Here is a 54598-nt window from a genome sequence, read left to right as displayed (position 1 = left end):
CCTAGAGGACACCGAACGCACTAGCCGTGATCTCAACCGCACCGCCAAGCAACTTCAAGCTCGGTTTACCCAAGTGCGGATGCGCCCCTTTGCGGATCTCGCCAACCGCTATCCTCGCCTCATCCGTGAATTGAGTCGTGAGCATGGTAAAAATGTCAACTTAGAGATTGAGGGCAGCCACGTTCTCATTGACCGGACTGTGTTGAGCGTGTTGGCGGATCCCCTCTTGCACCTTGTCCGTAATGCCTTTGATCACGGAATTGAACCCGCAGAGGAACGCCAAGCCCTTGGTAAACCCACAGCGGGAACCATTACTCTGAAGGCGGCCTATCGCGGCAACCAAACTGTGATTACTGTGGCGGATGATGGCCGAGGCCTAAATCCAGAGAAAATTCGGCAAACGGCGCGGCGCTTGGGCTTAGCCCGGGACTGGTTGGAAACCGCTAGCGATCGCGATCTCTGGCAACTGATTTTTGAGCCGGGCTTTTCAACCGCCTCACAGGTCACCAGCCTCTCCGGGCGCGGTGTCGGCATGGACGTAGTGCGCACCAATCTGCGGCAAATTCGTGGGGACATCCAGATCCACAGTACTCCCGGTCAAGGCACGCGATTTACGATTACAATTCCCTACACCCTCTCAGTGGTACGGGTACTCTTGGTGGAGGCCGCTGGCATGCTCTTGGCGGTGCCAACCGAAGAAATCGAGGAAATGGTGCTGGCCGATCGCTACCCTCCCATCGAAACCCTTGGCTCAACCTTAATTGACTGGGAAGGCTATCTCATTCCTTTAATTGACCTCGCCCAGATTTTCCACTTTCAGCGCCCCTATCGTCCTGTAGAAATGGAGGGAGCACCCACAATTAACGAGCCAACCCTGATGATTGTTAGTCAAGGGGACAGTACCCTTGCCCTGCGGGTCGATCGCTATTGGAGCGAGCAGGAAGTCACCATTCGCCAAGTCGAAGGAGAATTAGCCCTCCCCAAGGGCTTGAGTGGCTGCACAATTTTAGGAAATGGCCGCATTGTTCCCCTACTCGATCCCCTTGCCCTCTTTGATTGGTCAGAACAAGAGAGTTCTCGTGCCCCTGTGGCTAGCCCTGTTGCCCCTAGCCAAGACACCGTCCTCGTCGTTGATGATTCAGTGAACGTGCGGCGCTTTCTTGCCAGTACCCTCGAAAAAGCCGGCTATCGGGTCGAGCAAGCCAAAGATGGTCAGGAAGCCATTGATAAACTCCAAGGAGGGTTACACGTCAACGCCCTTATCTGCGACATTGAAATGCCCCGCCTCGATGGGTTTGGCGTCCTCACTCAAATTCGCCGCATTCCCCAATGCCAAAACACCCCCGTCATGATGCTGACCTCCCGCACGGGTCAAAAACATCGCCAACTTGCAGAACGCCTAGGGGCAGCCGCCTACTTTAGCAAACCCTTCCGCGAAAGTGACCTCTTGGCCACCCTTGATCAGTTGATCCGCCATGCTTAAAAGCCGCCGTCGCCGCCAAAGCCAACCCGTTGTTTTAGAGCAGTTTCTGACCTTTATCGTGCGTCAAGAGCAGTTTGCCGTGCCCATGGGGCAGGCCTATCGGGTCATTCCTTTACCGCCTATTCATGGCGATCCGCAGCAGCGGGGGGTTGGCCTTGTCACCTATGAGAATCACGAAATTCTAGTCATTGATATTGGCCGCTGTCTCTTTGATGATCCCCTCTCAACCTCAGAAACCCAAAAGCTAAAATTTTTGCTCATTCTCCAGCCCCGCTTAGAAGGGGAATGGCTTGGCCTCCCCCTCACAGAACCCCCCGTGATTGAGCGCATTCCACAGAATGCCATTCATCCGATTCCCAGTAACTATCTCCACTGGGGGAGCATTCACAACGTCAGTTCCCTCATGGTCAGTAGTCAAGAAGATCAGGAGCTACCCCCCATCTTTATCGTTGATATTGAGCAGGTACTGCACACCCTAAAAACGCGATAACCTGCCTGCATTCCTAGATGGAGGCGAACCAGCCATGAGTACACTGTATGAAACCGACTTTTACGCTTGGACGCAACAGCAAGCCGCATACCTCCGCCAAGGCAAATTGGAACTGCTCGATCTTGAGAACCTCAGTGAGGAGATTGAATCCTTGGGTAGGCAAGAGAAACGGGAATTGCGCAGCCGCCTTGAAGTCTTACTGGCTCATTTGCTCAAGTGGTACTACCAGCCTGAACAGCGTTCAAAAAGCTGGATTTACACGATTCGTGAACAACGGCGTCGCATAGAACGCCACCTCAAGGAGAACCCCAGCCTGAAGCCCTACCTACCAGAGGCGATTTCCGTCAGTTACGAAACGGCTCTTGACATAGTGGGACAAGAAACCCCCCTTGAGCCTGAAACGTTGCCCCAAACATGCCCCTTTTCGGAAGCACAAATTTTTGAAGAGCCGCTCCACCTCTAGGCTCAGCCAATATGCTCCCATGAAACAGCCATACCCCGCTCAATGGCTTGGTTCACCCGCTTGCCTAGCAGTACCTCATAGTATTTAGGGGGCAACCCATACCCGGGGCGAATCGAACGAATACACTCTGGCGTAATCACTTCCCCTACCGCCATGTCTTTGACAAAGTACAATGAGCGGCGATAAACCAACGACTTCTTCTCAGCGTCCGTAGGACCATAGTGTACCTGACCCAAGGCTTGATAGGCACGCTGGGTTTCCTCCACCAAAAGCTTCATTTCGTGGGGTTCCAAACTAAAGGCGGCATCCACCCCACCCTCAGCGCGACTCAGCGTAAAGTGCTTTTCAATCACCGTTGCCCCCAAAGCCACCGCTGCCACCGCCACACCAATTCCGAGGGTGTGATCCGAAAGTCCCACTTCACAGCCAAAGAGTTCCTTCAGGTGGGGAATCGTACGCAAATTGGAGTCGGTTGGCTCCGCAGGATACGTGCTCGTACATTTCAGCAAGACAATTTGATCATTACCTGTGGCTCGAATTGTTCGCACAGCCTCATCCAGTTCGGCAAGAGTAGCCATGCCTGTGGACATAATGATCGGCTTACCCGTTTCCGCCACCCGCTGAATCAGGCGTAAATCGACATTTTCAAACGAGGCAATCTTGTAAATTGGACAGTCTAATTCTTCAAGGAAATCTACTGCCGTCAGATCAAAAGGGGTACTGAATGCAATTAGCCCCAGTTCTTTAGCACGCTTGAAGATGGGTTCATGCCACTCCCAAGGGGTGTAGGCTTTTTGATAAAGATCGTAGAGATATTCACGCTTCCATAGACTGCTCTCATCACTAATAAAAAAATCAGGCTTCTCACAGCGGAGCGTGATTGTATCGGCTGTGTAGGTCTGAAGCTTTAGGGCATGGGCACCAGACTTGGCGACTATTTCAACGATCTCTAAAGCTCTATCAAGGGATTGATTATGATTCCCTGACATTTCAGCAATGACGAAAGGAGACTTAGTATTGAAAATATTAGATAGCATAATAGTTTAGTGTAAATAGAGTCACCTAAGTATTTAATTCTTTTTCTAAGATAACTAAATTAGGTTGCCAACTCAAATCATTTTTTTCCTGATAGCCAGCTCTAATTAAAGACTTAATAGAAGCAGGATTACTTTGTTTAACTTCAGCTCTTATAATGGCTGGCTCCTTTAATTCATCTTTTAGGGTTTGATCAGAAATTGTAATAATTTCTACACCTAATCTAAGGCCTCTAAAGGCTGCTGATAAACAGTAGTTCAAGAGCCAAGCGCCCTGCTTATAGTCATACCTTACTTGTCCAGCACGCAAATTATTATACTCTGCAATATACATCCTGCTTTGTTTTGATTGAATCTTTGCATTAAACCAATTTAAATGATTTTCTATCGAAATAAAGTCTGAATTCCAAGAATGATAGCGCACAACTGGATCATTCGCCCATAGAAAAAGTATCAAATTATCATTTTCAGAGGCTCTGCGAATTTTGATGGAATGAATTCTAGGGTTATTAATCATTTTAGTACGTACCTTAGAAATACCATCACCATCCACCATCAATTGACAAAGATGAATCGATTTTTCGATTTTTTTAAAAATGGAATATAAATTTTGATTTTCACTTCTAAAATCTTCTATCTTGTCTAATGATATTTGGAAATTATCTTCAGTTAAATTACTACAAAACTCAACTTGATTTTCGGCAATGGGAATTACAATTCCTGTTAAGCCGAGACACATCCGCTCCCAAGTAATCGAGCCACCCGCACCCAAGTACCATGAGCAGCGCAGCATAATCTCAGCCATTTGATCAGTCTGAATATGCAACTGACCATCAGGAAAATAACGCATTTCAGCTTCAACATCACTACGGTGAGGATTGGCAGCACCAATGACGACTTCGGGGGCAAAATCCCCCATCTCCCGCAGGATGCGCAGAGCTTGGGTTGTGTAGTTCTGGGGATCCATCCCGCCAAAAAAGACCAGTACCTTACGCGGATCAAAAGGTGGGCGACCTTCTCTTTCGAGCTTTTGGCGAGCAGCAATAAACTCTGGACGCAGTAGGGCATATTCAGGCCCTAGTAACTGGCAGCAGTGCTCAGGCACTAATCCCTCATAGCGATTCCAGCGGTGAGTATAGTTTTGATCCAACAGCACATCGCAATCATGGGGACGGTTGGCAAGATCGTCAATGACGAAAATTTGCTTGACCACTGGGCGCAACTGCTGCTCCCATGCTTTGTCAATGCCGTAGTGATCCACCACCAGCCAGTCAGGGGTTGCCTCTAAATCCTCAATGATTTGCTTTGTCTGCTGGGCATCCACTTTTGGGGAAACACCGAGATCAGCGGCAGTTGTTGGCTCGCTGCCTGTAGGCAACTCATAAACCGTAAAACCCTTTTGCCGTACTAAGGGGATGATGTTACTGGGGTGGGCACGGGAAATGAAAAGACAGATTGCCCCTTCCTCTTGCAAAGCGGTGGCCAAGGTTAGGCAGCGCATCACGTGCCCTGTGCCAATTTGAGTCGCAGAGTCCACACGGAAAACGACTAACATTTGACCTGCTGCTCCAACTGATTAGAGTATAGTGCTCGATACAGGAGTTCGGCACGCTGCCAATCCTCCAAAGTGTCAACATCTACAACCCGCCACTGGGGAATGACAAGACCAATACCCTGCTGATGAATACTAATGTCTGCAAGCCATGCTTCAGTTTTGCCCCAATAAAACTGCCCTGCATCATAGTAAGCAGGCTCTAAATCCTGAGTGCGTTCTTGCTCATACTGTGGATAAAAAGGCTCCATTTGACCAGATGGATGTCGTCGTAAAGCTCGCTGTATTGAAGAAGGAAAGCTCGTCACGGGAAAAACATAGGGAGCATTAGAACTAAGCAGCATGTTCAAGGCGGCCTTGAGATCATCAGTCTGTAGCAGCGGAATAGCGGGGTAAATGCAGCAGACTAGCTCAGGATGACAACCCTGCTCTTTCAATGCTTGAATACCATGGGCAATGACTTGTGTGGTGCCCGTATAGTCATCAGCTAGGGAACCTGGCCGCATAAAAGGAACTTCTGCACCCCATTGAGAAGCAATGGCAGCAATTTCTGTGTCTTCAGTAGAAACAATGATGCGATCAAATAAACCAGAGCCTTGGGCAGTCGCGATCGCATAAGCAATCATTGGCTTTCCACAGAAGTTGCGGATGTTTTTACGAGGAATTCGCTTGCTTCCTCCCCGCGCAGGAATAATCGCAATTTTCATTATGCTAGGGTTGCAGTATAGTTCATCAGTCGTTTACTGGTTCTCTTTATAAGTGATCCTGCGCTCTACGATACCGATTTTTATGCGTGGACGCAACAGCAGGTTTCTGACGGTTCGAGAACAAGGCCGTGCGATGCAGCGACATTTGCGTCAGAGTCCTAGCCAGCGCGCCTTAGCGGCTGAAGCCCTGAGTGATGACTTTGAAAAGGAGTGGATTTAGCGTTGCTGAGGAGAGAATTAACGCTTTGCTTCCCACTGACCCCAGCGATAGCCCAATTCAAAGCACATCAGGGAATTGACAAGATAAATCCCCACTACGGTTAACCGCTGCCATCCCTGACCCGCCTCTGGCCAAAGCCACGGCAATAGAACAAACCCAATGCCGAGACCAACGAGGAAGCCAAGACCTGTCCCCGCTGCCATTACCAGCATGATGAACAAGCCCCCCAATTCTAGCTTGCTAGGCAACTCGCGGCGAAATAGCCAAAAATAAAACTGCATGAGGTAGAGATGGGGCCATGTCAGCAGTAAGATAACCGCTAGCAAGAAATTGGAGAGTAGGCCGCCCACGCTTTAGAAAATTCCAGAAACAACAGTGGTGCTGCGCCCCAGTATAGCGACGAAGCTCTAAATCCGATCCAAAACCCGAATCCCCAGTAGGGATAGCCCTAGTTTCAGTGTTTGGGCAGTGAGATAGGCGAGGGTCAAGCGGGATTGTTTTGTTGGCTCAGTTGCCGAGAGGATGGGACAGCGATCGTAGAACTGATTGAAAAGCTGGCTCAGTTCAAAGAGGTATTGGCAGAGGCGGTTGGGCAATAGCTCAGCGCTCACAAGGTCAAGGGTTTCCTCTAGTTGCACAAGGTGCTTGGCAAGGTTTTGCTCGGTCTCATCCTCTAGGAATAGGGGGGTATCTGGTGAGAGAGTGCCCCAATCAATGTCACCCCGCCGTGTCAGCCCTTGAACACGCACATAGGCATAGAGCAAATAGGGAGCAGTATTCCCCTGCAAGGAGAGCATCTTGTCGTAGCTAAAGACGTAGTTGCTGTTGCGGTTTTGACTGAGATCCGCGTACTTGACAGCACCGATACCGATCGCCCGTGCCACGGTGTCAATGAATTCTGGAGATTCCCTACGGCCTTCACTGGCAAGGCGCTGTTCTAAATCTGCTCGACTGCGGGCGATCGCCTCCGTCAGCAAATCCATCAGGCGAATCGTTTCCCCAGCACGGGTTTTCAAGCGTTTGCCATCTTCCCCCAGCACCAAGCCAAAAGGGACATGGGTTAACGTGACATGGGGCGGCACCCAACCTGCGCGCTGCGCCACTTGAAAGACTTGGGCAAAGTGGGTGGACTGCCCAACATCGGTGACGTAAATAATCCAGTCCGCCTGATCCTTTTCAATGCGATAGCGCAGGGCGGCTAAATCGGTGGTTGCGTAGTTATAGCCCCCATCGGACTTTTGAATAATCAAGGGTTGGGGTTGCCCTTCTTTATTGGTGAAACCCTCTAAAAAGACCACCTTTGCCCCCTGATCTTCCACCAAGAGGCCAAGAGCTGCTAAGTCCTCAATCACCGCCGGCAAAAAAGGATTGTAGAAGGACTCCCCGCGCTCAGTCAGTTGAATATCCAGCAGATCGTAGATCTTTTGAAACTCGCGGCGGGATTGCTCGCACAGAAGTTGCCAAGCGCGGCGACTGTGTTCTTCCCCCTGCTGAAGCGCCACCACCTGCTGCCGTGCCTTTTGTTGAAAGTTTGGATCACTGTCAAAGCGTTGCTTGGCCTTTTTGTAGAATGTCACCAAGTCACCCAAGTCAAGGGCATTGGCAGTCGTGAGGGCGTCGGGATAAACCTCATCAAGGTAGGCAATGAGCATGCCAAACTGTGTCCCCCAGTCCCCCACATGGTTGAGCCGCAGGACATCATGGCCTTGAAATTCAAGAATGCGGGCAATGCAGTCACCAATAATGGTGGAGCGCAGGTGACCGACGTGCATTTCTTTGGCAATGTTGGGGCTGGAAAAATCAACCACCACCCGGCGTGGCTCTCGCGCCGGCGGAATGCCCAAGCGATCGCTCCCAATAGCGGCTTGCAGGCTGCGCGCCAGAAAGTCTGGCTTGAGACGAAAGTTGAGAAAGCCCGGGCCAGCAATTTCGACGGGTTGACAGAGATCCTCAACGTTGAGATGTGCCACAACCTCTTGGGCTAGCTCACGAGGCGCTTTGCCCACCTGCTTGGCGAGGCTAAGGCAAACATTCGATTGATAGTCACCAAACTTGGCTTGACTGGCCGGCAGCAGGAGCGGCTGGGGATAGGTATCTAAAGGAAGTGCGGTTTGCAGGGCACTGAGGAGGCGATCGCCCAAAAGCCGTAGAGGAGCAACCATTAACGCTTGCGCCCCCGTCGTTGTTCTTTTTGCTCCGCTTGCAGACGCCGGCGATCGCGCCACTCAGCAAAAGTCAGATAGCCAATGCCACCGGTGACGACAATCAGCAGCAGCAAGGCCACCAGAACCAGAAGATCCGCCAATGAAACCGTCATTGCCCCAGTCCTAGGTGGCTACATGCCGTGGCGACCCCAGACCACAAAGGCGATCGAGAGCGTAAAGACACTGAGAACACCCACCCAACCGAGCGTGATAATATCCATTGCATGCGATCCTGAACTCAATGCAGACCTCATTTTAACTCAGATAGATTATCTTTTCTTTATTAGAGGCAGGCTACAGGCAATGACGCAGGGCATGACAGCAATTGAAACCGCGATTGAGCAAGGAGACCTGACCGCTGTCCAGGCGGCGATCGCCAAGGGTATCGAGATGAAAACAGAAGCGCTGGCACTGGCAGCAGAACTGGGGCACACTGAAATTGTCAATGCCCTGATTGCCGCAGGCATCGATGTCAACCAAGGGGATAGCGAGGGGTGGACACCATTGATGGCCGCAGCCGGCGGTGGACATACTGCTATTGTGGAGAAACTCCTAGCAGCCGGTGCCAATGTCAATGCTCAAACGGCCTTTGGTTTGACCCCCTTAATGGCCGCAGCAGCCAAAGGACAGACGGCGACGGTCAAACAACTGATTGCAGCAGGTGCAGATCTCAACGCCAAGGATCAGAATTCTTGGACAGCTTTGGTGTGGGCGCTGGACGGGAAACATGCCGATGTGGTGGCAGTCATTAAAGCCGCTCGCGCACAATCTTTAGGACCATGATTAAGTACCTCAGTTTATTTTTAGCAGCAGCCCCTTCAAGTATCCTCATTGCTCAACTGGCGCGAACTCAACGGCTGCGGGTCGCGTTCATTGAAGCGGCTCAAATTGTGGGGATTGTCGGCATTGCGATTCTTACCGACTGGCTCCTGCTGAACTTGGGGATTCATCAACTGCAACAGCGGCTTGACCAAAAAGCCAGCCAACAATACCAGCCTTGGCTTTCCCTTGGCGCTAGCCTATTGCGCCTGACGCTGCGAATTTTACTCTGGGCACTCGTTTTATCTTGGATTCTGCAATCCGTTCAAAGTCTTTCCCCTTGGCATGAGCGCATTGACAGCACAATTCAGTTTCTCCTCGAACGGGTGGCCGTGGTGTTTAACACCCCCTTTATGGAGTTGGGGCGCACCAAAGTTACCCTGAACTTTCTCTTTCTAATTCTCTTTTTGTCCCTCGCGGTGATTTTTATCTCCCGCTGGGTGAGCGAGTGGCTCAAGAGTCGGATTCTCATGCAGTTGCGGGTGGATCGTGGTAGCCAAGAAACCATCACCCGGGTGGTTAGCTATAGCCTCAGCTTTATTGGCTTTATCATTGTCCTGCAAACCGCAGGTATTGACCTCAGTTCCCTGACGGTGTTAGCGGGGGTCTTGGGGATCGGTTTTGGTTTTGGTTTGCAAACCCTCGCCAGTAACTTTATTAGTGGTTTAGCGATTTTGCTGGAACATCCGATTAAAGTTGGGGATTTTATTGAAGTGGATGGCTTGCTGGGCACCGTCGAGAAAATCTCAATTCGCGCCACAATTATCCGCACCAACGATAGCCAGTATGTAATTGTTCCCAACAACCGCTTTATTGAAAAGAACGTTGTCAACTGGAGTTACGGTAGCCCCGATAGCCGTATCCATATCCCTGTGAGTGTCGCCTATGGCAGTGATACAGTTCTGGTGACCGAAGCGCTCCTCAGTGCCGCCCGTCAGGATCCGCGCGTCCTGCTAACCCCACCCCCCAGCGTTTGGTTTCGCGGTTTTGGGGAGAGTGCCTACCTCTTTGAATTGCTGGTGTGGATTAACCGCCCCCAAGATTCTGAACCCATTAAAAGCGCCCTTAATTTTCTCATTGAGCAGGAATTACGGCAGCGGCAGATTGAAGTGCCCTTTCCCCAATTGGATCTGCGGTTGCGCGACTTGGGGGAACTGCGCTCCTTGGCTCATTATTACCACCGTTCTGTGGCCAGTGTACCTGAAACTTCAGCGGTGACTGAGCCAGCAGCTCCTGAAATGGCCAAAACCGAACCCTCCCTTGCTGATTTGTTACGCAATATCAGTTGCTTTTCTCGCTGCTCCAATGCGGAATTGCAAATGCTGATTGAGTTGGGCAATCGCCAATTTTATGGTGTGGGGGAAATTATCTGCTGTGAGGGGGATCCGGGGGATGCCTTTTACATTGTCCTTGAAGGTTCTGTCGAAGTTCGCTCCGAGCACTTAAATCAGATTTTAGCCACCCTCTATGAGGGGGAGTTTTTTGGTGAAATTGCCGTGCTGACGGGGATGCCGCGATCGGCCACGGTGCGAGCCTTGGAAGAAACAGTTCTATTTGTGGTGCATCGCTCAGCCGTACAGCGACTGCTGCAAGCCCAACCTCAATTGGCGGAGGATATTGCCCATGAGCTGGCGGCCCGACAACAGGTTCTCCAAGAACTCGGCCTCGTGAACTCCCAAGAAATCAAAAGCCTGCCCCCTTTGCAGTGGATTCGTCGCCGCTTGCAAACGCTCTTCAATGTCTAGGGCGTCAACCGTTCAATTAATCTCTGGTGTTGGGGAAACTGCTGCTGCAACTGCTGGCGATCGCCCAATTCAAAATCGCGAAAGTCAAATCCCGGCGCCACCGTACAACCCACCAGACTAAAACTGTCTGGCACATCCACCGTTGCTCCAAACCATGCCCCCGCTGGTACCACTTGTTGCAATTGCTCCCCCTGATCCAGATTGATCCCCAAGCGCAGAGGCTGATACTTCCCCGTCGGTAGAATCACATGAATCGTCAGGCTACTGCCCGTGTAAAAGTGCCACAGTTCATCACTGGCAATGCGGTGCAGTCGCGAACAGGCTGTGGAGGGGAGCAAGAAATAGATGCTTGTACAGTAAGCGCGATCGCCCCCCCGAAAGCCTGAAGGCAAAGCCGCTGCGGGAATGCTCCCTGCTGAGCGATAGACCTCGCGAAAATAGCCCCCCTCCGGATGGGGTTGCAGGTCAAGTGCCTCAATCCACGCCTTAGCTGGCCAAGTATTCATACATTTGCTGGCGCCGCCGCCGCAGGTGATCGAGGGCTTGCCGTTCCAGTTGCCGCACCCGCTCACGGCTGAGGTTGAGTTGCTCACCCACCTTGGCAAGGGACAGTTCTTGGCCATCCCCCAAACCGTAGCGCAGAGTGAGGACTTGCCGTTGTTGCGGGGTGAGTTCCGCCAGCCACAAGTTGACATCATCGCGGAGGGACTCCACCGTGGTAAATTGCTCTGGCGAAAGACTGTCATCCTCGAGCAGTTCACCAAGTTCAGTGTCCTGATTGTCCCCGACACGCAGATCAAGGGAAACAGGTTGGCGCGCAAGGGTCAGGTATTCACGGATTTGCTCCGGTTCGAGTTCTAGGGCTGCTGCCACCTCAGCAGGGGTTGCACTCCGTCCCAATTTTTGTGCCAATTCGCGTTGGGTGCGTTTGATCTTGTTCAGCTTCTCAGTGATGTGGATGGGCAGCCGAATTGTCCGCGCCTGTTGGGCGATCGCCCGTGTAATGGCCTGACGAATCCACCAGTAGGCATAGGTAGAGAACTTATAGCCCCGCGTCGGATCAAACTTTTCCACACCGCGTTCGAGGCCAAGGGTGCCCTCTTGCACCAAGTCCAGCAATTCAAGGTTGCGTTTTTGATACTTCTTGGCGACCGAAACCACTAGCCGTAGGTTGGCTTCAATCATTTTTTGCTTAGCTCGTTCGCCGCGCTTAAGGATATTGCGCAATTCCGTCGGCGTGAGATGAGAGGCCGCTGCCCATTCTTCAAAGGTTGGTTCACGTCCCAGTTCTTTGGTGAGAGCCTCGCGTTTTTCCCGCAGTGCCATCATTTGCTGCACTTGTTTACCCAGAATAATTTCCTGTTCATGGGTCAGCAGCGGCACGCGCCCAATTTCTTGTAGGTACGTGCGCACCATATCGGTGCTAACAGTGGGTGTAGGGGATGGGGTTTTGGAAGCGGAGTTCATCATAGCGGCTCAGATTCTAAACAATATTTGGCAAGGAAGAATGTAGATAAAAGATTTATCGCAATGAAGATGACGACTCGCACTGATAAAGCTGAGGTTTGTATAGCGTTAGCCTAGCAGGTGAGAGGGAGCTGGCCTGTATCCTAATCTACTTAGACTTAAATTGTGCCCCGAAAGTTGCCAATTCATAACAGCCGATTCCTGAAATAAAGATTAAACTTTGTCAACTAGAGACGGGGATCAGGAGATCGGCAAGGGCTTTGGGGGCAAATTCGAGGGCAAAAACACGGCCAAAGGCAGCAACAAACTGCTGGCGCACCTCCTCTAAAGTAATGTCGGCACAAAACTGCCGTAGGTTCCCGACGGGGCGATCGCCAATGCCACAGGGGACAATGCGACCAAAGCCCTGCAAATCGTTCACCACATTGAGGGCAATGCCATGGAAGGTAATCCAGCGGGTCACCTTGATCCCGATCGCCGCCACCTTGTACCCCTCCACCCAAACACCGGTAAGGCCAGCAACGCGCTCCCCTTTAATGCCATAGTGCCCTAGGGTTTGAATCACTACTTCCTCCAACTGGTGGAGATACCAATGCAAATCGCAGCGATGACGGCGTAAATTCAAAATCGGGTAGGCGACCAATTGGCCGGGGCAGTGGTAGGTGACATCGCCTCCGCGCTCAATGCGCAAGACCTCAATGCCCGTCGCCACGGGATCAAAGTGAATGTGGGCGGTGGTTGCCCCTTGACCAAGGGTATAGATGGGGGGATGCTCCAAGGTGAGCAGGACATCTGGGGCAGTGGGATTGTGGCAGCGCTCAGCCACCAGTTGCTGTTGCCAGCGCCAAGCATCGCGGTAGGGGATGATCCCCAAGGCACAATGCCAACCAAGGGCAGGTTTCATAGGGGGTGCCAGATTGTCAAGAGCTAGAGGATAAGAATTATCACAGAACACGAATAAAGGTGAAGAGCCTCAGGATGCCCTGTAATCCCCGATACGAAGATGTTAGGGTGGAAGTAGATCAGCCTTAGATGTATCTGTTTTGCTCAGGGGAGGCAACCCTATGAGGCTAGTGATTCACGGTAAAAACATTGATATTACGGATGGCATTCGCAGCTATGTGAACCAAAAAATTGAGCGAGCCACCAGTCATTTCCAGAATGTGATTAACGAAGTTGATGTGCATCTTTCCGTAGCTCGTAACCGCAGTACAGCCCCGAAACAAACCGCTGAAGTGACCCTATTTGTCAATGGCTCAGTGATTCGCGCCGAAGAAAGCAGTGAAAATCTCTACGCCAGTATTGATCTCGTTGCCGACAAAATTGCGCGCAAACTCCGTAAACTCAAAGAAAAACGCCAAGACAAGTCCCGCGCTAAAGACACCAATAGTGTCGTGGAACCCACAGTGGTGACGGATTTGCTGGGCGATCGCACACCGCAACTGCCCGAACAAGTGGTGCGCATGAAATACTTTGCCATGCCGCCGATGACGATCCAAGAAGCCCTTGAGCACCTAGAAATGGTGGATCACGACTTCTATGTCTTCCGCAATCGCGATACGGGAGAAATCAACGTGGTCTATGAACGGAATCATGGGGGCTACGGCGTCATTCAACCCCGCCCCACGTCCCAAGAGAATCATCACGCTGCTGCTAAACCCATGGCGAAAACCAGCCACTAGTCGGCGTGTTGTGAACATTCCCACAACTGTTAATCGCCCTTTTCAGAAGCATGACACACCCTCATAAGGCGTCAAAGCAATCAGAGAAGAGACTCATATCGGAGGTATCCCTGATTTTGGAAAAGGGCGGTAGGGTGGTAGTGAGTTGAAGGTGAGGGCAATTCATGAGCTGCACGACCCTCTTTCCCAACGGTGACTTGAACTTTCAGAGCATCTTTGAAAACGCAGTTGTGGGAATTTTCCAAACCGATTTAGCAGGCAACTATCTGTGTGCCAATCCTGCCCTTGCCCACATTTATGGTTATGACTCCGTTGCTGATTTGCTGGCGGCGCAGCCCAATGCCCATGCGCGGCTGTATGTTGACCCCGAGCAGCGGCAGCGATTTATTGACCTCATGGCGCAGCAGGATACACTGAGCAACTTTGAATCGGAGGTCTACCGCCGCGATGGCAGTCGCTGCTGGATTTCTGAAACTTGCCGAGTGGTGCGGGATACTGATGGCCAAATACTCTATTTTGAAGGGTTTGTCCAAGATGTTACGGCTCAACACATTGCCCTCGCCCGCCTGCAAGCTGCAGAGCAGCACCTACAGCAAAAAAATCACGAGTTGGAGGCCACCCTCCATCAACTGCAAAAAGCCCAACAGGAACTGATTCATGCGGAGAAAATGGCGGCCTTGGGTCAACTGGTGGCAGGGGTTGCCCACGAGATCAATACGCCTCTAGGGGCAATTCGTTCTTCAATTGAGACGATTAATATCTGCATGGAGCGATCACTCCCGCTGCTGCCGACAGTGGTGCGCCAACTCCCTGAACCCGTCTTTGATCAATTTGCCGCCCTGTGCGGCCATAGTCGCAGTGAATCCCTTGCCCTCTCCAGTCGGGAACGGCGACAGTATAAACGTCAGATCATGGCACAATTAGACGCCCAAGGAATCAGCAGCAGTGATGTTTGGGCAGAAACGTTGATTGACTTAGGTGTGCTCACTCCTACTCCCGAACTCTTGACACTGTTGCAAACGCCCCAAGGCCAGCAGGTTGTTGAACTCGCCCATCAATTGGCCCTGTTGGAGCGCAGTACCCATACGATTACCACGGCAATTGAGCGAGCGGCCAAGGTGGTTTTTGCCCTCAAAACCTATGCACGGGTAGAGCAAAGTAGTCAAAAGGTCTCTGCTCAAGTGGTGGATGGCATTGAAACGGTCTTGACCCTCTATCACAATAAGCTCAAGCATGGGGTTGAGGTTGTGCGGCAGTATGAGCCAGTGCCGCCGATTCTCTGCTACCCTGATGAGCTAACTCAAGTCTGGACGAATCTGATTCATAATGCCTTGCAAGCCATGGAAGAGCGGGGACGCTTGCAAATTGTGGTACGTCAAGCACAGTCCCATCTCTGGGTAGAGATTATTGATAGTGGCTGCGGGATTCCAGCGGCGGTGTTGCCCCGCATTTTTGAGCCGTTTTTTACCACCAAGCCCGCGGGTGAGGGCAACGGTCTGGGACTGGATATTGTGCGCAAAATTATTGACAAGCACCAAGGTAAGATTGAGGTGACATCCCGTCCGGGTTACACCCAGTTTCGGATTGGTTTGCCGATGGTTGATGCCCCCCATGTCTAAGCCAGTGATTTTATGTGTGGATGATGAACGGGTGATCCTCGAGAGCCTGCGCACCCAACTGCGGACGGCGTTTGGCGATCGCTACCTCTATGAAACGGCAGAAAGCGCCGAGGAAGCCCTAGAAATTATTGATGAGTTTCAGCAGGAGAGCACCGAAATCATTGTCATTGTCTCCGATTGGCTGATGCCACGGGTACGGGGGGATGAGTTTTTGATTCAAGTGCATCAGCGGTTTCCCAAGGTGGTGAAAGTGATGCTCACTGGTCAAGCGGATGAGGCAGCGATTCAGCGGGCCATTGAAGAGGCTAATTTGCATCGCTGTTTGTACAAGCCTTGGCACAGCGAGGAACTGGTGGAAACCATCCGTTCGGGTCTTTCTTCAGAGGCCTCCTAGGGACGCAGGATCAACTGCCATTCCTGCGTTTGGCGATCGCGCTGAAGTTCGCTATTTTCACCAATGACATAGGGCCCCCAGTAGCGTTTAGACCCATCGAGGGTAAAGGCCAAGACAATATCCCCCGACTGGAGGGTGAGCTTACCTTCAGGTAGCGTTAAGAGTAATCCCTTGATACTACCCTCCATAGGCGCAAAATCCCAGTGAACGGCGCCTTGATCAGGATGGGCGCGATCGCGCTCAGCGAGCAACACCACGCGCACCGGAAAGGCGGTTTGATTACTGATGCGTAGCCCATTCGGTTGCGGGTTGGCTGGCGCTTGGGGAGTGGGTAAGGGCTGAACAGCAGTGGTTTCTGGTTCCGCTTCGACAATAGGTGGCGGTTGGGTCAGCAGGTCTGGCTCCCACCAGAGTGTAAAGTGCAGTTGTGAAAGAATCATCGCACCAATCACCCCGATCAGCACTGCCACGAGGTAAGGAAGAAATTTAATTCGGATAGACATAGAGATAGGTTACTGCGGATGCCGCGCCTTTCTTTCCAGTTTAGAGAGTTGTGGCAGAAACCGCAGTGGGCAAAAAAGTTTGATCTCAATTGCCAGTGCCCTGAACTTCAGAGGAAAGTCGTTCTTGCAAGCGTTGCAAAGAGATCTGAGCTGCTGTCGCCACATGGGGATGCTCATCTTTGGCGAGGTATTCTAGAGCGGCTTGGGTTTTCGGGCTAGGCAGGTTCCCCAGAGCTTCAGCGAGCCGTTGCCGTACCAACCAATCCTCTGCGGTCACAAAGGGCAAAATATCTTCGACAACGCTGGGATCGCCAATTTCCCCCAGAGCGGCGATCGCCCCTTGAAGCATCACGACTTCCTGACTTTTCAGCGCCGATCGCAACACATCCACCGCGCGGGGATCCTTGAGATTGCCCAGTGCCACAGCCGCACTAAAGCGCACTAACCAATCAGTATCTTCATAAAAAGCACGCACCAGAGGTTCAAAGGCACGCCCATCTTCGAGATAGCCCAAGGCACCCGCAGCATCGGCACGAATACCATAATCCGGTTCACTCTCAAGCAACTGCACCAGAATTTCAAAGCACTCCGGTGTGGATTTGACACCAAGGGCAAACACAGCCATTGAGCGAATCTGTAGATTTTCGTCCCAAAGAACTTTTTTAATCAGGGGGACGGCATCCGCAGAGGGAACATCCCGTAGCGCGGCTAGCGCCAGCAGGCGATCGCGGGAATTGGGACTTTCCAGTTGATGGGCAAGCTGTTCGAGGGAGGGCATGGCAGTAACCTGAAAACTAATTTACAAAAATTAACAATATACTCCCCATTATAAAAAAGTCTCCCCAAAGTAAAACCAGTGGAAAAACGCCTGCTGATCCCTTGGGGAGAACTTGCCCAACAACTATCTAAAATCCAAGTCCTAAGCTGCTTTGGCTTTTTGCAGAAGCTTTTGAACCTGCTTCACGGCATAGGGCAGAATATTGCGAGCTGCCCAGCCCGCAGCCAGTAGGACAGGTAACAGGACAATCAGGACACGCCAATCCATACCCATAACCTCCCAAAATGTTTTCTGAAAACTTTATGAATTATTGTACAGCCTTCTCTAAGGAGAGAAAGGGGGGACACGATGCAACAAAGAAAGATTCTGCCGACAGAGCTTTTCTAAACCATCGACAGGCTATCCGATCCCAATGCTGACGTTCACAGTTTTGGGTTTGACACTCCCGCCGAATGAATTCGGGGGATTCTTACGCAGTCCATAATCGAACTCGTAATGGCGCTGTCAAGACGCCTCTACTGACTCCTCTCAGGTCAAACCTGAAAATTGCCTCTACTTCTCTATGTCACCGTTCGGGTTTTTCACCGAATTTAGGTCTTTCTCTATCTTGACATACTCCCACGACTAAAAGTCGTTGTAGGGCTTTTCCGCCACCCACTAAAGTGACGGAGCTACCAAGCTAAATTGTGGTGTTCTCCCTCAGAAAAGGTCTGTATGATTGGTTTAACTCCTTTAAGGCCGAATCCTGATGGGCGAAGATAAAATGACCCTCCGTGAAAACCAAACGGCGGCTGCTCTGCGTCTCAGTAAAGTGTTAGCAGCTCGTAATCGTTGGCGCACGGGTTGGCAGTCTCTGCGTTCGGTGTTGATGCCGATCGCCATGGTCACTGTCTTGGTGGCTTGGGGACTAGATTGGGATGCGGTGGGTGTAGCGGCTGCCTTAGTGCTGGGGGGACTGAGTTTCCCCTTGGTCTGGACTTCGACCTATCACTGGTTTACTGAAGATCTCACGGAACAGCAACGGCAGTTCATTTTGGCCTCACTGGGTCTGAGTTTGACGGTGGTGGCACTCATTGCCATGACTGGTGCGATGGACTGGATCCGAGGACGGTTTCAGGGCACGAATTGGGATGCGGTGGGGGCACTGGCTGAGGGCTTCGGTGCCTTGGGGCAAATTTTGGTGGCACTCTTGGCGGCCTATGTGGCTTGGCGACAGTACGTGATCTCGCGGGATTTGACCACCCAACAAAACCGCATTACCCAACAGCAAACGATTGACAGTTATTTCCAAGGGATTGCCGATCTCATTCTTGACGATGAGGGGTTATTGGAGGATTGGCCGCCGGAGCGGGCGATCGCCGAAGGACGTACCGCCGCCATTTTGGGGGGACTCGATGCCGAAGGCAAGGCCAAAATCATTCGCTTTTTGTCAGGCGCAAAGTTACTCTCGCCGCTGAAGCGCGATCGCCGGCTGGGACGGGCGATTTTTGATGGGTTGGGTGGCTATGAGGAAGACATTGAGTATGGTGTGCGGGTGATTAACCTTGGCAGTATGCTAGCGGGCGCTGACCTCAGTGGTACCGATTTGCGCTGGACCGAATTGAGTGATGCCAATCTAACGGGAACGCTCTTTCGCAACTGTAATTTGACACGAGCCAATCTAGCAGGGGCGATTCTGCAGGGGGCGGATTTCACAAATGCCGATCTCAGTCGTGTTCGCCTATTTTACGGCACGGTCGAGCAGGCCAGTCCCCGTGATCGCCTGAATCCTCCCAATTTTCGCACTGGGGCGCAGACGGGCGCGGTCGTTGAGGATGTCAACTTTACCAATGTCAAGAACCTCTCCGAAGAACAACGCTACTATTGCTGTGCGTGGAGTGGTAGCCGCTCCCGTGAAACGATTCCCGGTGGCTGTGAGGGCATTCCTAATAAGCTAGGACGCTAGCGCCGCCGTTAGTAGCGCGATCGCGGGCGATGATTGGCTACGGAGAGCACCATACCTAAGCCAAGATAGGTGGCCAGCATAGCTGAGCGGCCATAACTCACCAGTGGTAACGGCATTCCTGTCACGGGGAGCAAACCAATGGTCATGCCAATATTCACCACCACTTGAAACAGGATCATGGCAAATAGACCGATCGCCAGCAATGAGCCAAAGTCATGATTCGCACTATTGGCAATTTGCAATAAGCGCAAACCAATGAACCAAAAGAGGCACAGGAGAACTAAACTGCCAATGAACCCCGTCTCCTCAGCGATCGCTGAAAAAATAAAGTCCGTATGCTGTTCGGGAATAAATCCCAACTGGGTCTGGGTGCCTTGGAAAATGCCCCGCCCCCATAGCCCACCGGCACCAATGGCAATCCGCGATTGAATCAAGTGGTAGCCAGCTCCAAGGGGATCCTTGTCGGGGTCAAGAAACATGAGAATACGGGTTTTTTGATAGTCCTTGAGCACGCTCCAAAGCAGTTGCCCCAAGCCAGCCCCTCCTAGATTGAGTACCAGTCCCCCCAATCCGCCGACCCAGCCCAAGGGCAAGCTCCGCCAAGCGATGACGGCCATCGCCAGTGTCCACACCAACCAGATGAGGAGATTCAGTTGGTAAGGTAAAGGCAGGGCAACGAGAATCGCCGCCACCAAAGGGGAAAGCATCAAGACAATCCAACTGCCGGGGGTATTCGCCCAGTAGAGCATTGTCAATGTAATGGCAATGAAAACAAGGGACGTGCCCAAATCCGGCTGCGTCAAAATCAGGAAAAAGGGGGGTGCGGTGGCTGCAAACACACTGAGAATGCCCTTCAGGGAGTGGCCCGAAATGCGGTGCAACAGTGCCGCTTGGGTAAGAATGAGGGAGATTTTGGCAAACTCCGAGGGTTGCAGGTTAAAGCCGCCAATCGCCAACCAGCGCTCTGCTCCCTTGGCCTCTACCCCCACGAGATCAACCGCCAGCAGCAGGGCACAGCTCAGGCCGTAGATGACCCAATGACTGCCCATAAAGACCGATTCCGGAACGCGGGCAAGGATGAGGGCAAGAATCGTACCCATCCCCCCCACCAATAAATGCTGGAGACTATCGTTTTCCTCTAGGTGTAGTTGACTACTGTGGATGAAGGCCGCCCCAATGACCGTGGTTGCCCAAACAGCCCCCAACAGCAGCCAATCCACGCCTCGCCAAGGATAAAACCAGCCAAAAGTCCGCCGTCGGGGTACTCGCCAAGTCATCAGCCACTGTCCTGTCTCTCCTAGGGGGTTAGTCTATCCGCTGGCTCAAAAGGTTGCAAACGGACAGCTCGGACAACCGACATAGCACCTTGCCTTGGTGTATTATCCGAAAGGTTGAGCTTCTATTCCGATAAGGAGCGATCGCAGTGGCAACCCTAGGGGTCAACATTGATCATGTGGCAACGATTCGCCAAGCCCGGCGCACGGTTGAACCCGATCCCGTAGCCGCAGCCGTTTTGGCAGAACTGGGGGGAGCTGATGGCATTACCGTACATTTGCGGGAAGATCGTCGCCATATTCAAGAGCGGGATGTGCGCCTCCTGCGGCAAACGGTACGCACCCATTTGAACCTAGAGATGGCTGCCACTTCCGAAATGGTGGCGATCGCCCTTGACGTTCGGCCAGATTACGTGACGTTGGTACCCGAGCGGCGCGAAGAAGTCACCACCGAAGGGGGACTAGATGTGGTGGGTCAGCAGGAACCCTTGACCCAAGTGGTGAAAACCCTGCAAGGCGCAGGAATTCCTGTGAGTTTATTCATTGACGCGGACCTAGCCCAACTGGAAGCCGCCGCCAAAACCACGGCTCAATTTATTGAACTGCACACCGGTCGCTACGCCGAAGCCAAGGGGGAAGCGGCGCAACAGCAAGAATTAGCAATTTTAGCTCATGGTGTCCAACAGGCAAAATCCTTGGGCTTGCGGGTGAATGCCGGTCATGGGCTGACCTACACCAATGTAGGGGCGATCGCCCGCCTTGAAGGGATTGAAGAACTCAATATTGGCCACACGATTATTAGCCGCGCTGTTCTTGTGGGTATGGTGCAAGCAGTACGGGATATGAAAGCCCTCATTAGCTCTTAAACTCAGCCCTAAGGGCATCATCGTACTCATCGGCGAGTGTCGCCACGATCGTAATTAAGCGGGAAATTTCACCCGCAGTAATCCCCCCTAGGGTGCGGGTAGCCACGACTTGGACTTGGTCTTCGGCAATGGCAAAGTGTGCCTCGAGGGTGGTGAGCCAGTTCAACGTCAGGAGCTTACGATAGAGTGCCAACTCATCCGTTACGGGCAAAGGCAGTACCGGAGACCAAATGGTAAGAACGTCCTCCTCTGTGTGGCCACTCAACTGCACAAAGACCTCGGCACTGCCATAGCGAAACATCCAAATTTTGCCACTGTCCGTTTGGCCCACGAGGGGAGCATCCCCTGGGTGGAGACTAGAAATCACCGTTTCAATAATCTCAACCGCATTTCCTGGAGGCGCGTCAAGGGATGCTGCGGGAACGGGCTGCACTTCACTGACCATGGTCATTCCTTTCGTGAATCAGGACAACTCGTTAGAGGACTTGGTGGGTGTAGGCATGTTGTTTGACATTGTCGGCAGCGGTAACGATGCGCTCGGAGTTGAGCACCCGTTTGCGTTCTGTGGAGGTATTAAAGTTGCGGTAGGTTTCGCCAAGGGGAATATGGCGGGTACTTTGGGGACGGGCAATGTAGGTGCGGGCGGCTGCTGCAAGGCGATCGCCATAGTCATCACACAGATGGGCACTGGGGGGAAACTGCTGCTGCACCTGCTGCGGGTCTTGGGCTGTACCATAGGTGAGGGCATGGGCTTCACTGTAGGAAGTGGGCAAGCCATGGAGCAAGGCTTCCAACGCCGCTGAGGGAATCGGCTCAATCACCTCTACGGGCTGGAGTTTTCCCTCCACCTGCACAAAACAATGAGCCAGTCCAAGCACCACATAGGCTTCTGGGGGGGGAATCTCTTGACTCATTGCAACCTCACAATCATGTGGCTCCCCTCAAGTCTAGCTTGCTTTTCGAAAAATCAGCCTAGTGGGCAACATAGAGATAAGCAGCCGTCGTCAGCGGAGAAACGGCTAAGATCATCTAGGCCTATTTCAACATGACTGCTGTCACTATTGCTGTATAGTAAGCGTTCTAGGGTCTATGGAAACGGCAAACTCAATGCCAGCAACAATCGAATCCCCTGAAGTTGAGCTATTACCCCCGATGTTGGCAGCACTGCCCGACCCCCAAGGGGTGAGTGTGTGTCCTCGGCGGGCACGTTGGCAATTAGACTTATTGTTGCTTGCCCTAGAGTGCGTTGATTTGCATGCTTCTGAGTTGATGTTGCAAGTGCTGCGAGATCTGCAACTGCAAGTGATGATCCCCAATCGGGTCGTATTTTGGCAAATTCGCTGCACTAATCCCTTTCGCCAAATTACCCAGCGTACCCCCTTGCCCTTGGCGGAAACAAAGGCACTCACCGCAGTTGTTGTGCAAGTGGCGCGGCGGCAGACGGCAATCCTGCGGCATTTACTTTTGGTGTTGGATCAATTGCAGGCGCAAAATTTACCCCCGGAAACCTATGCCCCCTTGGCGGAGTATTTAGATCGCTTTCGCCGCCATTTTCGCAAACGCATGAACCTCCAGCGATCGGGTCTCTTTCTCTACAAAAATAATCAAGCCCTCAATGAGTTGGGTCTGAAGCTGTTGGCACAACTTCTGCTCTGTGCAGGCACAAAGGGCATGGAACGCCTCTGGTTTAGTTTATTTGACGGGGAAGTGAGTTAATGCTGCTGCAACGCCAGTATTCATTGCCCAATTGCACACTGCGAATTGAAGGGCTGAGTGGTCAAGCCGGCGCAGAGCAGTTGGATATTGTCACCCTCTGCGAGTGGGAAATTATTGGCCAGAATCAGCGAGTCAAGGGCGGGAAAGAATTCCTTGTGGCGTTGCTCAATAGTGTGCCCGCAGCGGCGCAAACGTGGTTGAGTGGTGTTAAGTTACGGCGATCGCCCCAGTACCCGATTCAAGTCGAGATTCAGGCCTTTAATCAAGTATCCCTCCACATTCCGCGCCAGCTACTGCAAGCGTCCCCTGAAGAGAATGCAGAGTCAGCCGCCGAAACCCTAGAAGTCCAGCTCACTTGGCTGCAACTAGCGGATCTAGTGGAAGCCTTGGATCAACTCTGTAGTGATAGTCAAACACTGCCTACCCTGATACCGACATTCCATTCCCTTCCCCGGCGGGCGATCGCCCCTGCTGTGCCTTTGCGCAAACAACTGATGCCCTTGGGTATTGGCGCTGCTAGTTTAGCCGTAATGGCTGCGATCTTTTTCCATCTACCGGTACCCGAACGTCGTCCCCCCCGCGAGGAAGCTCTGCCCCCCACCCCCGAAGCCGTCACGCCCTCACCAGCACCCACGACACCAGCAACCCCGAATCCTTAGGCCGACCTTGGAAACTAAACTGTCGTTTAGCTTTTTGATGCTTGGGATAAACCATGGTAATCAACGCCCCTAGTGCTTTTTGGCCTCCCGTTGCCAGCGATCGCGCTGCCTTTATTGCCCCCAATGCCACCCTTGTCGGCGATGTCCGCTTGGGTGAAGGCTCTAGCATTTGGTATGGTGCCGTGTTACGCGGTGACGTGGAGTACATCGAGATTGGTGCCCACACCAACGTTCAAGATGGTGCCATCCTCCATGGCGATCCGGGACAACCCACGATTCTCGGTGCAGAAGTAACTGTCGGGCATCGCGCGGTTATTCATGGGGCAACCGTTGAAGATGGCTGCTTAATTGGCATTGGCGCCGTGATTCTCAATGGCGTTCGAGTTGGAGCGGGCAGTATTGTCGGTGCAGGGGCCGTGGTCAGCAAAGATGTCCCCCCACGCTCTTTGGTTGTGGGCATTCCGGCTAAAGTGGTGCGGGAAGTGAGTGACACTGAAGCTGCTGATCTACGCCAGCATGCGCGCAAGTATGAACAACTGGCCCATGTCCACAATGGCACAGGCACCAATCTGGGGTTCTATCCCTAGAAGTTTGTCCTAAACAGACCCCCACCGTGTTCAGTGTCCGCCATTCTTAGGAAAAGGGCTGTCATCTGCTAGAATTCTGAAGGATTTTCTCGTAAGAGTTCAGCCAATGACTCGTGCACGGATTGCTGTGGATGCCATGGGGGGTGACTATGCTCCCGATGAGATTGTTGCCGGTGCCCTCAGAGCCAGTGAAGAATTAGATGCCGATATTCTCCTTGTGGGTGATCCGCTGCCCATTCAGCGCTACCTCAATGAACATGCCCCCACAGCCAAGCCCCAAATTGTCGAAGCGAGTGATGTTGTGGAAATGGGGGAAGAACCCCTGACCGCCCTGAAAAAGAAACCCAAGGCCTCAATTAACGTGGCGATGGATCTGGTCAAAGCGGGTGCGGCTGATGCGGTTGTTTCTGCTGGTCACTCAGGGGCAGCGATGGCTGCGGCACTATTGCGCTTAGGTCGCCTCCCTGGCATTGATCGCCCCGCCATTGGTGCCGTCTTACCCACCCTGATCCCCGGCAAATCCGTTCTTGTGCTTGATGTCGGTGCCAATGTGGACTGCCGCCCCAAATACCTTGAGCAATTTGCGGTTATGGGTTCGATCTACAGCCAGTATGTCTTGGATGTTGAAGATCCCAAGGTGGGCTTGCTCAACATTGGCGAAGAGGACTGCAAAGGCAATGATCTAGCTCTCAAGGCGCATCAACTCCTGCGGCAAAATCGCCAAATCTCCTTTTTGGGCAATGCCGAAGGCCGCGATGTCCTGTCGGGACAATTTGATGTCGTCGTCTGTGATGGCTTTGTCGGCAACGTTCTGCTCAAATTTGCTGAATCCTTGGGTAGTGTCCTTGTCCAAATTCTCCGCGAAGAGCTACCTCGGGGCTGGCGGGGGCAACTGGGTACGGCGCTGCTGCGTCCCAATCTCCGCAAAATTAAGCAGCGCATTGATCATGCGGAACATGGGGGTGGTTTGCTGTTGGGGGTGGATGGCATCTGTATCATTAGCCACGGCAGTTCCCAAGCGCCCTCGATTTTTAATGCCATTCGTTTAGCCAAGGAAGCGGTGGATCATCGCGTTTCAGAGCGGATTCAGGCCTGTTATCAGCATGCCGTTGCCGTTGAGGATCAAGCTTAGTGACTGTGCAGGGCGTTAAATTTAGCGGCGTGGGCGCGGCAACCCCCCGTCAATGCTTGACCAATGCCCACCTCAGTGCCCTTGTGGATACCTCTGACGAGTGGATTCAATCCCGTACGGGCATTCAAGAACGGCACGTGGCAGCGCCTGACCAGCGCCTTGTGGATTTGGCTAGCGAAGCGGCGGGTGCAGCCCTACAGATGGCCGGCCTAGAACCGACAGCAGTTGATTTGATCATCTTGGCCACTTCTACGCCCGATGATCTCTTTGGCACCGCCTGCTTGGTGCAAACTCGCATTGGTGCGGTCAATGCCGTGGCCTTTGACTTAACGGCTGCTTGTTCTGGATTCCTCTTTGCCTTGGTTACGGCGGCCCAGTATTTGCGCACCGGTGCCTACCGCAGTGCTTTGGTCATTGGTGGTGATATTCTGTCGCGCTGGGTGGATTGGAGCGATCGCCGCACCTGCATTCTCTTTGGCGATGGCGCCGGCGCGATGGTCTTGCAAGCCAGCGAGGCTGATCAACTCCTCAGCTTTGAATTGCGCAGTGATGGCCGCCTCAATGAGCACCTTACCCTTGCCTTTGCTGGTACTCCCCAGACCTTAGGGGACAATCTCGCGATCGCCCAAGGGGGATTTGCTCCCATTGCCATGAATGGCCGTGAAGTTTATCGCTTTGCTGTCACCCAAGTCCCGGAAGTCATTGAGAAAGCCCTGCATCGCGCGGGGTGTACGGTTGAGGAAATTGACTGGCTGGTGTTGCATCAGGCCAATCAACGCATCCTTGATGCTGTGGCTGAGCGTTTAGGCATCCCTCAGGAGAAAGTGATTAGCAATGTGGGTCAGTGTGGTAATACCTCCGCCGCCTCGATTCCCCTTGCCCTTGCGGCTCCGATTCAACAGGGGCATATTCAACCCGGAGACTTAATTGCCACCGCTGGCTTTGGTGCTGGTTTGACTTGGGGAGCTGCCCTGTTCCGCTGGCAATAGCCTATGCAAGGGGACACTGACCTGCGTACATTAACGATGCGGGTAGAGGCCATTCTATACCTGAAGGCACAGCCCCTCACCCTTGCTGAACTGGCAACCCTCGCTGCCACTGACCCTGAGGCCATTGAACTGGCACTCATTGAGCTACTCAACGACTATGCCCATCGCCAAACCGCCCTTGAAATTGTTCAAATTGACGATAAATACAGCCTGCAACTCAAGCCCGCTTTTCAAGAACTGGTTCAGTCCCTTATCCCCGTTGAATTGGGGGTTGCAGCACAGCGCACATTAGCCCTGATTGCTTTTCGTGGCCCCATTCGCCAACCCGAGGTGATTGAATTGCGGGGTTCTAGCGCCTACCAACACATTCAAGAACTCCTCACCCTTGGGTTTATTCAGCGGCGGCGGGATAGCCAAAGTCGCTCCTACATCCTCCAGGTCACTGAGCGCTTTCACCAGTATTTCCAAGTGGATCAACTGCCAACTATTGCGGAGGAGAGGGCGGACGATTCACATACTCACTGAGCAACTGCGAGGGCAAATCATCATTGGTTGCCAATTGCAGGTTCAAAAGGGCAACTGCGAGCTTGTCTTGCTCTAGTTTGTTGCGCCCCAAGGCCTTGAGAATGCGCCGCAATTGAGCCGCAATTTCCGCCCCAAACATTGTCAGATTTTCATCGGGCAGTGCGGGGAGCCAATCAATTGCTCCATGTTCTACTGCCCATTGTCGCTGCATAGGGGAAATGTGGTTGTCGTAGCGGTCAATAATGAAACTGCGCAGCTTCGGATAGGTCGCCTTGATCCAATTCAAAAGGTTGCCAATATCTGGGGTTTCCAGTTGCGAATCAAGGAGCAACAGGTCAGGGTTACGCTGCATCACGGTCACAAAATCACTAATAATGCGGCGGCTATTGATTTGTCCTGACTCCACAATGACTTCTAGCCCTTGACTGCGCAGCAATTCTTGCCAAATTTGTACTTGAATGCCGGGGGGTTGAATGATCAGAATCGTGGGTTGAAGGGCAACAGGGGCATCCGGCGGGGTGGTGGAAACCGCCTCATCCGTACGAAATTCAAGGGTTGTTTTGCCGATAATGAAGCGATCGCCCGTTTTGAGGAGCGTCGGCACCTGAATCATTTGACCATTCAGCACACAGCCATTGCGACTCCCCAAATCAATGAGATAATAATCATCATTATCAAGACGCTGAATCATGGCATGGCGGCGGGAAGACCAGCGATCCGCCAAAACAATCGTACAGTCTTTGCCTCGACCAATCACCCATGAATTGCCTTGGGTAAGAGGGACGATATAGGTGCTGGCCTCTGTGGAGATGACCAATTGTGGATACTGTGGTAACAAGGTGATCCCTCTTCCAACTCCCTGTAGGAATAAATTAGGTCTCGAAGTGCTTTATTCAAAATGATAGTCGGGACATTGAATGGCGGCTTCAGTCGCTGCCCAATCGGGATGTAGTGAACACTTTAGGCGGTAGTCTCCTGAAAAGAAACGACAGCGAGAACAGGGAATTTGATGCAAACGGCGGGCGATCGCCAGCCCATCCTGTGTGAATTGCCACACATTCCACGCCATGATTACCAGCAATAGCCAAGCAAAACAGAAACAAATTGGTACTAGTAATGGCTCTACTGTCTGTAAAAAGGATGATAACCAAACAACCATAGGCTGCAAAAGGAGAAGAAATGAGAATAATGTGGGCAATTGCTAGCCTTTAATTATTTCCTACGACAATTTTACCACTTGGCTATACAGGTATGAAAGTAGTATTTAGCAGTTCTTTGCAACAGTTCTTATCGTTACAACTCTTTTCCAAAATATGGGCTAGACAGGGAGGTAGCTCTCTTCCATTCCCCTTATCCTGTTATCCTGATTTGATTGTGGGGTTTGGCATCGCCAGCCTCGTCCTTTGGCAGGGATTCGCTATTGTGCGGGATGCAAGGCAAGCTGTAAACTTCCCACCAACTAAAGTCGGGGGCTTTCAGTAGCCCTAGGCCATTGGGCAAGCCAAATAGCCTGAACTTCCAGCGAGCGTTACGAACTCGCCCAATAAGGCAATCACAGAGGCACCATTCAGATCAGCATCACCAACCCAGCCACAATGACCACAAGCAAACTGTTTGCCATTTCGATAGGACCGACAAGGATCAGGATGAATATGCAGGCATCGATGGCAAGTTTGGCTGGTATACGCTGGATTGACCGTCACCCACCTCACGCCGTCTCGCAGACATTTGTACTCAATAAACTGCCGCAATTGATAGAACGACCAGCTATTTGAGCGTCTGCGTTCGGTTTTGCTTCGGGGTTGTTGATTCAGCCGCTCGCGAATTCCCGTCAAGTCCTCTATCGCGATCACCGCATTAAGCGCTTTCGCTTCACGGACAATCACCGCACTGATCGAATGGTTGAGCCACTGTTGAAAGCGTTGTTCTTTACCCGCCAGCCGTTTCAAAAGTTTTCGGCAAGACCGCCGCGAACTTCTTGTGCCCTGCGAGGCTCGTTTTTGAATCGATGCTCTCACTCGATGAAATTTATCTCGACGTTCGTTTAACTGATTCCCATCCCAACCTCCACCTGTACTGGTTTTAGCAATCTCTCGTCGCCCCAAGTCCACGCCAATGACGGTGCTCGGTTCAGAGGGTTCAGGAACCTCTTCGGTTATTTGGATGTGGATATAGTAGAAGCCATCCCGATGTTTGCACAACTGAGCCGATGAAAGATGCGAGCATCATAATCTGCTGAAGTTGGCTTGAATTCTTGAACCGCTTTACCTTTCAGCTTGGCGGTCTTGCGGTTGGCTCCGACTCTGGCACAAACCCGAACCGCTTGATTAGCGCTTAACCCAAACCGAGAACGAAGTTCCTGATAAACCCTGTTTTGAATGGTGATCTTATTCGTTACGGTCGGCTGAACGGTTTTGTTGGTAAAGTTGCAAGCATCTGCAAACGCTTTCAAGAATCGCTCGATTTTGAGAGACTGCTCAGGAGTGGGCTGAAGCTTGCAAACGACTGTTAGGGTTTGTTCCATAGATAAAATTGTATCAACTCTAGCACCGGCTAAAGTCGTCTTTGTCTTTCCTCCCCGTACTAAAGTATGGGGCTTCCAGACATAAATCTGGTGATGAACACCCCTGTAGAATAAGTAGGGTTACTTTTGGGGAAGTCTCCTGTGAGTGCACCAGCGATCGCCATTATTGATTACGATATGGGCAACCTGCATTCCGTTAGTAAAGCCCTTGATGTAGTGGGGGCAACGCCCTTAGTGAGCGATCGCCCCAGTGACATTTGTGCTGCCGATGCTGTGGTACTCCCCGGTGTGGGTGCCTTTGACCCAGCCATGACTCATCTCCACGAGCGGGAACTGGTGCCTGTCATTCAGCAGGTGATTCAGCAGGGGATGCCCTTTTTGGGGATTTGTCTTGGCCTGCAAGTCCTCTTTGAATGCAGTGAAGAGGGAACAGAACCCGGCCTTAGTATTTTTGCAGGCAAAGTTAAACGCTTTCAGTCTGAACCCGGCCTCACAATCCCCCACATGGGCTGGAACCAACTGGCCTTGACACAATCCGCCTGTCCCCTCTGGCAGGATTTACCGCCAACCCCTTGGGTATATTTTGTCCACTCCTACTTTGTCGCCCCTGATGATCCAGAACTAGTGGCCGCAACCGTCCGCCATGGTCAGCAAACTGTAACAGCGGCGATCGCCCGCAACAATGTGTTTGCTTTTCAATTTCACCCCGAAAAGTCCGGTAAGATCGGCCTGCAACTTCTCCACAACTTTGTCACGCTGGTCAAACATCAGTAAGCATCTCGTTAGCAGCATCAAAGATTCGCGCTAGCGATAACCATAGAACCGGGTGGCAAAGTTTTGCGATCGCGTCGGGGACAGTTGACGCGCTTTCAAAATCGCAGCGGTGAGAAACACATAGGCCAAAATCCCCACCACTGCCAAACCCATCGGACCAAAACGGGCGGCAGCCGTATTCCAAAGGGCGTGGAGAAAGGCCGCTAGACCTAGGCCAACCATTAAAATCAAGGGTGCTCGATGGGGGCGCAATACACTCAATCCCACACAATAGCCCAAGTAGCCCGTGTAGGCCATGTGACCCGTTAGGGATCCCAAGACCCGGGGAATCAGCACTTGCAGACCAGCTAAATTACCAAATTGACCCGCAATACTAGGGACATACTGCCCAAGGGTTTCTGTCCACGTAAAACCGAGTCCGGCAGCCGCTCCCAAGAGAATGCCATCGAGGGGTTCCCATACGCCTACCTTTTGTTTCCACGGACTCGGCAGCCATCGCCCTAAGCCATAGGCCACGATCATTGGTAAAGCCTTGAGTAGCTCTTCCATTAACCCGGCACCAATGAAGTTGCGGCTGAATAACACCCAAAATGAAGGATGGGGCGGATGCAGTTGGCCGGGTAAAACAGTGCGAAAGAGATAGATCATGGCTGGCAAAATCGGGCTTTGCAGAATCAAAATTTCCAGCGTCAACGCGCCCAGTAGAACCCATGCAGGTTTGCGTTTGCCACAGAGTTGATAGATGAAGTAATAGGCAGCACTGCCCAAATAGAGCGCCAAGATGACCTTGAACGCATCGGGGGAGCCAGCCGTGGCAAAAAGGAGGATGACCGCAACCACCGTGACAATCCCCGGTACCAGATAGGCTTTGCGTACCCAGTCGGGATGAATAGCAAAAATGGGCAGGAGTTGGGTGAGGGTGAGGGGTTGATCGGGCTGGGTGCTGACGACTTCGGTGAGGGGAAGATATTCTAGGACAAATTCAGGTCCTTGGCGCCCCAATTGAATGCGATCGCCCGCATTGAGTACAGTTAATGTCTCCACTCGCTGTTGATTGACATAGGTGCCATTGACACTCCCAAGGTCTGCGATCGCCCACACGGGAATACCGCCTCGTTTTTGACAAGTGAGTTGGGCATGGTGGCGGGAAACAGACGTGTAAATGTGAGCGTCAAGGACAATATGGCAAGTATCGGGATCACGGCCAATAATCGTCACATCCTCTTGGGAGAGCCAAAACTGCCCCATTTCAGGGGAGACTTGCCGCAGCACACCCGCATACTTCAGCGTTGGATTGAGGGGGGAGCGATCGCGATTCATTAGCACCCGTATCAACTGCAAGGGGGACAATTGAGACTCCCAAAGTCCGACCTGCTCAGCACTCACCCCCACTATACACTGGCCGCTTAATACTTCCTTTGATCGAGAGGGCGATCGCCCCAAGACAAGGCACAGGAAAACTTTGAGTAGCGCTCCTGAGGAGAAGTTTGCTTTGTGACGAGGAGTTGACAAAGGGCAGTACTTTGGGCGAAGATAAGATTCTGCTGATTCGGGGCTATAGCTCAGTTGGTAGAGCACTTCAATGGCATTGAAGGGGTCAGCGGTTCGAATCCGCTTAGCTCCATCCAAACGAGGATAATCTCAATTAAGAACTGACTGGCGCAAGAGTCGCAGTAATTTTTCTAAGTGCTCTGGTAGAGGGGCGATCGCCACAATCTCCTCACCTGTGCGTGGATGCTGCAACTGTAAGCGATAGGCATGAAGAGCTTGGCCGGGCAGCTTCACTTTTAGCGGTGTGCCTCGGCCATAGAGGGGATCCCCCAACAGCGGCCAACCCAAGTGGGCGGCATGAACCCGAATTTGATGGGTACGACCGGTTTCAAGGTGGAACTCCACAAGGGCACAGTGGCGAAAGCGCTCCTTCACGTACCAGTGGGTAATTGCTGTGCGGCCTTTTTCAGGAGGCACCACGGCCATCTTTTTGCGATCTACCGGGTGACGACCAATGGGCGCAATGACGGTTCCAGTGTCCTCAGGGGGTTGACCATAGACGACACCAAGGTAGTGGCGCTGCATTTGCCGTGCTTTCAGTTGTTGTTGCAGATGGTGTAGGGCAAATTCCGTCTTGGCAACAACCATGACCCCAGAGGTGTCTTTGTCTAGGCGATGCACAATCCCCGGCCGCTGCACACCGCCAATGCCCGTCAAATCAGGACAGTGGGCCAATAGACCATGAACTAGGGTACCGTGGCTATGACCAGGGGCAGGATGCACGACTAAATCCACCGGTTTATTGAGAATCAGTAACTCATCATCCTCGTAGAGAATACTCAGGGGTAGGGGTTCAGGGATTAAATCCAATGGCTCTGGCTCAGGGAGCACCACCTCTAGTACCTCACCACCACTGAGGGGCTGATTTTTGCGATCGCAAACTTGGCCATTGAGGCGTACGTGCCCCTGTTGGATCAATTGCTGCCAGCGCGATCGCGAGAGTTCAGGATGCTGTTGGGCAAGGAAGGTATCGAGGCGATCGCCCCCCTTTTCTACCTTGAAAATCAGCGATGTTGTCATGCCCCCCAACTACACCAGCGTATGCCCAAGGGCTAAACCCACCACTAGCATCCCTAAGACGAGAAAGGGTTGAGCACTGGCTTGGTACTTGACATCGTTTTTCAAGGGATCCCGCAGGAAGTACATATCCTGAAAGACAATTTGGGGAATAATTAGCAAAATCAACAGCACGGCATAAAGATTGGCATGAATCGCCATCAAGTAGCCCGCAATCCCCAACTGGAAAATGTCAATCATCAGGACACAGATCCATGCCGCGGTGGTAACGCCAAACATCACCGGCAAGGACGCCAAGCCGAGTTGGCGATCGCCCTCAACGCTTTTGAAGTCATTGACAATGGCAATGCCCAAGCCCGCCAAACTGTAAATCAACGTCAAGATCACAATCGTCGGTGTTAATTCGCCAAAAAGGGCGTGACCTGCCCACCACGGCAAGGCAATGTAGCTTGCTCCTAGGGCATAATTTCCCAGCCAACCATTCTTTTTCAGTTTCAGGGGCGGTGCGGAGTAAATATAGGCCAAAAAGCCCCCCAGCAAGGCAATTTTGGTGACGGGGAACGTGGGATGGTCAGCCCATAGATCAAGTAGAGCAGCTAGCCCCAAACCCGCGACAACGAGGAAGATAATTTGTGCCCGCACTTGATTGAGGGAAATCGCCCCCGAAGGAATGGGACGGTAGGGTTCATTAATTGCATCAATCTCGCGATCGTAGTAATCGTTGAGCGTTTGCGTATAGCCGGCCATCAAAGGCCCCGACAGCAGCATACAGGTGGCTGCCTTGAGCACATCCTCCAGACTCCATGTGAATCCCCCCGAGGACGCTGCACCACAGACCACACCCCAAATGAGGGGAATCCACGTAATCGGCTTCATCAATTGGAGGCGAATTTTCCAGATATTGGTTTCGCCGCTTTTGGCACCCTTCATGCCCAGCAGTTGCCGTGCCGCTGCCGTTGTACTTTCTGGGGATGTTGAAGTCGTCGTTGAATCGGGGGTTTCCGTCATAGCGCTTGTTGTGCTCAGCAATCACCTCAATGATTATAGTCGTTTCACCTTCCGCCACCTAGGGGAATCATGTTGCTCTCTGAAGTGGGCAGGATGTTAAGAGTTGTCCTCGTAAATTTGCCGATCGCCCGTGGTGTAGGTCAGGATAGAAGCGAAACTGCTTTTAGCATCTTTCAGCATCAGCGGAACAGCCCCACATTGTGCCATGACCCCTGTCTCCATCCCCGATTATCTTAAACGCGCTCTACCGGCGGTCATTGCAACGGCGATCGCCACAGTGGGTGTGGTTGCACTGCGGATGGGTGGCCTGCTGGAACCCTTGGAATTAAGGGTGTATGACCAATGGCTGCGCTGGCGATCGACACCGGCCACCTCCCAGCGCCTGCTGATTGTTGAGATTACCGAGGCTGATATTCAAACCCTCAAGCAGTACCCAATTCCTGACGAGGTGCTCATTCAAGCCCTCAATGAATTGCAGGAGTACCAACCCAAGGTCATTGGCATTGATATTTTTCGCGATTTTCCAGTTCCCGATCGTTTCAAGCCGCCAACCGATGTGCTGCCCTCCCTCGGACGGGTGATGATGACCCAGCCCAACACCGTTATTGTCTGTAAAGTGGGGAGCGAAGCAGATCCCGGAATTGCCCCTCCCGCTGGACTGCTGAATGATCAGGTAGGGTTTGCTGACATTCCCATTGATGATGATGGCGTGGTGCGGCGTGCGATTTTGGCAACTCAACCCGAAGCCAGCGATCGCTGCTCTACCCCCCAATCCTTTGCCCTTGCCTTGGCGCGTGTTTTTCTGGGAATTAATCCCCAAGCTGCAACTCAAAACCGCCTTGACTTGGGAACAGCTCGCTTTCAGGCCTTAACCAGCAACTGGGGGGGCTACAACAACCTAGATGCCGCCGGCTTTCAAATCCTAATCAACTATGCCCACCCAATCCAGCCCTATGAAACAGTCACCCTGAGCGAAGTGCTGACGGGTCAAGTGCTGCCCTCCAAGGTGCGCGATCGCGCCGTACTCATTGGCCTCACTGGCAGCAGCAGTAACGATAAGTTTTTGATTCCGATGACCCTGCCGGGGCAAACCAACCGCCTTACCGCCGGTGTTGTGGTTCAAGCAGCAATCCTTGAAGATTTGCTAGCGGCCGCTCTCGATAACCGCTCTCCGATGGGTACATGGCCACAGGAGGCGATCGCCCTTTGGATTCTGGCTTGGTCTGGGCTTGGTGCCGTGATTATCGCCAAGGGACACCGCTGGGTGATTGTGCCGCTGTTGGTTGCTGGGGGACTGGGTCTCAGTGGCCTGACATTTCTGCTCTTTTTACAGGGGAGTTGGCTTCCGCTGGTGGCGCCTCTTGTTGGCTTTGGCAGTGCGGCAGTTTTGATGCTAGGCTACCGTGCCTTGAGTCCTGCTGAATCCACCTCTACCCCCTCTACACCGACGGCTGTCCCCAGTGGCCTGTCAGCGACTCCCTTGGAGTTAATTACTGAAGGCATCAGTCAATCAACCACACCTGAATCAGCCCCCATTTTGGAAATCCCCGAAACCTCGCCAACAGAAGTCTCTCGCCTAGAGACGGATGCCAATGCAACGGTGCTGCAACCGGAAACAGAAATTTCCTTTACCCCCATCGAACCCACCCCACCCCCTGGGGATAAACCCCACACCGCACCTACCCTCCTCACCGCCGTCGTTGATCAGATTCCCCCCACAGAGATCCGCGAGACACCACCACAGCCTATCACTGAGAGGGAAACCTTCTTAGTCGTTCACCCTGAGGACGCGGCAACTTCCGCCACCGAATTGCCAGAAACGTCCACAACTGCTCCTGAACCTACCCATGTTGATCTTCCTGAAACCCAGAGGGTGGTTTCTACCCCGCAGCCAACGGCTCCCTCAGAGATACCCTCGACACTGCGCCCTGATTTACCAGAAACCCAACTGACGGTTCCCGAAGCCTTAACAACGATGCCGGAGACCCCTAGCATTCCTACGGTTGATTTACCTGAAACGCAACTCACCCTACCTGAGCCACTGACGACCCCAGACCTGACCTCGACACCCTCAACCCAATTCGCAACCAGTGTGGACTTGCCTGAAACCCAACTGGCGGTGCCTGAGTCCGTGAGTCCAGCAGAAGTCACCTCAACTCCCGATGGGGACACCCCTGAAACACCACCCGACATCACCTCACCCGCCCCGACCCAATTTACAACCAGCGCAGACTTGCCCGAAACCCAATTATCAATCCCAGACACCCCCAAGGGAGACCTACCAGAAACACAGCCGTCCAACCCTGACCCCTTAACCGCGGCGCCTGTGGATCCCACCCAGCTTCCAGAAGTGACTCCCGCCACGACAGTCCCCTCGCCGCCCCCCCCAACCACAGAGACGCAAACACCGAGCGGCACCCAACCCAAAACCACCGTCATTTCTGACATTAGCGAAGAACCCAGTGAACCGCTGCCACAAACTGTGGGGGGACGCTACCGTGTCCTGAGTCAACTAGGGGAAGGGGGATTTGGGCGCACGTTCTTGGCTGCGGATTTACACCTACCCGATCATCCGATCTGCGTGGTCAAGCAGTTGGTGCCCTCCCGTAAGGATGAACGCTTTTTGGCTATTGCCCGTCGCCTCTTTCAGCGGGAAGCAGAAACCTTAGCCCAATTGGGTCAACACGAGCGTATCCCCCGATTACTGGCTTACTTTGAGGAGGGGGGATATTTCTATCTCACCCAAGAGTATGTGGATGGCGAATCCCTCAAAGAGGAGTTTGAAAAGAAAGTTACCCTCTCCCAAGCTGAAGCCCTCGCCATTCTCAAGAGCATTTTGGAAATTTTGCAGTATGTACATCAGTTTGGGGTGGTGCATCGGGACATTAAGCCTGCCAATATCATGCGCCGCCGCAGTGATCAACAACTGTTTTTGATTGACTTTGGGGCGGTACGCCATGTCCAGCCCGAGGACTTGCTCCAGCACGGCAAATATACGATCTCAATTGGTACCCGTGGCTATGCCCCTAGCGAACAAATGGCAGGACGACCCGTGATTGCCAGTGATATTTACTCTTTGGGCATGGTTATTGTTGAAGGTCTGACGGGACTCGCCCCGATGGATTTGCCCTCTGACCCCCACACGGGGGATATTGTCTGGCAGCCGGGACGGCATCTTTCACCGCAGTTTGTTGCCATTATCAATAAAATGATTAAGTACAACTTTCGCGATCGCTACCAGAGTGCTGAAGACGTGCTCACCGATTTGGCCAAGGCTGGACTCTAGGCTTATAGACCAAAGCTTGAGTGCTGTAGAGGGGGCTTGCAGTTCTTATTTAGGCGGCTCAATCGTTGTGAAAAAAGGCTGTATGATGGATAGTACCGTTTCCTTTTTTTAACATTAGACACTTTGGAGGCATCGCAACGTGGCTGGAACGACAGGAGAACGACCATTTTCCGACATTATTACCAGTGTCCGTTATTGGGTGATTCATAGTATCACCATTCCGGCGTTGTTTATTGCTGGCTGGCTCTTTGTCAGCACCGGTTTGGCCTATGATGTGTTTGGCACACCACGCCCCGATAGCTATTATGCTCAGGAACAGCGGTCGATTCCTCTTGTGACCGATCGCTTTCAAGCTAAACAACAAGTTGAAACCTTCTTAGAACAGGTGAAGTAGGATTGCCATGACCAGTAACACCCCCAATCAAGAACCCGTTTCTTACCCGATTTTTACGGTCCGCTGGTTGGCCGTTCACACGCTTGCTGTGCCCACGATTTTCTTCCTCGGGGCGATCGCGGCCATGCAGTTTATCCAACGTTAGGAAGGTGCAGCCATGGAACCGAATCCCAATCGTCAGCCGGTCGAACTGAATCGCACATCCCTGTACCTAGGGTTGTTGCTGATCTTCGTCCTTGCGTTGCTCTTTTCAAGCTACTTCTTTAACTAAATCCCTTCATCTATAACTGAATCTGCTTAGGAGGAATTGATCATGTTGTCTGAAGGCGGACGCATTCCCCTCTGGGTTGTGGCCACGGTGGCCGGCATGGGAGTGATTGTGATTGTCGGGCTGTTCTTCTACGGTGCCTACGCTGGTCTTGGCTCCTCTCTCTAGAGATTGGGGTCTTGGCGCGTACGCAATTGTAGCCAGATAAGTCCAAGGGTCACTCCCAAAAGAACCGTTGCTGCCGCAGCGGCATAGCCAAAGTCAAATAACGCGAAGGCCTGTTGGTAAATATAAAATACCAGCAGGTTTGTTGTATCTAGGGGGCCGCCACCGGTCACCACATAGACCTGTTCAAAACTGCGCAAGGTGAAAATCGTTGTTGTGACAAACACGAGAATTAAGGTGGGTCGCAGTCCCGGCAGCGTAATGTAGCGAAACTGTTGCCAAGCATTGGCACCATCGAGAAGTGCCGCTTCATAGCGATCGCGGGGAATGGTTTGCAACCCCGCCAAAAAGACGACTAAATTAAACCCCAATTGCTTCCAACTACTGAGCAAAATCAGCACTGGCATTGCCCAGGTGGGATCACTCAGCCAAGCAATGGGTTGTCCCCCCAAGGTTTGTACCAGTTGATTCACCGGGCCATCGGTTTGAAACAGCCAACGGAACCCTAAACCCGCCGCCACAATCGAGGTCATTGTCGGCAAAAAGTAGGCCGTGCGCAGCACATCCCGTCCCCTGATCCCTTGGTTGAGACCCACCGCCAAGAGTAAGGGCAGCACAATCGTGGGTAGCACCGTTGCCACTGTGAAATAAAGGGTATTGCCAATCACCTGCCAAAAGTCTGGACTCAGGAGCAATTGCTGATAATTTTGCAGGCCAACCCAACGCACCCCTTCTTGACTAAAACTCCCCGTCGTAAAACTAAGATAGACAAGGTACAAAATCGGTAAAAAAACAAAAATTGTCAGAAACAAAAGTGCAGGTAAAAGGAATAACCAAGCGACCCCTATCGGTGACAAAAAAACATCCCCCAATCGTAGGAATTGCGATCGCGCCATTGGCAAAGATGATGACCTCAAAATTCGGCTTTCTATAAATTCAATCCTAGGGTAGTGGCTCCCGAAATTGGAAATGATAAGATCAAAATCAAAATGCACGCCATCTTGGGGAGATGCTGTGATTCACACTGCGCCATTGCCCACGACTGCCCCCTCTCACATTTCTGATCATAGTCGTCTAAAGCTGTTTTCGGGTTCTGCCAACACTGCCCTTGCTCAGGAAATTGCCCGCTACCTCGGTATTGATCTCGGCCCAATGGTGCGCAAGCGATTTGCTGATGGCGAGCTGTATGTGCAGATTCAAGAATCCATTCGCGGTTGTGATGTCTATCTCATTCAGCCCTGTTGCCGACCCGTCAACGACCACCTGATGGAACTGCTGATCATGGTGGATGCCTGCCGCCGCGCTTCAGCCCGCCAAGTGACTGCGGTGATCCCCTACTATGGCTATGCCCGTGCCGATCGCAAGACCGCTGGCCGCGAGTCCATTACCGCCAAACTAGTCGCCAACCTGATTACCCAAGCGGGAGCCAGTCGCGTTCTGGCCATGGATCTGCACTCCGCGCAAATTCAAGGCTACTTTGACATTCCCGTGGATCATGTCTACGGTTCACCCGTGCTCCTTGACTACCTGCGCAGCAAAAATCTTGAGGATATTGTGGTAGTCTCCCCCGACGTGGGTGGGGTAGCCCGTGCCCGTGCCTTTGCCAATAAGCTTGATGATGCGCCCCTAGCCATTATTGATAAGCGACGCCAAGCCCACAATGTCGCTGAAGTGATGAACGTGGTGGGGGATGTTAAGGGCAAAACGGCAGTACTTGTGGATGACATGATTGATACAGCCGGCACGATTTTAGAAGGGGCACGGTTACTGCGGCGGGAAGGTGCCAAGGAAGTCTATGCCTGTGCGACCCATGCGGTCTTTTCACCGCCGGCGATCGAGCGACTCCAAGGGGGCGATTTTGAAGAGGTGATTGTCACCAACACAATTCCCGTACCGGAGACGCAACGCTTTCCCCAACTCACGGTGCTCTCGGTGGCTAGTATTCTCGGAGAAACCATTTGGCGGATCCATGAAGATAGCTCTGTGAGCAGTATGTTCCGCTAAAACCGCTAGAATAGGTTTTCTTGATCGCCTAGGAGGATGACAGGCATGGGGCGAATTGCCTTACTCAGCACCAGTAATAAGCAGGGACTGGTGGAGTTGGCTACGGCCTTGGTGCAGGAGTTTGGCTTTACGCTCCTGAGTAGTGGTGGCACCGCAAAGACCTTGCAGGCGGCGGGGATTCCTGTGACAACGGTCTCGGCGTACACAGGGGCACCGGAAATCCTTGGTGGGCGGGTCAAGACCCTGCATCCGAAAATTCACGGCGGTATTTTGGCGCGGCGCGATCGCCCCGAAGACGAGGCTGATCTGCAAGCCCAAGGGATTAACCCCATTGATCTAGTGGTTGTCAACCTCTATCCCTTTGCTGAAACAATTGCCCAGCCCAATGTCACCCTTGCTGAGGCGATCGAGCAAATTGATATTGGTGGGCCGACGCTGATTCGCGCTGCTGCCAAAAACCATGCCCATGTGACAGTGTTGGTGGATCCCAGCCAGTATGAGACCTATCTTCAGGAACTGCGTCTGCACGGGGAAGCCCAACCTGCTTTTCGCCTCGCCTGTGCCCAGCGAGCCTTTACCCTGACGGCCAGTTACGATCAGGCGATCGCTGAGTATCTCCAAAACATCACGTCCCCCGGTACTGAGCCAGAAATTCTGCCGCCGGTCTTCCACCTGACGGGGCAGCAAAAACAAGTCCTGCGCTATGGCGAAAACCCCCATCAACGGGCTGCTTGGTACATCAGTGGGGCACACCCCAGTGGTTGGGCAGCCGCCGACCTGCTCCAAGGCAAAGAACTGAGCTACAACAACCTGCTGGATTTAGAAGCGGCACGGGCGGTGATCAGTGAATTCCTCGGGGAGAGTGCTCCCGCCGCCGTCATTATCAAACACACCAATCCCTGTGGCGTAGCGGAGGGCAAAACCCTTGTGGAGGCCTACGAACGTGCCTTTGCAGCCGATAGTGTCTCTGCCTTTGGCGGCATTGTTGCCCTGAATCGCCCCTTGGATGTGGCTACCGCTGAAGCCTTGACCCGTACCTTTTTAGAGTGTGTCGTGGCTCCCGCCTGTGAGGAAGCAGCCCTACCAATCCTGAAAACCAAGCCCAAGATGCGGGTTCTCACCTTACCGGAGTTGCAGACGGCTCCCACTACCGCGATTCAAACCATTGCTGGCGGCTTTCTTGTCCAAGATATTCACCCCGTCCCCATTGATCCAGAGGCGTGGCAAGTGGTTACGGCCACTGAACCCAGTCCAGAGTTGATGGCAGAACTGATCTTTGCTTGGAAAGTAGTGAAGCACGTTAAGTCCAATGCTATTGTTGTCAGTCGCGATCGCCAAACCCAAGGGATTGGCGCCGGTCAAATGAATCGCGTCGGTGCCGTGCAAATTGCCCTCAGTGATGCTGGTGAGGCGGCGCGGGGGGGTGTGCTGGCCAGTGATGGCTTTTTCCCCTTTGCCGATTCTGTGCAAGCCGCTGCCCTTGCCGGTATTGCGGCGATTATTCAACCGGGGGGCAGTTTGCGGGATAATGAGTCTATCCAAGCAGCCAATGAAGCGGGAATTGCCATGGTCTTTACCAACCGGCGACACTTCCGCCACTAGGAAATAGGGATGGCGGTGCGACTCGGCATTATCAGTGATCCCCACATCGCCCTGCCGGAGACGATTCCGACAGATTATCCCCCCATTTTTCTCTACGAAGTCAGTATCCCTGCCTTTGAAGCTGCCGTTGCCCATCTCCTCGAACTAGGAATTGACGCCCTATTGATTCCCGGTGATCTGACGCGGGATGGCGAAATCCTTAACCATCGCTGGCTCAGTACCTATCTGCAAACCTTGCCCATTCCCTGCTATGTGATTCCGGGGAATCACGATGTGCCTCTGCTGCTAGGGGATCATAAGCGTATTGGTTGGGCTGACTTTCCGCAGTGGTATGGCCACGCCGGCTATGGCAAGGGCGCCAAGCATTACTATCAAACCCTGCTTGCAGACAACCTACAACTGATTGCCCTGAATTCCAACCAATTTAGCCCGACGGGTCAGCAGGTGGGGGCAGTCGATCAAGGACAACTGGCATGGTTGGCGGCTCTATTGGCAGAACCCTTTGCCGGCCTGCGCCTTGTGATGATTCACCACAATGTCCTTGAGCATTGGCCACAACAGAGCCAAAGTCCGATGGGGCAGCGCTACCTCTTGGAGAATCGAGCGGAGTTATTGAACCTGTTGCGATCGGCGGGGGTGGCTTTGGTCTTAACTGGCCATCTCCATGTCCAAGACATTGCCTATGAGCAGGGGCTATTTGACCTCACAACTGGTTCCCTCGTCAGCTATCCCCATCCCTATCGCCGGCTGATTTTGCAGGAACATCCCCAAGGGGGCTGGCAAGTGGACGTGGAATCCTACCGTATTGAATCCCTGCAGGCCTATCCCACCTTGAGTGATCTCTCTCGCCAATGGATGCTGCAGCGCGGTGCGGGGTTTATGGTGCGCTTTCTCACTTTGCCGCCCTTTAATTTATCGGAAACTGAGGCCCAGCCCCTCGCCCAAGCCCTATCGTCCCTCTGGCCAGAAATTGCCCAAGGAGATACCCAAGTTACACTACCGACGCTACCGGAACCCTTGGCCGCCTACTTTGCCCAGTTCAACCACCGACCACCAGCGGAGTATCCCCAGCTTCGGGACAACAATACGGTCTTTGTCATTTAGCACCTCGCAATTCCTTTGTTGGGATGGTAGGGTTCCAAAACCTGCTCTAATAGGGGGTTGAGGCACGGATTGGATGCAAAGTAGTGACGTTTGGTCAGTGGATTGGCTTGCTGGTACTGGGGGTGTGTCTCTACATCCTCTGGGAAATTCGCCAAGTGTTACTCTTGGTCTTTTTGGCGGTGGTCTTGGCAACAGCACTCAACTGGCTGCAACTGCGGCTCCAGAGTTGGGGACTGCAACGGGGGCGGGCGATCGCCATCAGTATTAGCTTGACTTTCCTAATCATCTTTGGCTTCTTTTGGATGATCATTCCCCCCTTTTTGCAGGAAGCGCAGCAACTGGGTGTATTGATTCCCAAGGGGCTAGGGCGGGTGGAAGCATGGCTTGATGAGATGGCTTACCTTTTGCCAAGTAGCGGCTTTGATGATACTCCTCTAATCAATCGGCTGATTACGCAGTTAGAGCCATTCCTTGAGCAAATCTTTAATAACTTCTTTGCCCTCTTTTCCAATACCCTGGCGGTCTTACTGAATACGCTGTTGGTCTTGGTGCTGACGGTGATGCTAGTGATTGATCCGCAGCCCTACCGCCGGGGATTCATTCGCCTGTTTCCAGCGTTTTATCGGTCTCGCATTGACACGATTCTCACCGAAAGTGAACAGGCACTCTTGGCATGGCTGGCGGGCACAGGCCTAAATATGCTCGTCATTGGTGTGGTCAGTGGCATTGCTCTTGCGCTACTGGGGGTGCGGTTGGTCTTGGCCAATGCGTTCTTGGCCGGCCTTTTGGAGGCGATTCCCAATATTGGCCCTGCTCTGAGTGTGATTCCGCCGATGATCATTGCGTTTATTGATAATCCATGGCGAGCGGTGGCCGTTCTCATTGCCTACATTGTGATTCAACAGTTGGAGCAATACCTGCTAGTGCCCGTCGTCATGGCCAAACAGGTGGCTCTCCTGCCTGCTGTGACGCTGGTTTCACAAATTATTTTTGCCATTTTCTTTGGCTTTCTGGGGTTACTGCTGGCACTGCCTCTAGTGATTGTGGGTCAGATTTGGTTTACAGAAATTGTGCTCAAGGACATTCTCGATCGCTGGCAGGCCAGCCCGCCACCTGAAGGGTCAAATCCACCAATTTTGCCGCTGCCCCCGCCGACCCCACCTGCTGCCGCAAGTCCTGCCGCATCTGATGCAATTTCTGAGGATGGCTCAATAGAGACTTAATCTGATCGGCAACCACCGCCGGCTCAATGGGTCCCACTAGCTCCGGTACAATTTCTCTGCCCGCCCAGATATTCGGCCACGCCTTGTAGCCGAGACCCTGTTTCACTAAGTCCCAATCCATCTCGGGCGATCGCCACAACTGCCAAAATCGCCGCCAGCCCAATCCTTTGGCAACCAGTGCCCAAAACACCAGCGCCGTCCACTGCTTCCCGATCGCCGGCAAGCCCACCAGCAACCCGGCCAAGCCATCCCAAGGGTGTGCCCGCTGTACCCGCAGTTGTTGGGCCGGCAAGAGAACAATCATCGGCACATTCAAAGCAGCCAGTTCAGCGGTATTGGCGCCAACCGTGGTCACACAAAGGGCAACCTGCCGCAGCAGGGGATAGTTGGGTAACTGCTGCCAGAGATAGACTTTCGTGCCCCTCGGCGTCTCCAGATAGGGTAGCCCTTCACTCGGCTGGATCAGTGTCGCAGTCGTGCCCTCAACGTGCTTGAGTTCAGGATTAAAGCGGGGATCGGCGTAGCAACTGAGGGTCTTAAGCGTCAGGGTGGGTGCCACTGGAATCACGCACTGAATTGGGGGATGAGCAGCAGCTAAATGGTCGGCGATCGCCAGCGAAAGGGGCACCCCTAGCTTGAGTTTATTGGGCTTGGAACCCACCATCAAACCGACAAGGGGAGCATCTGAGGCAACGCCTAACTGCTGGCGCACATCAGGCAGCGAATCGAGGGCAAGGGCTTGCACATCGGTCATCAAATCCCCCACCACGGCCACCTTGGCTCTTGTGTTGCCAATGGGTAGAGGACGCCGCAGCCCAATGCCATCCACCCACCCTTGCCAGCGTGCCTGCCACTCACAGTAGAGCACACAGCGATAGCCGAGACGCTTGGCCAACAGCACCGCAAAGAGTTGGTCGCCGCCCAAGAAGACCACCACCCCTTGGGGAAACCAATCCCAATTACGACGGCTGGTCTTTGTGCGCACGAGGTGCCAAAACTCTGCGGCCGGCAGTACCCGATCCACCCCCGCATAGCGGCGCGCAATCTCCGCTTCCAGACCACTGGCATGGGGACAGGGAACAATCACTACTGAAACCCGTAGCCCCTCTTTGACCTGTTGCCGCAGCGTTGTGACAAAGGGATAGACCCAAGTGGCCAGTTCACCGGGACCATTGCTGACAACAACAATTTCAAGGGGAGATGTCATGGGTTGTGTTCCCCTTGAATGCAGAATTGACTGCCGTCAGTCTCCCTAGGACATTTCTTGAATAATGTAGTCAAAGTAGGGTGCCGCCACTTCAGCATCTTCAGTGCTCAGCAGTGCCAAGGAGGCGTCCTTGAGGCAACGAATGGCTTCTGCCATCCCCGTCATCGGCACACCAAGGGAGTTGTACATTTCCCGCACCCCAATAATCCCCGTGCGCTCAATGGGGTCTTTGTCACCCGCGAGGATGCCATAGGTAATCAGGCGCATATACCAGCCATAGTCGCGCAGACAGAGGGCACGTTGTTTCTGGCCGTAGGCGTTGCCCCCCGGTGAGATGAAGTCAGGCCGCTTCTGCCACAGTTGTTTGCTGGCTTGCTCAACAATGCGTTTCTCATTTTCGGCCAGTGTCGTGGCAATGCGGAGGCGTTGCTCACCCGTTTGGAAAAAGTCACTAATCGTCTGGAGTTCGCCCGTGGTGGGGTAGCGCAATTCATCGTCCGCTTTAAGAAGAACCTGACTAATGACACTCATATTGCTAACACCGCTTAATACATCCCTCATTTTAGAGGACGGCGACCCCTTGTTGACGCCACCCCTGATCAAAATCTCGACGGTTGATAGAGGAATTTAGCGGTGTCGATGGCAAACAACAGCAAGACGGCTCCCTAGAATCAATCTGCCCCCTTGGTGATAGGATCAATGCGGTTTGCACTGGTTTTCGTCCACCTGTGATTGATCTCAAACAACTGCGAGAAAATCCCCAAGCCTTTGGCGATCGCCTGCGGCGGCGCGGCGGTGACTTTGACCTCGACCGCATTCTAGAATTGGATGCCCAGCAGCGACAGCTTGAACAACAGCGATCGCAACTGCAAGCCCGCAGTAACGAAATTGGTGCCCTCGTCGGCAAAAAGATCAAGTCCGGCGTTGCCGCCACTGACCCCGAAATTCAAGCCCTTAAGGCCGAGGCCAACGATCTCAAGCAGCAACTCAGTGATCTTGAACCCCAAGAACGGCAACTCAAGGAAGAATTAGAGCGCCTGCTGCTGACAATTCCCAACCCCCCCAGTGAGACCACCCCCATTGGCCGCGATGAAACCGAAAACGTTGAGGTACGCCGCTGGGGAGAGGAGTATAAACCAAGCCAGCCTTGCCAGCCCCACTGGGACATTGCCACTCAATTGGGACTCTGGGATGTGGAGCGATCGGTGAAAGTGGCGCAGAGTCGTTTTGTGACCCTCTTGGGCATGGGGGCTGCCCTTGAGCGAGCCTTGATCCAATTCATGCTTGATACGCACCGCGATCGCGGCTATGTGGAAGTCTTGCCGCCCTTGCTGGTCAATAGTGCCTCGCTGACGGGAACGGGGCAGTTACCCAAATTTGCCGAGGAAAGTTTTCGCTGCGCCGATGATGATCTCTGGCTAATTCCGACAGCGGAAGTGCCGGTGACGAATCTCTACCGCGATGAAATTTTAGCCGCCGATCAACTGCCGATTTACCACTGCGCCTACACCCCCTGTTTTCGCCGTGAAGCGGGGAGTTATGGCAAAGATACACGCGGCCTGATTCGCCTACACCAATTCAACAAAGTGGAGTTGGTCAAGTTTGTCCACCCCCAGACCTCTGCCGCTGAACATGAAGCCCTTGTGGCCGATGCCGAGTTTATTCTCCAAGCCCTGAAGTTGCCCTATCGGGTGATTGAACTGTGTACTGGCGATTTGGGGTTTGGTGCGATGAAGTGCTACGACCTAGAGGTGTGGCTCCCCGCTGCGGGCTGCTACCGTGAAATTTCCAGTTGCTCCAACTTTGGCGATTTTCAGGCGCGGCGTGCCAAGATTCGCTTCAAAGGCGCTAAGCAAAAGGGAACGCAGTTTGTCCACACCCTCAATGGCTCTGGCCTAGCCGTTGGACGAACCATGGCAGCCATTCTCGAAAACTACCAACAACCCGATGGGACGGTGCGGGTACCGGCGGTGCTGCAACCCTACTTGAAGTGCAGCCAGATTGGCGGGGCAAAATCGTGAACACCACCCTCGGGGCGATCGCCCAAGCTTTGGGGTTAGATACAACTTATCCAGATCTGCCAATCACAGGCATTTCTACTGACTCCCGTCAAATCGCAACTGGCAACCTCTTTGTTGCTCTGCGGGGGGAAACCTTTGATGGCCATCAATTTGTCGATCAGGCAGCCGCCGCCGGCGCGATCGCCCTGATTGTCGAGGTACCAATATCTTCTACTCTGCCGCAACTTCAGGTAGCCAATACCCTAAGTGCCTATCAACGCTTGGGACAGTGGTGGCGGCAGCAATGTCCAGCCAAAGTTATTGCCGTCACTGGCTCCGTGGGCAAAACCACCACCAAGGAAATGATTGCTGCTGTCCTTAGTCACTATGGCGCCGTCCTCAAAACCGAAGCCAACTTCAATAACGAGATTGGCGTGCCCAAAACCCTTTTACAACTGGAACCCCACCACCAATTTGCCGTGATTGAAATGGGGATGCGTGCGCGCGGTGAAATTGCCCTGTTGAGCCAGATTGCCCAACCGGATGTTGCTGTGATTACCAATGTAGGTACTGCCCATATTGGCCGCCTCGGTTCCCGCGAAGCCATTGCCCAAGCCAAATGCGAACTGCTGGCCGAAATGCCCCAAGGGGGAACAGCGGTGCTCAATGCCGATAGTCCCCTACTTTTGCCAACAGCGGCGCAGGTCTGGTCAGGGCGCACGATTACCTATGGTCTTGAGGGGGGCACCCTACGGGGAATCTATCAACCGCCCCAAACCCTCCACGTGGATGAACGCACCTACATTGTTCCCCTTGCGGGGGCACACCATGCCCTGAACTTTCTGGCTGCCCTTGGGGTGCTGCAAGCCTTGAACCTAGAGAGCGATCGCTTGCCGTTAGAGTTGACGTTAGAATTGCCCAGTGGTCGGGGTGGTTGCTATCGCCTCGAACCCGATATTCTGCTACTGGATGAAACCTACAATGCGGGTTTGGAATCGATGGTGGCGGCCTTGCACTTGTTGCGATCACTCCCCGGTCAGCGGCATCTGGCGGTTCTTGGCCCCATGCGGGAACTCGGCGCCTTTTCTCTCTCCTTCCATGAGCAGGTGGGAGCCACTGTTGCCCAATTAGACCTCGATGGCCTCTTGATTCTCGATAAAGGCGATGAAGGAGCAGCCCTTGCGCGGGGGGCAGGGCGCGTTCCCAGTCGGCAATTTGCTTCCCATGAAGAATTAGTGGAGTACCTATTGCGGGAGTTGCAAGCGGGCGATCGCCTCCTCTTTAAGGCCTCCCATGCCGTTGCCCTCGATCAAGTGATCACTGAACTGCGGCAGCGCTGGCCAAAACTTCAGTCCCGTTGAGACTTGCCAAGAGTGGTGAACTATGCTACATTAGAAAATCGTCGATATTCCTCAGTAGCTCAGCGGTAGAGCGGTCGGCTGTTAACCGATTGGTCGCTGGTTCGAATCCAGCCTGGGGAGTTTAATAACTTGAGCCACGATAGCGACGGCGACGCTGCCCATCATCCTCTCCCTTTGGAGTTGGCGCTGTGTCGGCAACAGTGCTAATGCCTCGATATTGGGTATTGGGTGTGGCGGGTGGAGTAGCCAGAGGTGGCGGCGTGGGTGCTGCTGGGGTCGGAGCGGGTGTGGGTGTTGTTAAGCGACTGAGGCTCTCCATCAGGGCATCCTGCTGAATCGGTAGGGCATCGAGGATCTCCAACACGCGAGTCAGATGGGAGACGGCTGTGGCAATGAGACTCGACTCTTGGATCGCCGGCAAGAGATCCACAGCCCCCATACGCAACGCCCAGCGCCGTTCTGCTGCGCTAATTTGGCGATCGTGACCCGCTGTAATGACGACAGGTATCCGCGGAAAGCGAGACTGTGCCACCTGACAAAAGCGGTAGGGATTGGTGACCGTCATGCCCATATCCAACAGCAGCAATTGGGGCAATGCTAGGCCAGCCGTCTCCATCTCCTCTAGCACAGCAAGGATGTCAGCATCAAGGTTTTCCCAGATGACCGTAAGGTTTTGGCTGCTGAGAATGTTATGCCAAATTTCTCCCTGCCGTTGGAGGGCTTGTGTCATGAGTATCGTTGTCATAAATGCCTAAATCCTTCGACGGTTGCGAGGGCGATCGCGATGTTAAAAAGACTTAACACTACAATGACAGGTTGGCGATCGCAGAGATGTTCATAGAGAACAGTCGCGCCAACTCTCCCTAGGGAACGGCTACCGTTTCCAACAATTCTGCCACACAGGCACGCCCTGAGCGCCCTGCCGCTGTAATCAAACGATGAGCGAGAACATGGGGAGCCAATTGCTTCACATCATCGGGGAGGACATAGTCACGGCCATTGAGAAAGGCCAAGGCCTGAGCCGTGCGCTGTAGCATCACGGTACCGCGAGGACTCACCCCCAAGGTAATGCGATCGCTCTCGCGGCTCGCTCGCACAAGGGCAAGAATGTACTTTTGCAACACTGAATCTACCCGCACCTGTAGCACTTGCTGCCGCAACTGTTGTATCTCCGCCAAGCTGAGGCACGGTTCCAGTTGATTGACATCTAAGCCCCCCTGCACCCGTTGCAGCATTTGTAGCTCCTCTTCCTCGGTCGGGTAGCCCAAACTAAAACACAGGGCAAAGCGATCCAACTGGGCTTCGGGCAGCGGAAAGGTGCCTTGGTATTCCACGGGGTTCTGGGTGGCAATGACAAAAAAGGGCTGGGGCAAGGGGTAGGTGACGCCATCAATGGTCACTTGGTACTCCTCCATCACCTCTAGGAGTGCCGATTGGGTGCGGGGGGTGGCGCGGTTAATTTCATCCGCTAGCAAAATATTGCAGAAGACAGGGCCTGGGCGAAACTCAAACTCCGCTGTTTTGGGATTCCAGATATTGGTACCCGATAAGTCGGTGGGCAGGAGATCGGGTGTGGCTTGGATGCGCTGAAAGGTACCCGCCAGCGATCGCGCCAAGGCCTTGGCCAAGAGGGTTTTCCCCACCCCCGGTACATCCTCCAGCAAAACGTGTCCCCCCGCCAGCAACCCCACTAGCATGAGTTCAATGGCGGCTTCTTTGCCCACCATGACCTGTCCAAGGTTATTGACCAGTCGCTGTAGGGGTTCACGCATAGGAGACCACTCGTTCGAGAAGATCAGCCGCTACTTGGCAATCGGCAGCAATTTGCGCTTGGAGGGCAGCCAAACTGGGAAACCGTACCTCTGGGCGAATAAAGGCCTCTAAATGAAGTGTGATCTCTTGATTGTAGAGATTCCCCTGCCAGTTGAATAGATGCACCTCTGTTGTCACTTGCCGACCCGTCACCGTCGGTCGCATCCCAATATTCACCACCCCCAATTGCTCACTGGTAAACGCTGCCCCCGTAACGCGGCAGGCATAGACGCCGTGGCGAGGCAATAATTTGTCTGGGGGGAGGGCTAGATTGGCAGTGGGAAATCCCAACTGCCGTCCCAACTGTTCTCCTTGAATCACGGTGCCGGTCAAGTGGTAGGGGCGTCCCAAAAGCTCCCGTGCCAAGCCCACATCTCCCTCGGCGAGGGCGGCTCGTACTGCTGAGCTACTGACGCGATCGCTCCCCCGACAATAGGGAGGCACAATATGTACTGGAATGCCAAAGGCAGCACACAGGGTGCGCAAGTCCGCCGCTGTCCCCGATCGCCCACGGCCAAAGCCAAAATTAAAACCAACACTTAATACCTTGGCCTGCAACTGCTGTATCAAAATCTGCTCAACAAACTCCAAGGGCGACAGTTGGGCAAGGGCATGGGTAAAGGGCAGGACAATCACCTGCTCAATGCCATACTGGTTCAAAAGGGCACGTTTTTCCGCCTCTGGGGTCAGCAGCAGGCGCTCTTCTCCCGTAAAAAATGCCTGCGGATGGGGCGAAAACGTAATCACTGAGCGGTAACAGTCGGGAGGGGCTGCCGCAACGAGCGTACGGATAACCTCTTGATGCCCTCGATGGACACCGTCAAAATTGCCAAGGGCGATCGCCGTAGGAGTTTGCAAGGGTAGGCCGTTGTTAAATTGACACAGGAAACATTTTGACACATTTAACCAAGGAGCAACAGTCTGGGAAAGTTTTCATTAAGATTTTCTATTCACGTCATAGAAGAATTTCTCTTGAATCCGCCAAGAGGCTTATGCTACGTTGAGTAGCAATTTATCTTTTTTTGCCTAATCTGAGCCTTGGCAGCTTGGAGCGGAGGAACCAACGCATCAGGGGCGCATTCTCCACCGAGAAAGGATACCACTGAATCCTAGCCCGTCAGCTAACTTCGTCGGCATTCAGTCGGATACTGGCTGTTTTTCACAACTGCTCAGTGTTCCAGTGATTCGGTTTCGTGGTGTTGACCGAATTTGTCACCTTAGCAATTTTTAGGAAGCCCAATGCTGATTGAACACTGGCATGCATTCGCTGCTGGCACGATCTTCCTAGGCGTGATCCTCTTGATCATGACCGAGTGGATCAACATTACCATTGCGGCCTTTTTGGGCGCCATTCTCCTCGTCTTTCTCAACATCATGACCCTTGGGGAGGCCATTAGCTACATTGGCCGCAGTCACGGTACTCTCGCGCTCTTTTTTGGGGTGATGGTTCTGGTTCGCGCCTTTGAACCGACCAAGGTGTTTGAGTATCTAGCAACCCAAATGGTGATCCTCGCCCGCGGTCAGGGAAAACGCCTGCTGTTGGGGATCGTTGCTTTGACAACGCCCATTTGTGCGGTGCTGCCCAATGCCACAACAGTGATGCTCCTTGCTCCCCTGCTGCCCCCCATGGCGGCTGAAGTGGGGGTGGACTTTGTGCCGCTAATTATCTTGATGGTGATTGTCTCCAATAGTGCCGGGTTGCTCACCCTTGTGGGGGATCCAGCGACTTATATTGTCGGGGACGCCATTAACATTAGCTTTGCCGATTATCTCCTGCGTCTTAGTTTGGGGGGGGTACTGGCGATCGCCGTTATTGTCTTTTGTCTGCCAATTCTCTTTCGCCGCATTTGGCACAAAGAACTCAACTCCCTTGACCAATTGCCTCACCCGAAAATTAATCATCCCCGCACGCTGGCCGTAGGCTGTGTAATCATCGTCTTTGTCCTCACCTTCTTTGTGATTGGTGATGGCATGGTCGTCAAAGTGGCTCCCCCTGCGGTCGCTTTAATGGGTGCGGCCCTTGCGCTCCTTTTGTCCCATCAAAGCAAAATTGACACCGTCACCCATATTCTGCGGGATGTGGACTGGGCCACCCTAATCTTCTTTATGAGTATCTTCGTCCTCATTGGCGGCTTGGAGAAAACAGGGATCATTGGTCAACTCTCCCACATCCTTGCGATTCTCATTGGCCAAAATATCTTTTTTGGCTCGCTACTTTTACTGTTTACAATTGGCATTCTCTCCAGTGTTATTCCCAATATCCCCTTGGTGGTCGCAATGGTGCCGCTACTGAAAAAATACCTCGTAGATGTGGGGCTAGCAGGTTCAGAAATTCTTCACATTGGCTACGGTGGTGATTTACCAGCACAGGTGCTGCCCCTCTTCTATGCCATGATGCTAGGGGCAACCTTGGGGGGCAATGCCACGCTCGTCGGTGCTTCTGCCAACATTGTCGGTGCGGGTGTTGCCGAACTCCATGGCCGCCGTATTAGCTTCAAAACCTTCCTGCGTTATGGGGTACCGATTACAGCGTTGCAGTTGGGGGTTTCGGCACTCTTTCTCACTGTGCGCTTTCTCATTTGGCGCTAAGGACTCTTTTTTGATCCCTGTCACTGTCCCTTCGCTTACCATGTGGGATCTCGAAAGACATAGGCAGTAATGTGGGTGCCATCCTCGCGATCGCCCGCGATCGTAGAGATACAAGCGCGAATTTCTTCGCCATCCTCCAGTTCCACGGTACAAGCGCCACACGTCCCCATACGACAGCCGGTGGGAATCTCGACTCCGGCTCGCGCGGCCACACTCAACCAACCTTCACCCGCTTCCGCTTCCACGGACACCTGATCCGGCAGAAACGTTACCCTAATCATGGCTTGACTCCGTGGTAGGTTCCCATCAAATACAGTAACGCCATCCGCACCGCCACCCCACTGGTCACCTGCTGATTCACTAAACTGAACTGCGGATCATCGAGCAGTGCCGAACTCAATTCCACGCCGCGATTCACCGGTCCCGGATGCAAGACCCGCACCTCCGGTCGGCACAGGTGCAGCCGTTCATGGGTAATGCCAAACTGCTGATGGTACTCCCGCAAACTGGGAATCAGGTGCTGATCCATGCGTTCCCGTTGCAGGCGCAGTGTCATCACAATATCGGCACCGGCAAGGGCAGGTTCCAGTGTCCAGTGGAGTGTTGCTCCATAGTCTGCAAATTCTGGCGGCAAGAGGGTGGGAGGCCCTGCCAAGTGAACATCAGCACCAGCGGTCTTGAGGCTGTAGAGGTTCGATCGCGCCACACGGGAATGGCGAATATCCCCGACAATGGCAATTTTCTTCCCCTGCAAGAGGGCACAGCGGGGTTGACGTGGATCGTAGAGTTGGCAAAGGGTAAACAAATCTAGCAGCGCTTGGGAGGGATGCTCGTGCAAGCCATCACCCGCATTGAGAACCGCCACCTGACCGCCAAGGCGATCCATTTCCACCGCAATCGTATGGGGCACCCCGGACTGCTGATGGCGAATCACCATGAACTCTGCCCCCATTGCCCACAGGGTCTTAGCGGTATCGATGATCGTTTCGCCTTTACTCAGAGCCGAGGTACCGGGGGAAAAGTTGAGAATATCCGCAGAAAGACGTTTGGCCGCCAGTTCAAAGCTATTGCGCGTGCGCGTCGAACTTTCAAAGAAGAGATTAGCAACCACCCGCGCTTGGAGGGTGGGGACTTTTTTGGTGCGACGATTCAGGACTTCCTGAAAACTGAGCGCTGTTTGCAGCACAATATCCAGCTCCGCCACCGTAAAGTCTTGGAGGGAGAGGACGTGGCGCCGCTGCCATTGGAGGGGGGGAGTGAGAGTGGGCGTCATGGACAGGGGGTTAGGGTTTGAGCAAGATCAGCCGCTGTCAATTGTTCGTAGCGTTCAAAGGGTTGATGGATCCAAGGATTTTCGGGCAGGTAATGAACATAGTAGTCCGGACGAATACAAGAGGCCGCTTTGTACCAGAGAACCGCAGTGCGCACTTCCTCCACCGCAAAACCATATTTGACCTCCAGCCAGCGCAGGGTTTTCTGCAAGGAAAGGCCAGAATCCACCAAATCATCCACTAAGAGAACATGACTGCCAAGGGTAGCGGTGGTCATGGTTAAGTCCCGCGCAAAGGTGATGCGACCCCGCTCTTGATTTTTGACACCGCCATAGGAGGACACCGCCAGAATCGCGAGGGGTTGATTAAACAAGCGACTGAGAATGTCCCCTACCCGCAGCCCCCCCTTGGCCAAGCAGAGGATTTGATTGAACTGCCATCCCGAGTCATAGATAGCGATCGCCAACTGTTCAATGGTGCGATGATACTCGTCCCAATCCACGTACAGATCTGCCATGGTGCCTAGAAGCTGGCCTTGAACCAAGAAATGGGGATAAACAGCAGCTTGCGCCAGTTAGAGACAAA

The 54598-nt window shown here is 53.1% G+C and carries 60 protein-coding genes, 2 tRNA genes, 1 pseudogene and 1 riboswitch (2 of these 64 only partly in view); of the genes and pseudogenes, 32 read left to right on the top strand and 31 right to left on the bottom strand.

Annotated elements, in window-relative coordinates:
- The 3 genes in view from KV190_RS13550 to KV190_RS13540 are tightly spaced (at most 34 nt apart) and all read left to right on the top strand, a layout consistent with a single transcriptional unit that may run on beyond the window.
- Positions 1-1483: the 3' portion of a hybrid sensor histidine kinase/response regulator gene (locus KV190_RS13550; protein WP_460193926.1), read on the top strand. Its footprint begins 1307 nt before the window's first position; the window shows 1483 of its 2790 coding nt (coding positions 1308-2790); its start codon lies beyond the left edge, outside the window; its stop codon occupies positions 1481-1483.
- Positions 1476-1973, top strand: coding sequence for a chemotaxis protein CheW (locus KV190_RS13545; RefSeq protein ID WP_460193925.1), 498 nt, complete (start codon positions 1476-1478; stop codon positions 1971-1973). The genes KV190_RS13550 and KV190_RS13545 overlap by 8 nt, the downstream gene beginning before the upstream one ends.
- A gap of 34 nt (positions 1974-2007) precedes the next feature.
- Positions 2008-2436, top strand: a complete 429-nt coding sequence (locus KV190_RS13540) for a DUF29 domain-containing protein (RefSeq protein WP_460193924.1) — start codon at positions 2008-2010, stop codon at positions 2434-2436.
- Between the two features lie 2 nt (positions 2437-2438).
- On the opposite strand, the gene pseI is transcribed toward KV190_RS13540, so the two are convergent.
- Genes pseI through pseF form a run of 3 tightly spaced genes read right to left on the bottom strand, consistent with a single transcriptional unit; the run spans position 2439 to position 5729 of the window.
- Positions 2439-3473, bottom strand: a complete 1035-nt coding sequence (gene pseI / locus KV190_RS13535) for a pseudaminic acid synthase (protein ID WP_460193923.1) — start codon at positions 3471-3473, stop codon at positions 2439-2441.
- A gap of 25 nt (positions 3474-3498) precedes the next feature.
- Positions 3499-5025, bottom strand: coding sequence for a UDP-2,4-diacetamido-2,4,6-trideoxy-beta-L-altropyranose hydrolase (gene pseG, locus KV190_RS13530; protein ID WP_460193922.1), 1527 nt, complete (start codon positions 5023-5025; stop codon positions 3499-3501).
- Complete coding sequence (gene pseF, locus KV190_RS13525; protein WP_460193920.1) at positions 5019-5729, bottom strand: pseudaminic acid cytidylyltransferase; 711 nt, start codon at positions 5727-5729, stop codon at positions 5019-5021. The genes pseG and pseF overlap by 7 nt, the downstream gene beginning before the upstream one ends.
- 82 nt (positions 5730-5811) lie before the next feature.
- Between pseF and KV190_RS13520 the strand changes: the two genes are divergently transcribed.
- A complete protein-coding gene (locus tag KV190_RS13520) occupies positions 5812-5949 on the top strand; it encodes a hypothetical protein (RefSeq protein WP_460193919.1) in 138 nt (45 codons plus the stop codon).
- Between the two features lie 17 nt (positions 5950-5966).
- Here the strand turns inward: KV190_RS13520 and KV190_RS13515 are convergent, their stop codons facing one another.
- The 4 genes from KV190_RS13515 to petN all read right to left on the bottom strand — a co-directional run bounded on the left by KV190_RS13515 (position 5967) and on the right by petN (position 8374).
- Positions 5967-6275 carry a hypothetical protein gene (locus KV190_RS13515; RefSeq protein WP_460193917.1) on the bottom strand — a complete coding sequence of 103 codons (309 nt, stop codon included), beginning with the start codon at positions 6273-6275 and terminating at the stop codon, positions 5967-5969.
- Between the two features lie 81 nt (positions 6276-6356).
- Positions 6357-8111: an arginine--tRNA ligase gene (gene argS, locus KV190_RS13510; protein WP_460193916.1), complete on the bottom strand. Its 1755-nt coding sequence runs from the start codon at positions 8109-8111 to the stop codon at positions 6357-6359.
- Positions 8111-8266, bottom strand: coding sequence for a hypothetical protein (locus KV190_RS13505; protein WP_149817663.1), 156 nt, complete (start codon positions 8264-8266; stop codon positions 8111-8113). The genes argS and KV190_RS13505 overlap by 1 nt, the downstream gene beginning before the upstream one ends.
- 18 nt (positions 8267-8284) lie before the next feature.
- Positions 8285-8374: a cytochrome b6-f complex subunit PetN gene (gene petN, locus KV190_RS13500; protein ID WP_011056671.1), complete on the bottom strand. Its 90-nt coding sequence runs from the start codon at positions 8372-8374 to the stop codon at positions 8285-8287.
- A 94-nt stretch (positions 8375-8468) separates the two neighbouring features.
- Here petN and KV190_RS13495 point away from each other — a divergent pair, with 94 nt between their 5' ends.
- Together KV190_RS13495 and KV190_RS13490 are read left to right on the top strand one after the other, a co-directional pair.
- Entirely contained in the window at positions 8469-8936 is a 468-nt protein-coding gene (locus KV190_RS13495; protein WP_460193915.1) for an ankyrin repeat domain-containing protein, read from the top strand.
- Complete coding sequence (locus KV190_RS13490) at positions 8933-10717, top strand: mechanosensitive ion channel domain-containing protein (protein WP_460193914.1); 1785 nt, start codon at positions 8933-8935, stop codon at positions 10715-10717. Before KV190_RS13495 ends, KV190_RS13490 begins: the two co-directional genes overlap by 4 nt.
- Here KV190_RS13490 and KV190_RS13485 read toward each other — a convergent pair.
- The 3 genes from KV190_RS13485 to lipB form a co-directional block, all read right to left on the bottom strand.
- Complete coding sequence (locus KV190_RS13485; RefSeq protein ID WP_460193912.1) at positions 10714-11223, bottom strand: cupin domain-containing protein; 510 nt, start codon at positions 11221-11223, stop codon at positions 10714-10716. The two genes, KV190_RS13490 and KV190_RS13485, sit on opposite strands and share 4 nt — an antisense overlap.
- Positions 11204-12187, bottom strand: coding sequence for an RNA polymerase sigma factor, RpoD/SigA family (locus tag KV190_RS13480; RefSeq protein WP_460193911.1), 984 nt, complete (start codon positions 12185-12187; stop codon positions 11204-11206). The genes KV190_RS13485 and KV190_RS13480 overlap by 20 nt, the downstream gene beginning before the upstream one ends.
- 220 nt (positions 12188-12407) lie before the next feature.
- The gene (gene lipB, locus KV190_RS13475; RefSeq protein ID WP_460193910.1) at positions 12408-13088 is read right to left on the bottom strand and encodes a lipoyl(octanoyl) transferase LipB; all 681 of its coding nucleotides are present in this window, start codon (positions 13086-13088) and stop codon (positions 12408-12410) included.
- A 160-nt stretch (positions 13089-13248) separates the two neighbouring features.
- Between lipB and hpf the strand changes: the two genes are divergently transcribed.
- The 3 genes from hpf to KV190_RS13460 all read left to right on the top strand — a co-directional run bounded on the left by hpf (position 13249) and on the right by KV190_RS13460 (position 15879).
- Entirely contained in the window at positions 13249-13866 is a 618-nt protein-coding gene (gene hpf / locus KV190_RS13470) for a ribosome hibernation-promoting factor, HPF/YfiA family (protein ID WP_460193909.1), read from the top strand.
- A gap of 164 nt (positions 13867-14030) precedes the next feature.
- Positions 14031-15485: an ATP-binding protein gene (locus KV190_RS13465; protein WP_460193908.1), complete on the top strand. Its 1455-nt coding sequence runs from the start codon at positions 14031-14033 to the stop codon at positions 15483-15485.
- Entirely contained in the window at positions 15478-15879 is a 402-nt protein-coding gene (locus KV190_RS13460; protein WP_460193907.1) for a response regulator, read from the top strand. The genes KV190_RS13465 and KV190_RS13460 overlap by 8 nt, the downstream gene beginning before the upstream one ends.
- Here the strand turns inward: KV190_RS13460 and KV190_RS13455 are convergent.
- From KV190_RS13455 to KV190_RS13445, 3 genes are all read right to left on the bottom strand, one after another.
- Entirely contained in the window at positions 15876-16349 is a 474-nt protein-coding gene (locus tag KV190_RS13455) for a hypothetical protein (RefSeq protein WP_460193906.1), read from the bottom strand. The two genes, KV190_RS13460 and KV190_RS13455, sit on opposite strands and share 4 nt — an antisense overlap.
- A gap of 118 nt (positions 16350-16467) precedes the next feature.
- Entirely contained in the window at positions 16468-17160 is a 693-nt protein-coding gene (locus KV190_RS13450) for a HEAT repeat domain-containing protein (protein WP_460193905.1), read from the bottom strand.
- Between the two features lie 141 nt (positions 17161-17301).
- On the bottom strand, positions 17302-17427 hold the full coding sequence (locus KV190_RS13445; protein ID WP_250682146.1) for a photosystem II protein Y: 126 nt from the start codon (positions 17425-17427) through the stop codon (positions 17302-17304).
- Positions 17428-18040: 613 nt separating this feature from the next.
- Between KV190_RS13445 and KV190_RS13440 the strand changes: the two genes are divergently transcribed.
- Positions 18041-19105, top strand: coding sequence for a pentapeptide repeat-containing protein (locus KV190_RS13440; RefSeq protein ID WP_460195299.1), 1065 nt, complete (start codon positions 18041-18043; stop codon positions 19103-19105).
- Positions 19106-19113: 8 nt separating this feature from the next.
- Here the strand turns inward: KV190_RS13440 and rodA are convergent, their stop codons facing one another.
- Positions 19114-20382 carry a rod shape-determining protein RodA gene (gene rodA, locus KV190_RS13435; protein WP_460193904.1) on the bottom strand — a complete coding sequence of 423 codons (1269 nt, stop codon included), beginning with the start codon at positions 20380-20382 and terminating at the stop codon, positions 19114-19116.
- Positions 20383-20528: 146 nt separating this feature from the next.
- Between rodA and KV190_RS13430 the strand changes: the two genes are divergently transcribed.
- A complete protein-coding gene (locus KV190_RS13430; protein WP_460193903.1) occupies positions 20529-21245 on the top strand; it encodes a pyridoxine 5'-phosphate synthase in 717 nt (238 codons plus the stop codon).
- Here KV190_RS13430 and KV190_RS13425 read toward each other — a convergent pair.
- Positions 21235-21690: a YbjN domain-containing protein gene (locus KV190_RS13425; RefSeq protein WP_460193902.1), complete on the bottom strand. Its 456-nt coding sequence runs from the start codon at positions 21688-21690 to the stop codon at positions 21235-21237. The two genes, KV190_RS13430 and KV190_RS13425, sit on opposite strands and share 11 nt — an antisense overlap.
- A gap of 31 nt (positions 21691-21721) precedes the next feature.
- A complete protein-coding gene (locus KV190_RS13420; RefSeq protein WP_206201420.1) occupies positions 21722-22159 on the bottom strand; it encodes a hypothetical protein in 438 nt (145 codons plus the stop codon).
- A 193-nt stretch (positions 22160-22352) separates the two neighbouring features.
- Here KV190_RS13420 and KV190_RS13415 point away from each other — a divergent pair, with 193 nt between their 5' ends.
- The 6 genes from KV190_RS13415 to scpB all read left to right on the top strand — a co-directional run bounded on the left by KV190_RS13415 (position 22353) and on the right by scpB (position 26853).
- Positions 22353-22961 (top strand): DUF3038 domain-containing protein, encoded by a 609-nt coding sequence (locus KV190_RS13415; protein ID WP_225901665.1) that lies wholly within the window; start codon positions 22353-22355, stop codon positions 22959-22961.
- Positions 22961-23620 carry a DUF4335 domain-containing protein gene (locus tag KV190_RS13410; protein ID WP_460193900.1) on the top strand — a complete coding sequence of 220 codons (660 nt, stop codon included), beginning with the start codon at positions 22961-22963 and terminating at the stop codon, positions 23618-23620. The genes KV190_RS13415 and KV190_RS13410 overlap by 1 nt, the downstream gene beginning before the upstream one ends.
- A gap of 53 nt (positions 23621-23673) precedes the next feature.
- Positions 23674-24207 (top strand): gamma carbonic anhydrase family protein, encoded by a 534-nt coding sequence (locus tag KV190_RS13405; RefSeq protein WP_460193899.1) that lies wholly within the window; start codon positions 23674-23676, stop codon positions 24205-24207.
- 106 nt (positions 24208-24313) lie between these two features.
- A complete protein-coding gene (plsX, locus tag KV190_RS13400; protein ID WP_460193897.1) occupies positions 24314-25339 on the top strand; it encodes a phosphate acyltransferase PlsX in 1026 nt (341 codons plus the stop codon).
- On the top strand, positions 25339-26328 hold the full coding sequence (locus tag KV190_RS13395; protein WP_460193896.1) for a beta-ketoacyl-ACP synthase III: 990 nt from the start codon (positions 25339-25341) through the stop codon (positions 26326-26328). The genes plsX and KV190_RS13395 overlap by 1 nt, the downstream gene beginning before the upstream one ends.
- A 3-nt stretch (positions 26329-26331) precedes the next feature.
- Positions 26332-26853 carry an SMC-Scp complex subunit ScpB gene (gene scpB, locus KV190_RS13390; protein WP_460193895.1) on the top strand — a complete coding sequence of 174 codons (522 nt, stop codon included), beginning with the start codon at positions 26332-26334 and terminating at the stop codon, positions 26851-26853.
- Here scpB and KV190_RS13385 read toward each other — a convergent pair.
- The 3 genes and pseudogenes from KV190_RS13385 to KV190_RS13375 all read right to left on the bottom strand — a co-directional run bounded on the left by KV190_RS13385 (position 26813) and on the right by KV190_RS13375 (position 29377).
- Positions 26813-27691 (bottom strand): FHA domain-containing protein, encoded by an 879-nt coding sequence (locus KV190_RS13385; RefSeq protein ID WP_460193893.1) that lies wholly within the window; start codon positions 27689-27691, stop codon positions 26813-26815. The two genes, scpB and KV190_RS13385, sit on opposite strands and share 41 nt — an antisense overlap.
- 51 nt (positions 27692-27742) lie before the next feature.
- Positions 27743-27922: a hypothetical protein gene (locus KV190_RS13380; protein ID WP_460193892.1), complete on the bottom strand. Its 180-nt coding sequence runs from the start codon at positions 27920-27922 to the stop codon at positions 27743-27745.
- A gap of 281 nt (positions 27923-28203) precedes the next feature.
- Positions 28204-29377, bottom strand: a pseudogene (locus KV190_RS13375) (RNA-guided endonuclease InsQ/TnpB family protein).
- Positions 29378-29554: 177 nt separating this feature from the next.
- Here KV190_RS13375 and hisH point away from each other — a divergent pair.
- Positions 29555-30151, top strand: coding sequence for an imidazole glycerol phosphate synthase subunit HisH (gene hisH, locus KV190_RS13370; RefSeq protein WP_460195298.1), 597 nt, complete (start codon positions 29555-29557; stop codon positions 30149-30151).
- 30 nt (positions 30152-30181) lie between these two features.
- On the opposite strand, the gene KV190_RS13365 is transcribed toward hisH, so the two are convergent.
- Entirely contained in the window at positions 30182-31537 is a 1356-nt protein-coding gene (locus tag KV190_RS13365; protein WP_460193891.1) for a PrsW family glutamic-type intramembrane protease, read from the bottom strand.
- A 165-nt stretch (positions 31538-31702) separates the two neighbouring features.
- Here KV190_RS13365 and KV190_RS13360 point away from each other — a divergent pair.
- Positions 31703-31775, top strand: a tRNA-Ala gene (locus KV190_RS13360).
- Between the two features lie 17 nt (positions 31776-31792).
- Here KV190_RS13360 and KV190_RS13355 read toward each other — a convergent pair.
- A complete protein-coding gene (locus tag KV190_RS13355; RefSeq protein ID WP_460193890.1) occupies positions 31793-32722 on the bottom strand; it encodes an RluA family pseudouridine synthase in 930 nt (309 codons plus the stop codon).
- Positions 32723-32731: 9 nt separating this feature from the next.
- A complete protein-coding gene (gene chlG, locus KV190_RS13350) occupies positions 32732-33727 on the bottom strand; it encodes a chlorophyll synthase ChlG (RefSeq protein WP_460193888.1) in 996 nt (331 codons plus the stop codon).
- Positions 33728-33932: 205 nt separating this feature from the next.
- Between chlG and KV190_RS13345 the strand changes: the two genes are divergently transcribed.
- From KV190_RS13345 to KV190_RS13325, 5 genes are all read left to right on the top strand, one after another.
- Positions 33933-37013 (top strand): CHASE2 domain-containing protein, encoded by a 3081-nt coding sequence (locus KV190_RS13345; protein WP_460193886.1) that lies wholly within the window; start codon positions 33933-33935, stop codon positions 37011-37013.
- Positions 37014-37152: 139 nt separating this feature from the next.
- Complete coding sequence (gene psbE / locus KV190_RS13340) at positions 37153-37407, top strand: cytochrome b559 subunit alpha (protein WP_149820457.1); 255 nt, start codon at positions 37153-37155, stop codon at positions 37405-37407.
- A gap of 7 nt (positions 37408-37414) precedes the next feature.
- Positions 37415-37552: a cytochrome b559 subunit beta gene (gene psbF, locus KV190_RS13335; protein ID WP_099798824.1), complete on the top strand. Its 138-nt coding sequence runs from the start codon at positions 37415-37417 to the stop codon at positions 37550-37552.
- Between the two features lie 12 nt (positions 37553-37564).
- Positions 37565-37678: a photosystem II reaction center protein L gene (locus KV190_RS13330; protein WP_149820459.1), complete on the top strand. Its 114-nt coding sequence runs from the start codon at positions 37565-37567 to the stop codon at positions 37676-37678.
- Between the two features lie 45 nt (positions 37679-37723).
- Positions 37724-37843, top strand: a complete 120-nt coding sequence (locus KV190_RS13325) for a photosystem II reaction center protein J (RefSeq protein ID WP_099798822.1) — start codon at positions 37724-37726, stop codon at positions 37841-37843.
- Here the strand turns inward: KV190_RS13325 and KV190_RS13320 are convergent.
- Positions 37840-38736: a carbohydrate ABC transporter permease gene (locus KV190_RS13320; protein ID WP_460193882.1), complete on the bottom strand. Its 897-nt coding sequence runs from the start codon at positions 38734-38736 to the stop codon at positions 37840-37842. The genes KV190_RS13325 and KV190_RS13320 overlap by 4 nt on opposite strands.
- A gap of 73 nt (positions 38737-38809) precedes the next feature.
- On the opposite strand from KV190_RS13320, the gene KV190_RS13315 reads away from it, so the two are divergent.
- From KV190_RS13315 to KV190_RS13300, 4 genes are all read left to right on the top strand, one after another.
- Positions 38810-39844, top strand: a complete 1035-nt coding sequence (locus tag KV190_RS13315) for a ribose-phosphate pyrophosphokinase (protein WP_460193881.1) — start codon at positions 38810-38812, stop codon at positions 39842-39844.
- 45 nt (positions 39845-39889) lie between these two features.
- Positions 39890-41446 (top strand): bifunctional phosphoribosylaminoimidazolecarboxamide formyltransferase/IMP cyclohydrolase, encoded by a 1557-nt coding sequence (gene purH / locus KV190_RS13310; protein WP_460193880.1) that lies wholly within the window; start codon positions 39890-39892, stop codon positions 41444-41446.
- Positions 41447-41455: 9 nt separating this feature from the next.
- A complete protein-coding gene (locus KV190_RS13305) occupies positions 41456-42550 on the top strand; it encodes a metallophosphoesterase family protein (RefSeq protein ID WP_460193879.1) in 1095 nt (364 codons plus the stop codon).
- An 83-nt stretch (positions 42551-42633) separates the two neighbouring features.
- Positions 42634-43773, top strand: a complete 1140-nt coding sequence (locus KV190_RS13300; RefSeq protein ID WP_460193878.1) for an AI-2E family transporter — start codon at positions 42634-42636, stop codon at positions 43771-43773.
- Between the two features lie 1252 nt (positions 43774-45025).
- Here KV190_RS13300 and apcD read toward each other — a convergent pair.
- A complete protein-coding gene (apcD, locus tag KV190_RS13295) occupies positions 45026-45511 on the bottom strand; it encodes an allophycocyanin subunit alpha-B (protein ID WP_190278062.1) in 486 nt (161 codons plus the stop codon).
- Positions 45512-45708: 197 nt separating this feature from the next.
- On the opposite strand from apcD, the gene serS reads away from it, so the two are divergent.
- The 3 genes from serS (at position 45709) to KV190_RS13280 (ending at position 48461) form a co-directional block, all read left to right on the top strand.
- Positions 45709-47001 (top strand): serine--tRNA ligase, encoded by a 1293-nt coding sequence (gene serS / locus KV190_RS13290; protein ID WP_460193877.1) that lies wholly within the window; start codon positions 45709-45711, stop codon positions 46999-47001.
- Complete coding sequence (locus tag KV190_RS13285; RefSeq protein ID WP_460193875.1) at positions 46998-48341, top strand: UDP-N-acetylmuramoyl-tripeptide--D-alanyl-D-alanine ligase; 1344 nt, start codon at positions 46998-47000, stop codon at positions 48339-48341. The genes serS and KV190_RS13285 overlap by 4 nt, the downstream gene beginning before the upstream one ends.
- A 48-nt stretch (positions 48342-48389) precedes the next feature.
- Positions 48390-48461: transfer RNA gene (locus tag KV190_RS13280), tRNA-Asn, on the top strand.
- A 1-nt stretch (position 48462) separates the two neighbouring features.
- Here the strand turns inward: KV190_RS13280 and KV190_RS13275 are convergent.
- The 3 genes from KV190_RS13275 to KV190_RS13265 all read right to left on the bottom strand — a co-directional run bounded on the left by KV190_RS13275 (position 48463) and on the right by KV190_RS13265 (position 51053).
- Complete coding sequence (locus KV190_RS13275; RefSeq protein ID WP_460193873.1) at positions 48463-49086, bottom strand: response regulator; 624 nt, start codon at positions 49084-49086, stop codon at positions 48463-48465.
- Positions 49087-49204: 118 nt separating this feature from the next.
- Positions 49205-50113, bottom strand: a complete 909-nt coding sequence (locus KV190_RS13270) for an AAA family ATPase (RefSeq protein ID WP_302677284.1) — start codon at positions 50111-50113, stop codon at positions 49205-49207.
- Positions 50106-51053, bottom strand: coding sequence for a bifunctional riboflavin kinase/FAD synthetase (locus tag KV190_RS13265; RefSeq protein WP_460193871.1), 948 nt, complete (start codon positions 51051-51053; stop codon positions 50106-50108). The genes KV190_RS13270 and KV190_RS13265 overlap by 8 nt, the downstream gene beginning before the upstream one ends.
- 113 nt (positions 51054-51166) lie before the next feature.
- Positions 51167-51304: riboswitch (cyclic di-AMP (ydaO/yuaA leader) on the top strand.
- 88 nt (positions 51305-51392) lie between these two features.
- Here KV190_RS13265 and KV190_RS13260 point away from each other — a divergent pair.
- A complete protein-coding gene (locus KV190_RS13260; protein WP_460193870.1) occupies positions 51393-52742 on the top strand; it encodes an SLC13 family permease in 1350 nt (449 codons plus the stop codon).
- A gap of 35 nt (positions 52743-52777) precedes the next feature.
- Here the strand turns inward: KV190_RS13260 and KV190_RS13255 are convergent, their stop codons facing one another.
- The 4 genes in view from KV190_RS13255 to KV190_RS13240 are tightly spaced (at most 5 nt apart) and all read right to left on the bottom strand, a layout consistent with a single transcriptional unit that may run on beyond the window.
- A complete protein-coding gene (locus KV190_RS13255) occupies positions 52778-53023 on the bottom strand; it encodes a 2Fe-2S iron-sulfur cluster-binding protein (RefSeq protein ID WP_460193868.1) in 246 nt (81 codons plus the stop codon).
- Positions 53020-54015: an aspartate carbamoyltransferase catalytic subunit gene (locus KV190_RS13250; protein ID WP_460193867.1), complete on the bottom strand. Its 996-nt coding sequence runs from the start codon at positions 54013-54015 to the stop codon at positions 53020-53022. The genes KV190_RS13255 and KV190_RS13250 overlap by 4 nt, the downstream gene beginning before the upstream one ends.
- Positions 54012-54530 carry a phosphoribosyltransferase gene (locus KV190_RS13245; RefSeq protein WP_460193866.1) on the bottom strand — a complete coding sequence of 173 codons (519 nt, stop codon included), beginning with the start codon at positions 54528-54530 and terminating at the stop codon, positions 54012-54014. Before KV190_RS13245 ends, KV190_RS13250 begins: the two co-directional genes overlap by 4 nt.
- Before the next feature lie 5 nt (positions 54531-54535).
- Positions 54536-54598: the final stretch of a phytoene synthase gene (locus tag KV190_RS13240; RefSeq protein ID WP_460193865.1), read on the bottom strand. 873 nt of this gene lie beyond the right edge of the window; only the last 63 of its 936 coding nucleotides appear in the window; its start codon lies beyond the right edge, outside the window; its stop codon occupies positions 54536-54538.

Source organism: Thermosynechococcus sp. FA-CM-4201, assembly GCF_054689355.1.
The sequence above is the reverse complement of the archived record's forward strand: the minus strand, read 5'-3'. Positions and strand labels throughout refer to the sequence as shown.

What these genes read in the sequence shown, in the direction of transcription:
- KV190_RS13275 (WP_460193873.1), bottom strand. Translation starts at nt 49,086, where the DNA reads ATGACAACGATACTCATGACACAAGCCCTCCAACGGCAGGGAGAAATT.
- scpB (WP_460193895.1), top strand. Translation starts at nt 26,332, where the DNA reads ATGCAAGGGGACACTGACCTGCGTACATTAACGATGCGGGTAGAGGCC.
- KV190_RS13250 (WP_460193867.1), bottom strand. Translation starts at nt 54,015, where the DNA reads ATGACGCCCACTCTCACTCCCCCCCTCCAATGGCAGCGGCGCCACGTC.
- KV190_RS13505 (WP_149817663.1), bottom strand. Translation starts at nt 8,266, where the DNA reads ATGACGGTTTCATTGGCGGATCTTCTGGTTCTGGTGGCCTTGCTGCTG.
- KV190_RS13545 (WP_460193925.1), top strand. Translation starts at nt 1,476, where the DNA reads ATGCTTAAAAGCCGCCGTCGCCGCCAAAGCCAACCCGTTGTTTTAGAG.
- KV190_RS13480 (WP_460193911.1), bottom strand. Translation starts at nt 12,187, where the DNA reads ATGATGAACTCCGCTTCCAAAACCCCATCCCCTACACCCACTGTTAGC.
- KV190_RS13520 (WP_460193919.1), top strand. Translation starts at nt 5,812, where the DNA reads ATGCGTGGACGCAACAGCAGGTTTCTGACGGTTCGAGAACAAGGCCGT.
- KV190_RS13450 (WP_460193905.1), bottom strand. Translation starts at nt 17,160, where the DNA reads ATGCCCTCCCTCGAACAGCTTGCCCATCAACTGGAAAGTCCCAATTCC.
- KV190_RS13410 (WP_460193900.1), top strand. Translation starts at nt 22,961, where the DNA reads ATGCTGCTGCAACGCCAGTATTCATTGCCCAATTGCACACTGCGAATT.
- KV190_RS13255 (WP_460193868.1), bottom strand. Translation starts at nt 53,023, where the DNA reads ATGATTAGGGTAACGTTTCTGCCGGATCAGGTGTCCGTGGAAGCGGAA.
- KV190_RS13540 (WP_460193924.1), top strand. Translation starts at nt 2,008, where the DNA reads ATGAGTACACTGTATGAAACCGACTTTTACGCTTGGACGCAACAGCAA.
- KV190_RS13305 (WP_460193879.1), top strand. Translation starts at nt 41,456, where the DNA reads ATGGCGGTGCGACTCGGCATTATCAGTGATCCCCACATCGCCCTGCCG.
- rodA (WP_460193904.1), bottom strand. Translation starts at nt 20,382, where the DNA reads ATGACTTGGCGAGTACCCCGACGGCGGACTTTTGGCTGGTTTTATCCT.
- KV190_RS13445 (WP_250682146.1), bottom strand. Translation starts at nt 17,427, where the DNA reads ATGGATTGGCGTGTCCTGATTGTCCTGTTACCTGTCCTACTGGCTGCG.
- KV190_RS13460 (WP_460193907.1), top strand. Translation starts at nt 15,478, where the DNA reads ATGTCTAAGCCAGTGATTTTATGTGTGGATGATGAACGGGTGATCCTC.
- pseG (WP_460193922.1), bottom strand. Translation starts at nt 5,025, where the DNA reads ATGTTAGTCGTTTTCCGTGTGGACTCTGCGACTCAAATTGGCACAGGG.
- KV190_RS13405 (WP_460193899.1), top strand. Translation starts at nt 23,674, where the DNA reads ATGGTAATCAACGCCCCTAGTGCTTTTTGGCCTCCCGTTGCCAGCGAT.
- KV190_RS13245 (WP_460193866.1), bottom strand. Translation starts at nt 54,530, where the DNA reads ATGGCAGATCTGTACGTGGATTGGGACGAGTATCATCGCACCATTGAA.
- KV190_RS13420 (WP_206201420.1), bottom strand. Translation starts at nt 22,159, where the DNA reads ATGAGTCAAGAGATTCCCCCCCCAGAAGCCTATGTGGTGCTTGGACTG.
- hpf (WP_460193909.1), top strand. Translation starts at nt 13,249, where the DNA reads ATGAGGCTAGTGATTCACGGTAAAAACATTGATATTACGGATGGCATT.
- KV190_RS13320 (WP_460193882.1), bottom strand. Translation starts at nt 38,736, where the DNA reads ATGGCGCGATCGCAATTCCTACGATTGGGGGATGTTTTTTTGTCACCG.
- KV190_RS13485 (WP_460193912.1), bottom strand. Translation starts at nt 11,223, where the DNA reads ATGAATACTTGGCCAGCTAAGGCGTGGATTGAGGCACTTGACCTGCAA.
- psbF (WP_099798824.1), top strand. Translation starts at nt 37,415, where the DNA reads ATGACCAGTAACACCCCCAATCAAGAACCCGTTTCTTACCCGATTTTT.
- KV190_RS13465 (WP_460193908.1), top strand. Translation starts at nt 14,031, where the DNA reads ATGAGCTGCACGACCCTCTTTCCCAACGGTGACTTGAACTTTCAGAGC.
- KV190_RS13260 (WP_460193870.1), top strand. Translation starts at nt 51,393, where the DNA reads ATGCTGATTGAACACTGGCATGCATTCGCTGCTGGCACGATCTTCCTA.
- KV190_RS13440 (WP_460195299.1), top strand. Translation starts at nt 18,041, where the DNA reads ATGGTCACTGTCTTGGTGGCTTGGGGACTAGATTGGGATGCGGTGGGT.
- lipB (WP_460193910.1), bottom strand. Translation starts at nt 13,088, where the DNA reads ATGAAACCTGCCCTTGGTTGGCATTGTGCCTTGGGGATCATCCCCTAC.
- KV190_RS13415 (WP_225901665.1), top strand. Translation starts at nt 22,353, where the DNA reads ATGCCAGCAACAATCGAATCCCCTGAAGTTGAGCTATTACCCCCGATG.
- KV190_RS13490 (WP_460193914.1), top strand. Translation starts at nt 8,933, where the DNA reads ATGATTAAGTACCTCAGTTTATTTTTAGCAGCAGCCCCTTCAAGTATC.
- plsX (WP_460193897.1), top strand. Translation starts at nt 24,314, where the DNA reads ATGACTCGTGCACGGATTGCTGTGGATGCCATGGGGGGTGACTATGCT.
- pseF (WP_460193920.1), bottom strand. Translation starts at nt 5,729, where the DNA reads ATGAAAATTGCGATTATTCCTGCGCGGGGAGGAAGCAAGCGAATTCCT.
- purH (WP_460193880.1), top strand. Translation starts at nt 39,890, where the DNA reads ATGGGGCGAATTGCCTTACTCAGCACCAGTAATAAGCAGGGACTGGTG.
- apcD (WP_190278062.1), bottom strand. Translation starts at nt 45,511, where the DNA reads ATGAGTGTCATTAGTCAGGTTCTTCTTAAAGCGGACGATGAATTGCGC.
- KV190_RS13355 (WP_460193890.1), bottom strand. Translation starts at nt 32,722, where the DNA reads ATGACAACATCGCTGATTTTCAAGGTAGAAAAGGGGGGCGATCGCCTC.
- KV190_RS13330 (WP_149820459.1), top strand. Translation starts at nt 37,565, where the DNA reads ATGGAACCGAATCCCAATCGTCAGCCGGTCGAACTGAATCGCACATCC.
- petN (WP_011056671.1), bottom strand. Translation starts at nt 8,374, where the DNA reads ATGGATATTATCACGCTCGGTTGGGTGGGTGTTCTCAGTGTCTTTACG.
- hisH (WP_460195298.1), top strand. Translation starts at nt 29,555, where the DNA reads ATGGGCAACCTGCATTCCGTTAGTAAAGCCCTTGATGTAGTGGGGGCA.
- chlG (WP_460193888.1), bottom strand. Translation starts at nt 33,727, where the DNA reads ATGACGGAAACCCCCGATTCAACGACGACTTCAACATCCCCAGAAAGT.
- KV190_RS13270 (WP_302677284.1), bottom strand. Translation starts at nt 50,113, where the DNA reads ATGCGTGAACCCCTACAGCGACTGGTCAATAACCTTGGACAGGTCATG.
- KV190_RS13425 (WP_460193902.1), bottom strand. Translation starts at nt 21,690, where the DNA reads ATGGTCAGTGAAGTGCAGCCCGTTCCCGCAGCATCCCTTGACGCGCCT.
- pseI (WP_460193923.1), bottom strand. Translation starts at nt 3,473, where the DNA reads ATGCTATCTAATATTTTCAATACTAAGTCTCCTTTCGTCATTGCTGAA.
- argS (WP_460193916.1), bottom strand. Translation starts at nt 8,111, where the DNA reads ATGGTTGCTCCTCTACGGCTTTTGGGCGATCGCCTCCTCAGTGCCCTG.
- KV190_RS13495 (WP_460193915.1), top strand. Translation starts at nt 8,469, where the DNA reads ATGACAGCAATTGAAACCGCGATTGAGCAAGGAGACCTGACCGCTGTC.
- KV190_RS13380 (WP_460193892.1), bottom strand. Translation starts at nt 27,922, where the DNA reads ATGGCGTGGAATGTGTGGCAATTCACACAGGATGGGCTGGCGATCGCC.
- KV190_RS13315 (WP_460193881.1), top strand. Translation starts at nt 38,810, where the DNA reads ATGATAAGATCAAAATCAAAATGCACGCCATCTTGGGGAGATGCTGTG.
- KV190_RS13345 (WP_460193886.1), top strand. Translation starts at nt 33,933, where the DNA reads ATGACCCCTGTCTCCATCCCCGATTATCTTAAACGCGCTCTACCGGCG.